This window comes from Nonomuraea sp. NPDC004186 (assembly GCF_053603495.1).
On record NZ_JBSGFQ010000005.1, the window covers coordinates 1 to 55,969 of the forward strand.

The 55,969-nt window shown below is 70.8% G+C and carries 52 protein-coding genes (1 of these 52 cut by a window edge); 28 read left to right on the forward strand and 24 right to left on the reverse strand.

The window, feature by feature from the left end; translation table 11 throughout:
- Positions 1-749 (reverse strand): histidine kinase (locus ACWEPL_RS05310; RefSeq protein ID WP_452435287.1); only part of this gene is annotated, 749 nt, incomplete at its 3' end.
- Positions 750-1,140: 391 nt separating this feature from the next.
- Between ACWEPL_RS05310 and ACWEPL_RS05315 the strand changes: the two genes are divergently transcribed.
- The 8 genes from ACWEPL_RS05315 (at position 1,141) to ACWEPL_RS05350 (ending at position 10,559) form a co-directional block, all read left to right on the forward strand.
- A complete protein-coding gene (locus ACWEPL_RS05315; protein ID WP_350738918.1) occupies positions 1,141-1,758 on the forward strand; it encodes a DedA family protein in 618 nt (205 codons plus the stop codon).
- Positions 1,759-1,795: 37 nt separating this feature from the next.
- Entirely contained in the window at positions 1,796-2,623 is an 828-nt protein-coding gene (locus ACWEPL_RS05320; RefSeq protein WP_363963032.1) for a DMT family transporter, read from the forward strand.
- Positions 2,624-2,639: 16 nt separating this feature from the next.
- A complete protein-coding gene (locus tag ACWEPL_RS05325) occupies positions 2,640-3,857 on the forward strand; it encodes a glycosyltransferase (RefSeq protein WP_452435288.1) in 1,218 nt (405 codons plus the stop codon).
- Positions 3,854-4,525, forward strand: coding sequence for a DUF998 domain-containing protein (locus tag ACWEPL_RS05330; RefSeq protein WP_452435289.1), 672 nt, complete (start codon positions 3,854-3,856; stop codon positions 4,523-4,525). The genes ACWEPL_RS05325 and ACWEPL_RS05330 overlap by 4 nt, the downstream gene beginning before the upstream one ends.
- A gap of 51 nt (positions 4,526-4,576) precedes the next feature.
- The gene (locus tag ACWEPL_RS05335; protein WP_363963027.1) at positions 4,577-5,332 is read left to right on the forward strand and encodes a cytochrome P450; all 756 of its coding nucleotides are present in this window, start codon (positions 4,577-4,579) and stop codon (positions 5,330-5,332) included.
- A complete protein-coding gene (locus tag ACWEPL_RS05340; protein ID WP_363963025.1) occupies positions 5,329-6,075 on the forward strand; it encodes an isocitrate lyase/PEP mutase family protein in 747 nt (248 codons plus the stop codon). Before ACWEPL_RS05335 ends, ACWEPL_RS05340 begins: the two co-directional genes overlap by 4 nt.
- A gap of 7 nt (positions 6,076-6,082) precedes the next feature.
- On the forward strand, positions 6,083-8,923 hold the full coding sequence (locus ACWEPL_RS05345; RefSeq protein WP_452435290.1) for a BTAD domain-containing putative transcriptional regulator: 2,841 nt from the start codon (positions 6,083-6,085) through the stop codon (positions 8,921-8,923).
- 127 nt (positions 8,924-9,050) lie between these two features.
- Positions 9,051-10,559 (forward strand): DHA2 family efflux MFS transporter permease subunit, encoded by a 1,509-nt coding sequence (locus tag ACWEPL_RS05350; RefSeq protein ID WP_363963021.1) that lies wholly within the window; start codon positions 9,051-9,053, stop codon positions 10,557-10,559.
- Positions 10,560-10,843: 284 nt separating this feature from the next.
- Here the strand turns inward: ACWEPL_RS05350 and ACWEPL_RS05355 are convergent, their stop codons facing one another.
- Complete coding sequence (locus ACWEPL_RS05355) at positions 10,844-11,254, reverse strand: bleomycin resistance protein (RefSeq protein WP_452435291.1); 411 nt, start codon at positions 11,252-11,254, stop codon at positions 10,844-10,846.
- Positions 11,255-11,668: 414 nt separating this feature from the next.
- Here ACWEPL_RS05355 and ACWEPL_RS05360 point away from each other — a divergent pair, with 414 nt between their 5' ends.
- The 4 genes from ACWEPL_RS05360 to ACWEPL_RS05375 all read left to right on the forward strand — a co-directional run bounded on the left by ACWEPL_RS05360 (position 11,669) and on the right by ACWEPL_RS05375 (position 14,218).
- The gene (locus ACWEPL_RS05360) at positions 11,669-12,214 is read left to right on the forward strand and encodes a flavoprotein (protein ID WP_452435292.1); all 546 of its coding nucleotides are present in this window, start codon (positions 11,669-11,671) and stop codon (positions 12,212-12,214) included.
- A gap of 4 nt (positions 12,215-12,218) precedes the next feature.
- Complete coding sequence (locus ACWEPL_RS05365; protein ID WP_452435293.1) at positions 12,219-13,433, forward strand: helix-turn-helix domain-containing protein; 1,215 nt, start codon at positions 12,219-12,221, stop codon at positions 13,431-13,433.
- Between the two features lie 123 nt (positions 13,434-13,556).
- On the forward strand, positions 13,557-13,934 hold the full coding sequence (locus tag ACWEPL_RS05370) for a hypothetical protein (RefSeq protein ID WP_452435294.1): 378 nt from the start codon (positions 13,557-13,559) through the stop codon (positions 13,932-13,934).
- Positions 13,935-14,065: 131 nt separating this feature from the next.
- Positions 14,066-14,218, forward strand: coding sequence for a hypothetical protein (locus ACWEPL_RS05375; protein ID WP_452435295.1), 153 nt, complete (start codon positions 14,066-14,068; stop codon positions 14,216-14,218).
- 484 nt (positions 14,219-14,702) lie between these two features.
- On the opposite strand, the gene ACWEPL_RS05380 is transcribed toward ACWEPL_RS05375, so the two are convergent.
- From ACWEPL_RS05380 to ACWEPL_RS05415, 8 genes are all read right to left on the reverse strand, one after another.
- The gene (locus ACWEPL_RS05380; protein ID WP_452435296.1) at positions 14,703-15,626 is read right to left on the reverse strand and encodes a serine hydrolase; all 924 of its coding nucleotides are present in this window, start codon (positions 15,624-15,626) and stop codon (positions 14,703-14,705) included.
- A gap of 130 nt (positions 15,627-15,756) precedes the next feature.
- Entirely contained in the window at positions 15,757-16,653 is an 897-nt protein-coding gene (locus ACWEPL_RS05385; RefSeq protein WP_452435297.1) for an alpha/beta hydrolase, read from the reverse strand.
- Positions 16,650-18,044, reverse strand: coding sequence for an NAD(P)/FAD-dependent oxidoreductase (locus tag ACWEPL_RS05390; RefSeq protein ID WP_452435298.1), 1,395 nt, complete (start codon positions 18,042-18,044; stop codon positions 16,650-16,652). Before ACWEPL_RS05390 ends, ACWEPL_RS05385 begins: the two co-directional genes overlap by 4 nt.
- A 35-nt stretch (positions 18,045-18,079) precedes the next feature.
- A complete protein-coding gene (locus ACWEPL_RS05395) occupies positions 18,080-18,865 on the reverse strand; it encodes an ABC transporter permease (protein WP_350738949.1) in 786 nt (261 codons plus the stop codon).
- A complete protein-coding gene (locus tag ACWEPL_RS05400; protein ID WP_355209999.1) occupies positions 18,862-19,713 on the reverse strand; it encodes an ABC transporter permease in 852 nt (283 codons plus the stop codon). Before ACWEPL_RS05400 ends, ACWEPL_RS05395 begins: the two co-directional genes overlap by 4 nt.
- 3 nt (positions 19,714-19,716) lie before the next feature.
- Positions 19,717-20,904, reverse strand: coding sequence for an ABC transporter substrate-binding protein (locus ACWEPL_RS05405; protein ID WP_363963007.1), 1,188 nt, complete (start codon positions 20,902-20,904; stop codon positions 19,717-19,719).
- 18 nt (positions 20,905-20,922) lie between these two features.
- The gene (locus ACWEPL_RS05410) at positions 20,923-21,993 is read right to left on the reverse strand and encodes an ABC transporter ATP-binding protein (RefSeq protein ID WP_363963005.1); all 1,071 of its coding nucleotides are present in this window, start codon (positions 21,991-21,993) and stop codon (positions 20,923-20,925) included.
- Between the two features lie 13 nt (positions 21,994-22,006).
- Positions 22,007-23,437, reverse strand: a complete 1,431-nt coding sequence (locus tag ACWEPL_RS05415; protein ID WP_452435299.1) for a gamma-aminobutyraldehyde dehydrogenase — start codon at positions 23,435-23,437, stop codon at positions 22,007-22,009.
- Between the two features lie 196 nt (positions 23,438-23,633).
- On the opposite strand from ACWEPL_RS05415, the gene ACWEPL_RS05420 reads away from it, so the two are divergent.
- Positions 23,634-24,125 carry an Lrp/AsnC family transcriptional regulator gene (locus ACWEPL_RS05420; protein ID WP_350738965.1) on the forward strand — a complete coding sequence of 164 codons (492 nt, stop codon included), beginning with the start codon at positions 23,634-23,636 and terminating at the stop codon, positions 24,123-24,125.
- Here the strand turns inward: ACWEPL_RS05420 and ACWEPL_RS05425 are convergent.
- The gene (locus ACWEPL_RS05425; protein ID WP_363963001.1) at positions 24,122-25,618 is read right to left on the reverse strand and encodes a purine-cytosine permease family protein; all 1,497 of its coding nucleotides are present in this window, start codon (positions 25,616-25,618) and stop codon (positions 24,122-24,124) included. The two genes, ACWEPL_RS05420 and ACWEPL_RS05425, sit on opposite strands and share 4 nt — an antisense overlap.
- The gene (speB, locus tag ACWEPL_RS05430) at positions 25,615-26,547 is read right to left on the reverse strand and encodes an agmatinase (protein WP_363963000.1); all 933 of its coding nucleotides are present in this window, start codon (positions 26,545-26,547) and stop codon (positions 25,615-25,617) included. Before speB ends, ACWEPL_RS05425 begins: the two co-directional genes overlap by 4 nt.
- A 248-nt stretch (positions 26,548-26,795) precedes the next feature.
- On the opposite strand from speB, the gene ACWEPL_RS05435 reads away from it, so the two are divergent.
- Complete coding sequence (locus ACWEPL_RS05435) at positions 26,796-26,933, forward strand: hypothetical protein (protein ID WP_350738974.1); 138 nt, start codon at positions 26,796-26,798, stop codon at positions 26,931-26,933.
- Complete coding sequence (locus tag ACWEPL_RS05440) at positions 26,921-28,114, forward strand: aKG-HExxH-type peptide beta-hydroxylase (protein ID WP_452435300.1); 1,194 nt, start codon at positions 26,921-26,923, stop codon at positions 28,112-28,114. The genes ACWEPL_RS05435 and ACWEPL_RS05440 overlap by 13 nt, the downstream gene beginning before the upstream one ends.
- A gap of 4 nt (positions 28,115-28,118) precedes the next feature.
- Here ACWEPL_RS05440 and fxsT read toward each other — a convergent pair whose 3' ends face one another.
- Positions 28,119-30,680, reverse strand: coding sequence for an FxSxx-COOH system tetratricopeptide repeat protein (gene fxsT / locus ACWEPL_RS05445; protein WP_452435301.1), 2,562 nt, complete (start codon positions 30,678-30,680; stop codon positions 28,119-28,121).
- Between the two features lie 304 nt (positions 30,681-30,984).
- Here fxsT and ACWEPL_RS05450 point away from each other — a divergent pair, with 304 nt between their 5' ends.
- Together ACWEPL_RS05450 and ACWEPL_RS05455 are read left to right on the forward strand one after the other, a co-directional pair.
- The gene (locus ACWEPL_RS05450) at positions 30,985-31,926 is read left to right on the forward strand and encodes an SIR2 family NAD-dependent protein deacylase (RefSeq protein WP_350738981.1); all 942 of its coding nucleotides are present in this window, start codon (positions 30,985-30,987) and stop codon (positions 31,924-31,926) included.
- Positions 31,923-33,728 carry a tetratricopeptide repeat protein gene (locus ACWEPL_RS05455; protein ID WP_452435302.1) on the forward strand — a complete coding sequence of 602 codons (1,806 nt, stop codon included), beginning with the start codon at positions 31,923-31,925 and terminating at the stop codon, positions 33,726-33,728. The genes ACWEPL_RS05450 and ACWEPL_RS05455 overlap by 4 nt, the downstream gene beginning before the upstream one ends.
- A gap of 28 nt (positions 33,729-33,756) precedes the next feature.
- On the opposite strand, the gene ACWEPL_RS05460 is transcribed toward ACWEPL_RS05455, so the two are convergent.
- Genes ACWEPL_RS05460 through ACWEPL_RS05495 form a run of 8 tightly spaced genes read right to left on the reverse strand, consistent with a single transcriptional unit; the run spans position 33,757 to position 43,756 of the window.
- Positions 33,757-36,447, reverse strand: coding sequence for a glycoside hydrolase family 38 N-terminal domain-containing protein (locus ACWEPL_RS05460; RefSeq protein ID WP_452435303.1), 2,691 nt, complete (start codon positions 36,445-36,447; stop codon positions 33,757-33,759).
- Positions 36,444-37,523 (reverse strand): Gfo/Idh/MocA family protein, encoded by a 1,080-nt coding sequence (locus ACWEPL_RS05465; protein WP_452435304.1) that lies wholly within the window; start codon positions 37,521-37,523, stop codon positions 36,444-36,446. The genes ACWEPL_RS05460 and ACWEPL_RS05465 overlap by 4 nt, the downstream gene beginning before the upstream one ends.
- Complete coding sequence (locus ACWEPL_RS05470; RefSeq protein WP_363962988.1) at positions 37,520-38,416, reverse strand: TIM barrel protein; 897 nt, start codon at positions 38,414-38,416, stop codon at positions 37,520-37,522. Before ACWEPL_RS05470 ends, ACWEPL_RS05465 begins: the two co-directional genes overlap by 4 nt.
- On the reverse strand, positions 38,407-39,585 hold the full coding sequence (locus ACWEPL_RS05475) for a CehA/McbA family metallohydrolase (RefSeq protein WP_452435305.1): 1,179 nt from the start codon (positions 39,583-39,585) through the stop codon (positions 38,407-38,409). Before ACWEPL_RS05475 ends, ACWEPL_RS05470 begins: the two co-directional genes overlap by 10 nt.
- Positions 39,582-40,646 (reverse strand): ABC transporter ATP-binding protein, encoded by a 1,065-nt coding sequence (locus tag ACWEPL_RS05480; RefSeq protein WP_452435306.1) that lies wholly within the window; start codon positions 40,644-40,646, stop codon positions 39,582-39,584. The genes ACWEPL_RS05475 and ACWEPL_RS05480 overlap by 4 nt, the downstream gene beginning before the upstream one ends.
- Positions 40,646-41,464, reverse strand: a complete 819-nt coding sequence (locus tag ACWEPL_RS05485) for a carbohydrate ABC transporter permease (RefSeq protein ID WP_355209965.1) — start codon at positions 41,462-41,464, stop codon at positions 40,646-40,648. The genes ACWEPL_RS05480 and ACWEPL_RS05485 overlap by 1 nt, the downstream gene beginning before the upstream one ends.
- A complete protein-coding gene (locus ACWEPL_RS05490) occupies positions 41,461-42,387 on the reverse strand; it encodes a carbohydrate ABC transporter permease (protein ID WP_350739004.1) in 927 nt (308 codons plus the stop codon). Before ACWEPL_RS05490 ends, ACWEPL_RS05485 begins: the two co-directional genes overlap by 4 nt.
- Positions 42,362-43,756 (reverse strand): extracellular solute-binding protein, encoded by a 1,395-nt coding sequence (locus ACWEPL_RS05495; RefSeq protein WP_363962981.1) that lies wholly within the window; start codon positions 43,754-43,756, stop codon positions 42,362-42,364. Before ACWEPL_RS05495 ends, ACWEPL_RS05490 begins: the two co-directional genes overlap by 26 nt.
- A gap of 265 nt (positions 43,757-44,021) precedes the next feature.
- Between ACWEPL_RS05495 and iolC the strand changes: the two genes are divergently transcribed.
- The 5 genes from iolC to ACWEPL_RS05520 all read left to right on the forward strand — a co-directional run bounded on the left by iolC (position 44,022) and on the right by ACWEPL_RS05520 (position 49,642).
- Positions 44,022-44,960, forward strand: coding sequence for a 5-dehydro-2-deoxygluconokinase (iolC, locus tag ACWEPL_RS05500; RefSeq protein WP_350739009.1), 939 nt, complete (start codon positions 44,022-44,024; stop codon positions 44,958-44,960).
- Entirely contained in the window at positions 44,957-45,862 is a 906-nt protein-coding gene (locus tag ACWEPL_RS05505) for a Cgl0159 family (beta/alpha)8-fold protein (RefSeq protein WP_363962979.1), read from the forward strand. The genes iolC and ACWEPL_RS05505 overlap by 4 nt, the downstream gene beginning before the upstream one ends.
- Positions 45,859-46,698, forward strand: a complete 840-nt coding sequence (gene iolB / locus ACWEPL_RS05510) for a 5-deoxy-glucuronate isomerase (RefSeq protein WP_355209951.1) — start codon at positions 45,859-45,861, stop codon at positions 46,696-46,698. Before ACWEPL_RS05505 ends, iolB begins: the two co-directional genes overlap by 4 nt.
- Before the next feature lie 5 nt (positions 46,699-46,703).
- Positions 46,704-48,539 carry a 3D-(3,5/4)-trihydroxycyclohexane-1,2-dione acylhydrolase (decyclizing) gene (gene iolD, locus ACWEPL_RS05515; RefSeq protein WP_452435388.1) on the forward strand — a complete coding sequence of 612 codons (1,836 nt, stop codon included), beginning with the start codon at positions 46,704-46,706 and terminating at the stop codon, positions 48,537-48,539.
- Positions 48,540-48,601: 62 nt separating this feature from the next.
- A complete protein-coding gene (locus tag ACWEPL_RS05520) occupies positions 48,602-49,642 on the forward strand; it encodes an AI-2E family transporter (RefSeq protein WP_452435307.1) in 1,041 nt (346 codons plus the stop codon).
- On the opposite strand, the gene ACWEPL_RS05525 is transcribed toward ACWEPL_RS05520, so the two are convergent.
- Positions 49,593-50,189 carry a PadR family transcriptional regulator gene (locus ACWEPL_RS05525; protein ID WP_363962974.1) on the reverse strand — a complete coding sequence of 199 codons (597 nt, stop codon included), beginning with the start codon at positions 50,187-50,189 and terminating at the stop codon, positions 49,593-49,595. The genes ACWEPL_RS05520 and ACWEPL_RS05525 overlap by 50 nt on opposite strands.
- 65 nt (positions 50,190-50,254) lie before the next feature.
- On the opposite strand from ACWEPL_RS05525, the gene ACWEPL_RS05530 reads away from it, so the two are divergent.
- Both ACWEPL_RS05530 and ACWEPL_RS05535 read left to right on the forward strand, forming a co-directional pair.
- Positions 50,255-50,713 carry a hypothetical protein gene (locus ACWEPL_RS05530; RefSeq protein WP_452435308.1) on the forward strand — a complete coding sequence of 153 codons (459 nt, stop codon included), beginning with the start codon at positions 50,255-50,257 and terminating at the stop codon, positions 50,711-50,713.
- Positions 50,710-52,248, forward strand: a complete 1,539-nt coding sequence (locus ACWEPL_RS05535; protein ID WP_452435309.1) for an FAD-dependent monooxygenase — start codon at positions 50,710-50,712, stop codon at positions 52,246-52,248. Before ACWEPL_RS05530 ends, ACWEPL_RS05535 begins: the two co-directional genes overlap by 4 nt.
- A gap of 40 nt (positions 52,249-52,288) precedes the next feature.
- Here ACWEPL_RS05535 and ACWEPL_RS05540 read toward each other — a convergent pair whose 3' ends face one another.
- Positions 52,289-52,771 (reverse strand): GNAT family N-acetyltransferase, encoded by a 483-nt coding sequence (locus ACWEPL_RS05540; RefSeq protein WP_452435310.1) that lies wholly within the window; start codon positions 52,769-52,771, stop codon positions 52,289-52,291.
- 19 nt (positions 52,772-52,790) lie between these two features.
- On the opposite strand from ACWEPL_RS05540, the gene ACWEPL_RS05545 reads away from it, so the two are divergent.
- Positions 52,791-53,438: an HAD family hydrolase gene (locus tag ACWEPL_RS05545; RefSeq protein ID WP_452435311.1), complete on the forward strand. Its 648-nt coding sequence runs from the start codon at positions 52,791-52,793 to the stop codon at positions 53,436-53,438.
- Here the strand turns inward: ACWEPL_RS05545 and ACWEPL_RS05550 are convergent.
- Positions 53,435-53,989, reverse strand: coding sequence for a DivIVA domain-containing protein (locus ACWEPL_RS05550; RefSeq protein ID WP_350739033.1), 555 nt, complete (start codon positions 53,987-53,989; stop codon positions 53,435-53,437). The two genes, ACWEPL_RS05545 and ACWEPL_RS05550, sit on opposite strands and share 4 nt — an antisense overlap.
- 84 nt (positions 53,990-54,073) lie before the next feature.
- Between ACWEPL_RS05550 and ACWEPL_RS05555 the strand changes: the two genes are divergently transcribed.
- The 3 genes in view from ACWEPL_RS05555 to ACWEPL_RS05565 are tightly spaced (at most 31 nt apart) and all read left to right on the forward strand, a layout consistent with a single transcriptional unit that may run on beyond the window.
- A complete protein-coding gene (locus ACWEPL_RS05555; RefSeq protein ID WP_363962964.1) occupies positions 54,074-54,805 on the forward strand; it encodes an ABC transporter ATP-binding protein in 732 nt (243 codons plus the stop codon).
- Positions 54,802-55,473 (forward strand): hypothetical protein, encoded by a 672-nt coding sequence (locus ACWEPL_RS05560; protein ID WP_452435312.1) that lies wholly within the window; start codon positions 54,802-54,804, stop codon positions 55,471-55,473. Before ACWEPL_RS05555 ends, ACWEPL_RS05560 begins: the two co-directional genes overlap by 4 nt.
- Before the next feature lie 31 nt (positions 55,474-55,504).
- Positions 55,505-55,969, forward strand: the 5' portion of a protein-coding gene (locus ACWEPL_RS05565) for an SGNH/GDSL hydrolase family protein (protein WP_363962960.1). The gene runs 249 nt beyond the window's last position; the window shows 465 of its 714 coding nt (coding positions 1-465); its start codon is at positions 55,505-55,507; the stop codon falls past the right edge of the window.

The following is a 55,969-nucleotide window of genomic DNA, read 5'->3' on the forward strand; positions in this document are numbered from 1 at the left end:
ATGACCTGGCCCAGCTCGCCCCCCCCCCCGGCCGCCGCCAGCCGCAGCTCCCCCGCCGCCCTGACCTGCGTCTCGGCCAGCCCCTGGGCCATCTCCAGCCCGGCCGCCCGCACCGCGATCAGGGCCAGGTCGTGGCCGAGGGAGTCGTGCATCTGCCGCGCGATCCTGGCCCGCTCGCGCAGCCGCGCCTGCGCCTCGGCGGCCAGCCTCGCCTGCGTGCGCCCCTGCAGCAGCCTGCGCCTGAGCAGCCCCAGCAGGTACGGCACCACGTACGTGCCGAGCAGCGCGGTCACCATGGACACCCACAGAGCGAGGTCGCCGCCCTTGGCCAGCACCACGCCCACGCCGACGGCCGAGATCAGGCAGAACGCCAGCGGCGCGGGCCAGAGCACGGCCAGGCGCCGCCCGGTGAGGTAGGCGTACCACATGATGAACGGCGAGCTGGCCAGCAGCGGCAGGATCTTCACGTTGCGCCTGGGCAGCAGCCAGCTCAGGTCCACGGTCGCGAACCCCTCGCTGAACTGCCACGGCCCCAGCGGCAACAGCAGCACCAGCGCGGCCAGCGGCCAGCGGCGGCCCACCAGCACCGCGACCGCGGCCAGCCCGAGCCTGGGCAGGCTCACCATGGCGAAGGCGGCCGGATCCACGAACGGGTCGGGGCCCATGGCCGCCACGAAGATGCCGAGCACGGCCCAGAGCAGCAGGTCGTAGACCACCTGGCGGCGGCTCTCCCGGCGAAGACGTCTCACCGGACCGACGGTAGCCGCCTCCCGCGCCCGCGGATGCCGCCGGAAGTCAGCCGGCGACCCTGACGAAAGTCAGGGTAGGGCGGCGCCCCCTGCCGCGGTAGAGCTAGCACCACCCCGAAAGCGCCTACCTCCACTCCTGTTTCGGCCTGCGGAAACCGGTTTGATCGATGGGTGTCACCCGGAGGTCGGAACCGAGCCCCCGACGAAAGTAGGGGGCGGTGCGTGCCGATCGTCCGATGTGCCGTGACCTGCGGAGTTTCTACCTTCATGGGGTACCGGCCCTGATCCGCATAAGGGATGGGTCCGCGTTCGACCCGGGGCATCCCCGATGTCCCGGGCCGTGCCACGCAGACACGCTGTGTGGGTGCCCTAACGATCGGAGTGAACACTCATGTCGCATGCCATTCTCGACCTGGTCCAGCAGGTGATGTCATCACCTTGGTTATACGCGGCGCTGTTCGGGCTCGCGCTGCTCGACGGGTTCTTCCCGATCGTGCCGGCCGAGACGTCAGTGATCACCGCCGCGGTGTTCGCCGCCTCCGGCGAGACGAACCTGGCCCTGGTCATCGTGGCGGCGGCCCTGGGTGCCTTCGCCGGTGACCACATCTCCTACCTGATCGGCAACAAGTCGGCAGGCAGGCTGCGGAACAAGAAGGCGTTCGTCTGGGCCCGCGACACGCTGGCCGAGCGGGGCGGCCTCGTCCTCGTGGTGGCCAGGTACATCCCCGGCGGTCGCACCGCGACCACGCTGACCATGGGCGCCGTACGGCATCCGCTGCGCTCGTTCACGTTCTTCGACGCGATCGCGGCGAGCTCGTGGGCGGTGTACTCGGGGCTGATCGGCTTCTTCGGCGGCATGGCCTTCGAGAACGACCCGATCAAGGGCCTGCTCCTCGGCCTGGGCATCGCGGTGTCCATCACCGCGCTCGTCGAGCTCGTGAGATGGCTCAGGAAGCGACGCGCCATCCAGGCTTCCCCAGAACGTCTTCCCGCGGACACGTCCGTTTGACCCTGTCTGGCAACCATCCGTCTGAAAGGAGTGCGAAATGACTGTGCTGGCCGCGGCGATCGCCCTGGTCGGTTCGCTGTTCTTCGCGCTCGGAGCCGCTCTGCAGCAGTTCGAAGCAGCCGGGTCGGCCAAACCGGGGCTGCTCGCCCTACTGCGGAAACCGCGCTGGCTGATCGGCGGCGCGTCCATTCTGACGGGTGGTGGCCTGCACATCGTGGCACTCGGGCTCGGGCCGCTGACCGTCGTCCAGCCGATGGGCGTGGCGAGCCTGCTGTTCGCCCTGCCCCTCGCCGCCGCGCTGCACGGCCGCAAGCCCTCCCCCAAGGAGCTGGCGGCCGCGGGTGTGGTGGCGGCCGGGCTGGTCGGGCTCGTCCTGCTGGTCCCCAACTCGGAAGGTCCCACCTACCTCGGCCCGGACGGAGTGCTCACCCTGCTCGGCGTGGCCGGAGTCGCGGCGGTCCTGCTGTGGGCCGCCTCGCGGGCGGCCTCACCGGCGGGCCGGGCCGCCCTGCTCGCGACCAGCTCGGGCGTGCTCTACGGCGCGACGGCCACGCTCATGCGCGTGCTGCTGGACGGCACCTGGAACTGGTGGTACGTGCTGGCGCTGCCGGTGCCCCTGCTGCTGGCGCTGGTGATGCTCCAGCGGGCCTACGCGGTCGGGCACTTCGGCGTCTCGTTCGCCTCGCTCCAGATCGCCGACCCGCTGACCGCGGTGGCGTTCGGCGCGCTGCTGCTCGGCGAGCCGGTGCCGACCGGCATCGTGCCGGTCGCGGCGGCGCTCCTGACCGCCGCCGGGACCGTCGCGCTGGCCCGCACCAGCCCGCTGGAGTCCCGCAACAATCCCCCGACTCATTCCCCTTTGTGAAACCGGAGTCACTTCCATGGCCATGCCCCTGCGTTCTCTCCCCCAGATCGCCGAGACCGCCCCCACCCCCGCCCCTGAGCGGCCGCGCCGGATCCTGATCTCGACCGACACCTACCCACCGGACGTCAACGGCGCCGCCTACTTCACCCACCGCCTGGCCACCGGCCTGGCCGCGCGCGGCAACGAGGTGCACGTGGTCTGCCAGTCGGACGTGGGCCCGCCCACCGCCGACGTCGTGGACGACGTGATCGTGCACCGCCTGCGCTCCGCGCCGATACTGGTCCACCCCACGATGCGGTTCACGGTGCCGGCCAGGCTCGACCGGCTGATCGCCGGCATCCGCCCCGACGTGCTGCACGCCCAGGGCCACTTCGTGGTCGGCAGGGCCGCCATCGCCGCCGCCCGGCGCGCGGACGTCCCCATCGTGGCCACCAACCACTTCATGCCCGACAACCTCTTCCAGTTCTGCCACATCCCCGAGCGGCTGCGGGTCAAGGCCGGCCGGCTCGCCTGGCGCGACTTCAGCCGGATCTTCAACCGCGCCGACCGCATCACCACCCCGACCCCGCTGGCCGCCAAGCTGCTGGCCGACCAGGGCTTCGGCCGCGAGGTGGAGGCGGTCTCCTGCGGGATCGACCTGACCAGGTTCCACCCGCGCGCCGAACCCAAGGCGTGGGCGCGCAAGCTGTTCGACCTGCCCGACAGGCCGACCATCCTGTTCGTCGGCCGCCTGGACGAGGAGAAGCGCCTGGACGAGATCGTCCGCGCGCTGCCGCTCGTGCTGAACCGGACCGACGCCCAGGCGGTGTTCGTCGGCCGCGGCAACCAGCGCGCGGAGCTGGAGCGGCTGGCCGCCCGCATCGGCGTCGGCGAGCGGGTCTCCTTCCTGGGCTTCGTGCCCGACGAGCTCATGCCCCAGACGTTCGCCGCCGCCGACGTGTTCGCCATGCCGGGCATCGCCGAGCTGCAGAGCATCGCCACGCTGGAGGCCATGGCCATGGGGCTGCCCGTGGTGGCCGCCGACGCGATGGCGCTGCCGCACCTGGTGGACGAGAACGGATACCTGTTCCAGCCGGGCGACGTGATCTCGCTGGCCAGGCACCTGACGAACATTCTCACCGACGACGACCTGCGGGCCCGGCTCGGCAAGACCAGCAGGGAGCTGGCGCTCACCCACGATGACCGGTCGTCGCTGGCCCGGTTCGAGCAGATCTACGATGAGGTGGCCCGATGACCCCAGTCCAAAGCGCCTGGGGCGCTGTCTCCGGCACGGTGGTGTCCGTGTGCGCTCTGGCGTACGCGCAGGTCGCCCTGCCGACGCAGCCGCTGCTCAGCGACTACGCGCTGGTCTCCGGCGGGCTCGTGCCCGTCCTCGTGGGGATGCTGGCACTGGCGGGGGCGTGCCTGTGTCTCGCGTACGGGCTGGCGGCGAGCGACCCGGCGCGCACCGCGGCCACCAGGGTGCTGCTGCTGGCGGGGGCGGCGGGGCTGATGATGAGCGCGATCTTCCCCACGGACCCCGGCAACTCGCAGGTCGGTTCGCTGACCGGCGAGATCCACCGGTGGGCGGCGGCCGTCGTGTTCACCTCGCTGCCGGTCGCCGGCTGGACCCTGGCCAGGGGCCGGGAGGCGGCGCCTCTGTGGAACGCGGTCCGGGCCCTGAGCGTGACCTCGGCGGCCATGCTGGCCTTCTACCTGGCGGCCCACCCGGCCTCGATCACCTCGCCGCTGATCGGCGGTGCCGGCTACTACGGCCCGCTGGAGCGGGGCGTGGTGCTGGCCGAGATGGCGCTGCTCGTCGCCATGGCGCTGGTGTCGGTCGCGAAGCGGCCCGCCGTGCGCACCCAGCCCGTCCCGGCCGAGCCCGAACGCCCCGAGCGGACAGACCGCCTGGCGGCCTGATGCCCCCACCCTTCGACCCGCGACGAAATGACGCCGTTCTAGCGTGGAACCATGCTCATCACACGCCACTCAGCCGCTGAGGCGGTGCTCGCCGACCCGAGGTACGTGCCGCCTCCCGTACGACAGGACGCCGAGGAGGGCACGCTGGCCTGGCTCCGCGCCCAGGTGTCGAGGTTCAGCACCGGAGAGACGCACGCCGGGCGGCGCCGCCTGCTGGAGGAGCGGCTGGCCGCCCTTGACCCCGCCGAGCTGAGAACGGCGGCCAGGGCCATGACCCTGGAGCGGGGCGGAGACTGGCGGGGCGTCCCCACGGCCGTGCTCGGCGCCGCGCTGGGCGTGAAGGACACGGGCGCCGTGGCCGCCGCCGCGACCGGCTACCTGTCCGGCGAGGAGAGCCCGGAGGCCGACGCCTCCGTCGCCGAGCTGCTCGAACAGGCCACCATCCCCGAGATCACCCTGCTGCTGCAGGGGCACGCCGCCACGGAGGCGCTCATCGAGAACGCCCTCGGGCACGCCGGACCCGGCGCCGACCCCGAGGCGCTGCTGCACGAGACGCTCAGGCAGGACCCGCCGCTCAAGGCCACCCGCAGGCTCGACACGCGGACCGGCGACGAGGTGACCATCGACCTGGTGTCGGCCAACCGCGACCCTGACGTGTTCGCCGATCCCGACCGGTTCGACCTCTCGCGCGGCCGTGCCCCCCATCTGACCTTCGGCCACGGCGTGCGCCCCTGCCCCGGGCCCGCCCACGCGCTCGCGCTGGCCGCGGGCGTGCTCGAAGCCCTTCTCGACGTGAGCCGCTCATGAACTTCCACGACCTGCACCGCCCCGGCGACCCCCTGCTGCTGCCGAACGCCTGGGACTACGGCTCGGCCGCCCTCCTGGCCCGGGAGGGCTTCCCGGCGATCGGCACGACCAGCCTCGGCGTGGCCGCCGCGTACGGCAGACCGGACGCGGCCGGCGCCACCAGGGCGGAGACCATCGAACTGGCCGAATCGATCAAGGACCTGGGCGTCATGGTCACCGTCGACATCGAGGGCGGCTTCAGCGACGACCCCGGCGAGGTGTCCGACCTGGTCGCTGGCCTCGCCGCGCTCGGAGTCGCGGGGATCAACCTGGAGGACGGCCGACCCGACGGCACGCTGCGCCCGATCGAGCTGCACCGGCGGATCATCGAGGCGGCCAAGGGCCACGGCGTGTTCGTCAACGCCCGTACGGACACGTACTGGCTGAAGACCGGCGACACGCGGGAACGGGTGGCCGCCTACGGCCACGCCGACGGGATCTTCGTGCCCGGCATGAGCGATCTGCGCGAGATCGCCGAGGTGGCCGCGAGCACGCCGCTCCCCCTCAACGTCCTCTACCAGCCGGACGGCCCCACGCTCCCCCAGCTCGCCGAGGCCGGCGTGGCCAGGGTGAGCACCGGGTCGCTGCTGTACCGGGCCGCGCTCCACGGGGCGCTCGCGGCGGTGTCCGCCGCCCAGGGCAGGCAGGCCCCTCCGCTGCCGACCTACGCGGAGATCGCCGCGCTGCTGCCGCAACCGCGATAATCGACGCATGCGCTTCCAGATCCTCGGGCCCACCAGCGCGCTGGACGAGGACGGCGAGCCGGTCGCGCTCGGCGGTCCCCGGGTGCGCGCGCTGCTGACGCTGCTCGCCCTGCACGCCGGTCGCATCGTCGGCGGCGAGCAGCTCGTGGACGGCATGTACGGCCCGAGACCGCCCGAGGGCGTGGCCAACGCGCTGCAGTCGCAGGTCTCCAGGCTGCGCCGGGCGCTGGGCAGGGACCTGGTGGAGTTCCATCCGGCGGGATACCGGCTGGTGGCCGACCCTCAGGACGTGGACGCGCGCAGGTTCGAGCTGCTGACGCAGCAGGGCAGGCAGGCCCTCGCCGGCGGTGATCCCGGCCGGGCGGCCACGCTCCTGCGCGAGGCGCTCGAGCTGTGGCGGGGCGCGCCGCTGTCCGACGCCCCGCACGCCGAGGCCGCCGCGGCGGCGCTGGCCGAGCTGCGGCTGGCCGCCACCGAGGACCGCGTGCAGGCCGACCTCGACCTGGGCCGGCATCGCGAGCTGGTCGCCGAGCTGAGCCAGCTCGCCGCCGCCCACCCGCTGCGCGAGCGGCTGCGCGCCCTGCTCATGCGTGCCCTCTACGGCAGCGGCCGGCAGGCCGAGGCGTTGACCGTCTACGACGAGGCCAGGAAGATCCTGGACGAGGAGCTCGGCGTCGAGCCGGGGGCCGAGCTGGCCGCCGCCCACCTGGCCGTGCTCAGGGCCGACCCGGCGCTCGGCGCCCCCGCTCCCGACACCGCCCCCGCGCCCCGGCGGCAGGGCCTGCGCGCCCAGCTCACCAGCTTCGTCGGCAGGGCCGAGGAGATCGAGCAGGTGGCCGCCAGGCTGCGGACCAACCGGCTCGTCACGCTGATCGGGCCCGGCGGCGCGGGCAAGACGCGACTGGCGACCGAGGCGGCCGACCAGGAGCCCGGCGACGTGTGCTTCGTGGAGCTCGCGCCGGTCTCCGAGGACGCCGGCGTGCCGGGGGCCGTCCTGTCCGCCCTGGACATCCGCGACGCCCCGCCCACCCCCGACCGGCTCACCGTCGACCCGGCCACCCGGCTCGTCACCGCGCTGGCCGGCCGCAGGCTGCTCCTGGTCCTGGACAACTGCGAACACGTCATCGCGGCCACCGCCGACCTGGCCGACCTGCTGCTGGCCTCCTGCCCCGAGCTGCGCGTGCTGGTGACCGGGCGCGAGGCGCTCGGCATCACCGGCGAGTCGATCCTGCCCGTGGCGCCGCTGCGGCTCCCGCCCCCCGAGACCGGCAGCCCCCTGGACTATCCGGCGGTCCGGCTGTTCGCCGACCGCGCCGCCGCCGTACGGCCTGGTTTCGCCGTCGACGCGGGCAACGCCGCGGCGGTCGTACGCATCTGCCGGGCACTCGACGGGCTGCCGCTGGCCATCGAGCTGGCCGCGGCGCGGCTGCGCACCCTGCCGGTGGCCGACGTCGCGGCCCGGCTCGACGACCGGTTCAGGCTGCTGACCAGGGGCAGCCGTACGGCGCTGCCCCGGCACCAGACGCTGCACGCGGTCGTCGCGTGGAGCTGGGACCTGCTGGACGAGAGCGAGCAGCGGCTGGCCAGGCGGCTGAGCGTGTTCGTCGGCGGCGCACGGCCGGAGGCGGCCGAGCAGGTGTGCGGGTTGCCCGAGGACGTGCTCTTCTCGCTGGCGGAGAAGTCGCTGGTGGAGTTCGTGGGCGGCCGTTTCCGGATGCTGGAGACGATCAGGGCGTTCTGCGCGGAACGACTGGTGGAGTCGGGCGAGGCCGAGTCGATCTCCGAGGCGCACGCCCGCTACTGCCTCGACCTGGTCATGACGGCCGACCCGTTGCTGCGCACCGCTGAGCAACTGGAGTGGCTGGTCCGGCTCGACGAGGAGAGCGACGAGCTCGACGCGGCGATCCGCTGGGCGACCGCGTCCGGGCAGCCGGAGCTGGGGTTGCGGCTGCTGGCCAACTGCGGCTGCTACTGGTGGATGCGCGGCAACCGCATCACCAGCGCCCATCTGGCCGCCGACCTCATGGCCGCGCTCGGCTTCCGGCATCCGCCGGGCATGGAGGAGGAGTACGTCATGTGCGTGCTCATCAGGGCCTGGACCGGCGGCATCGACGAGGAGCTGCGCGCGCGGCTCGCGGAGGCGCGGCAGCTGCTGCCGACGTACAACCTGCCGATGCGGGTGGAGTTCCTCTCGATGCTGCTCTCGGCCTACACAGGGCCGCCCGGCGAGTACGACGAGGTCTACACCGCGCTCACCAGCCGCGCCGACGAGCTCCAGCCCTGGCAGGAGGCGCTGTCCTACGGCGGTGTGGCGTTCCTGCTGCAGTCGGTCGGCCGGGCCGCCGAGGCGCTGGTCAACTTCGAACGGAGCCTGGCCGCGTTCAAGGCCATCGGGGAGCGGTGGGGCATGGTGATGACGCTGTCCGGCCTCGGCGCTCTCTACCAGGAGAAGGGCGACTTCACGACCGCGATCGCGCTGGCCGACGAGGCGCTGGCGGTGGCCACCGAGCTGGGCGCCGAGACGGAGATCGCCGAGGCCCTGTGCCGGCGGGGCGACGCCCGGCTCAACCAGGCCGACGCGACGGGCGCGCGGGCCGACTACCTGCGCGCCGCCGAGATGTCGCGCAGGAACGGCTCGACGGAGACGATGGCGTGGGCGCGCCTCGGGCTGGGCCAGGTCGCGCTGTTCCAGGGCGACCTGGACGAGGCCCGCGCGCTGCTCGTCCAGGCTCGTGACGAGGTGCCGAACGACTGGTACACCGCGGAGGAGACCCGCGCCCGCATCACCGCCGCCCTCGACGAGGTGCACGCCCGCTCGACCGGGCCTGCCGGCGAGCCTCCCAGCTAGGCGGCCGGCGAGCCGCCCCGGCCGAGCCTCCGAGTGAGGCGGTCAGCCAGCCGCCGGACGGGCCTGCCAGCGGGGCGGTCAGCGAGCGGTAGGCAGGCCGTCAGCCGCGCTCCCGACAGTAGGCGGCATGAAGAACAAATGGTCCTGCCTGGCCATCGCCTGCCTGGCCACCCTGCTGCTCTCGCTCGACCTCACGGTCCTGCACCTGGCCCTGCCCAGGCTGGTGACCGACCTCGGCGCGAACTCCACCCAGTTGCTCTGGATCGGCGACATGTACGGCTTCGCGCTGGCCGGCCTCCTCGTCACCATGGGCAACCTCGGCGACCGCATCGGCCGCAAGCGCCTGCTGCTGATCGGCGCGGCCGCGTTCGGCGCCGCCTCGGTGGTGACGGCGTACGCGCCCAACCCCGAGCTGCTGATCGCGGCCAGGGCCCTGCTCGGCGTGGCCGGAGCGACGATCATGCCGTCCACCCTGTCGATCGTCCGGAACGTGTTCACCGACCCGGGCGAGCGCACCGCGGCCATCGGCATCTGGAGCGGGATGAGCGCCGCCGGGTTCGCCATCGGCCCGGTCGTGGGCGGTCTGCTGCTCGACCACTTCTGGTGGGGCTCGGTCTTCCTGATCAACGTACCGATCATGTTGCTGGTGCTGGTCGGCGGGATCCTGGTGCTGCCCGAGTCGCGCAACCCGCACGCGGGCCGGCCCGACCTGATCAGCGTCGTCCTCTCGTTCGCCGGCGTGGTGACGGCCGTCTACGCGGTCAAGGAGGCGGCGCACAAGGGCCTGGAGCACGCCGACGTGCTGATGGCGGGCGCGGCCGGGGTCCTGCTGCTGGGCCTGTTCGTGTGGCGCCAGACGCGGCTGCCCGAGCCGCTGATCGACGTCCGGCTCTTCAGGCGGCGGGCGTTCAGCGCGTCCATCGTCACGAACCTGCTGGCGATCTTCACGATGTCGGCCATGATGCTGATGTTCGGCTGGTACCTGCAGCTCGTCCTGGGCTGGTCGCCGCTCCAGGCGGGCCTCGCGCAACTGCCGGGCGGCCTGAGCGGCGCGGTGGGCGGCATCATGGCCGCCAAGCTGATCCACCGCATCGGCAGGAACGGCGTGGTCGCCCTGGGCCTGGCCATGAACGCCGGCGCGTTCCTCTACTACAGCACGCTCGGCCCCTCCCTGAACTACTTCGCCCTGCTCCCCGTCATGATCATCGGTGGCCTGGGGGTCGGCTTCACCTTCACCGTCAACAACGACAACGTCCTCGCCACGGCCCCCAGGGAACGCGCGGGAGCGGCCGCCGCCGTCTCGGAAACGGCCTTCGAACTGGGCGGCGCGCTGGGCATCGCCATCCTCGGCACGGTCCTGAACACCGCCTACCAAACCAACCTGCACCTCCCCACGGGCCTCCCCTCCGCCGACGCCGCACGAGAGTCGATCGCAGGCGCGGTAAGCACGGCCACGGCCTTGCCGCCGGAGCAGGCGGGTCAGCTCATGCGAGCAGCACAGACGGCCTTCATCGAGGGCCTGCACGTGACCGCCCTGGTCACTGCTGCCCTCCTGGCCGTTGTGGCCTTGTTGGCCCTGATCGGGCTGCGCGGCGTACCGAAGGTCATCCCGGAAGAAGTCCTGACCCACGCATGACCCCGGAAACCAGCATGGTCCTCACAACGGGGGGCGCTACGCCCGATATTGGCTCGGGCAGCGCCCCCCCACCGACCCCCCAACTGCTCGGTCCTCGCGATGGGGCGCGCTACGCGCGATGGGGCGCTCAGGCAGCGCCCTGTGGGGGCAAGCCCCCACACCCCCAGGCGGGGCCCTGCCGGTCCCCGCGCCCCTCGGACGCGATCCCGGTTACCGCACGCTCATCGGCGTTGACCTGCTGGCGCTTTGGCAGAAACGAGCATCCACGGCAAGGACATCAGTGGCTATCGAGAGCGGGTTCCCACTTGCTGAGAGATCCGCAGCAGGTAGCCGTCCGGGTCCTGCACCGCGAACTGGCGCACGCCCACGGCATCGACGCTGCGCTCGTACCAGCGCTCTTCCAACGGCAGCCACATCTCATAGCCGGCGGCGAGCAGCGCGTCGTGAATCCGATCTACGTCGTCCACTTCAACAGTGAGGTTGATCCCGCGCCCGTAGGGGTGGTCCAGCTCCGCGCGCGGGTAGAGACGGTCCCGGCTCAACGGCTGCTCCAACATCAGGTCCGCCCCGTCACGTTCCAGGTAGGCAAATTGCTCCTGGGCCCGCTCGTAGCGGATCTCGAAGCCCAGCAGCCGATAGAAGGCCAAGCTGGCCTGAATGTCGGAGCAGATCAATTCAGGAACAAGTCGAGACATCTCGTCACTCTGGCAGTTCCCGGCCACTCCAGCCAAACCTGCTCCCATTCGACCGCTGTTCCTTCGGACTCGGTAAGCCTCGAACAGGCCTCCTGGGCGCCGGCCGAGTGCCGAGACGTGGTGCTGAGCGCCGTCCACCGTCCCGCTTCTCGCCGACCCGGAGCCAACTGGTGCGGAGCGCCGCAAGCCAGGCGAACCATTAGTGCCAACCCCGCCTGACACGGGCCCCGAAGACCGCAGCGGGCACACGGCCGAAACTCGTCTATGTCCTTGCTGCCCCGGGCGACCTCGGTAGGGGCGAGTCCTGCCTGGGGAAATGGCAACGTCATTCCCGCTGGTCGGCTCACATGCCCTGCACGAATTCTCAGAGCGGTCACCGAGAGCGGACATCGGCCTCTCATTAGGATCACCAGCATGGAACCCCACGAGGGCACGCGCGGTGTTCTCTATGTGATCGCCTGTGCCGCACCTGCCGCCGCCGATCTCCATCACCTGGTCCCCATGGCCCGGGCAGCCGGGTGGCAGGTACACGTGGTCACCACGCCGATGGCGGAACGCTTCGTCGATGTCTCGGAGTTGGAGCGTCTGACCGGTGACCTGGTCCGCAGCACGTACCGCATGCCGGAGGACCCCAAGGGTCTCCCGCCCGCCGACGCCGTGATCGTGGCTCCGGCGACGTTCAACACGATCAACAAGTGGGCGAACGGCATCGCCGACACCTTCGCAGTCGGCCTGTTGTGTGAGGTGACGGGGTTCGGCGTCCCGATCCTTGCCGTGCCGCTGCTGAAGGACGCGCTCGCCCGGCACCTCGCGTTTCAGCGGAGCCTGGACACACTTCGGGAGATGGGCGTGCGGGTCCTGTTCGATCCCGCCGCCCCGCCGCAGTCCCGCATGCCATCCTGGGAACGCATCATGCAGGAGCTACACACCGTTGTCGGGGAGCGACAGACGCAGGGGTGAAGGCATGGACGCCCGCGGGGAGATCGGCCGGCGGATCGCTCGGGCACGCCGTCGCCGTGGACTGTCCCAAGCGGTCCTGTCCGGTCTCGTCGGCCGTTCCGAGAGTTGGCTGAGCCAGGTGGAGCGCGGGCAACGTGCCGTGGACAACCACACCGTGATCAACGCCCTCGCTGACATCCTCGGCCTGCCTGTGGACGAACTCACCGTGAAGAAGACGACTGCGATGACGCGCTACCAGGCAGCATCGGCCATCCGGCAGGCGATGATGGGCTACGACGGCCTCTCCTCCCTCATCAACCCCCAGCACACCCAAGGCTCCCACGAGAGCGTCGTGTGGCTGCGGCACGAGATCCGCCGCGTGAACCGGCTCTACCAGGCCACCCATTACAACGAGGTCGGCAGGCGGTTGCCCCGCCTTATCGTGGCCACCGAACTGGGCAGCCGCCATGCCCCCGCCGCCCAGCGCCGGGCGTACCAAACCCTTCGCTCGCTGACCTACCACTCCGCCACCACGACGCTGCGCCGCGTGGGGGAGGCGGAACTCGCCTGGGTGGCCGCCGACCGCTCGCTGGCCGCCGCGCAAGAAGCGGACAAGCCCCTCCTCGCCGCCGTGAGCGCCTACCGGCTCGGCTACGTCCTGATACGGCTTCGCGAGACGGAACGCGCGCTGCACCTGGTTCTCCAGGCGGCCGACGCGTTGCAGCGCGCCACCAAGCGCCCCACGCCGCGCGCTCTGCCCATTGTGGGCGCGCTCTACCTGGTCGCCGTCACAGCCGCCGCCGCGGCGTACGACCAAGCCGGGGTGCGTACCTTCCTCGCGCAGGCCCGGCAGATCGCCAATTCTCTCGGCGAAGACCGCAACGACTTCTGGACCGCCTTCGGCACGACCAACGTGACCATTCACGAGATCTCGGCGGCCGTCGAGTTCGGCGACACCCGACAGGCGATCGGCAGCAGCGAAACCCTCAACCTGGCACACCTGTCTGACGGCCTGGTAGGACGCCGCGCCCAGGTGCACCTGGACCTCGCCCGCGCCTACGCCTTGCAGCGCAAGGACGCCGCGTCGGTCAACATGCTCCTCGAAGCCGAACGGCTCTCGCCCGAGCTTGTCCGCTACGGTGGCCGTCCCCGCGAGCTGCTGACCCAACTGCTCAAGCGGGAGCATCGTGCCAGCACCCCGCAGCTTCGCGGGCTGGCTCGCCGGGCGGGCATCGTCTGACCCGCACTTTTGTGCGGCTCCTTGACCTTCACCACCGTGCGGGTTCCGCCGTTGACCCGCACCTACGGTTCCCCCTGCGTGGCGTGACCTGAGGCCACGTCCCCCAACAGGAGGGAACGTCACATGCGGCACGAAGAAGCAAACGCGTGGAATCGGTGCGTCTGCTGCCCCGAACCCCGTCAACCGATCGCCCTCGGCCCGGTCCGGCCCCCGTCGGCGCTGGAAACCGCCGATGAACTCCGCGCCGATTTGGCGCGCATGGGGATCTCCGCCGATGTCCACGAAGGGCGCGGTCTCGCGCTGGTGTCGGTGTGGACCGAGCTCGTGGTATGGACGGACGGCTTCTGGTACCGGTGGTGGACAGGGCGCCGCTCCCAGACGGGCCGCTGGCTGTACGCACATCATTCCGCGTTCGAGCCGGAGCGGGCCGCGCGCAGGATCGCTGCTCGATACGCCGAACTCCGAGAAGCGCCGAGCATCATGGCCGCAGGTGTGTCGTGACGCCCGGCAAAGGCTGCCTGAGTCCGCACGTACCCATGGCCCAACGTGATCACGTCCGGCTCACGTGGCTGGAACCATGTGGTGCCTTGGATCGCGTCCGCATCGTGGCCTGGACCTGCACATGCCGAGCCGTGTTCTACGAGCTGCGCGAGGGCGGCGGCCAGATCCTCATCCGCCGCACCCTGCAGGCCGAAGCTGGGGACGTGGTTCACGAGACCCACCAGTGCTCGATCGTTGAAGCTCGCGCGATCTGGGCGGCACTGCTGTCAGGCCGAGCCCGGTAGACGGGCACGGCGGATGGGATCGCTCCGGATATCAACCGTCCCATCGCCGTGCCGCACCCTGTGGTCCATCGCATCCCACAGCCGCTCTTCCACCGCACCCGAAGGTTGCCCCATTGCGCGTCCCGACCACGGTGTCAACGAGGCCCGATCCAGCAGGCCCACCTGGTGATCGGGGGCAAGTTCGGCGTTGTCCCGGCGGGCAACGACAGCCCCGCGGCACGCCGGTCCGGGGTGGGCATCAGTCGGCCCACCGCATAGCCGGTCAACGGGTGGGGGCGTCTGGCGAGCGGAGCGAGCGGGGGGTTCGGGGTGGGCTCCAGCAGGCCAGACCGGTAACCGGGGCACGGGTGGGCGATGGCGCCGAAGGCGCGGGGGGGGTGCGCCGCCAGGCGCCCGGATAAGAAGCGCCTGAGCCCCTCGGCGCGAAGCGCCTCCCCGAGAAGACCTTTTGCCCGGTGAGGGTGACGGCGGTAGGCGCGGATGATCAGGCGATGGGGTTGCCGATGCAGGGGCGGGTGATGGTCGGGGCGAGGGAGTCGAGGCGGTTGCGGATGAGGCGGGCCACGCCCTCGATGGTCTGGGTGCCCGCGTCCGGGCCCGGCTGGTGGTCGGTCTGGACCGACAGCAGCAGGTCGCGGCCCGGGCCCGAGATGCGGCCGTAGCTCGTCATGGCCCACGTGCCGGAGATGAACGGGCGTGGCGTCCAGCCGTTCTTCAGGGCCACCCGGTCTCCCGGGCGGGCGGCGGCGCTGACGCCCCATGACTGGTCCTTCTGGACGCGGGACATCAGGCCGAGCACCAGCCGGCGGTCGGCCGCGGTCAGGTCGCCCTCTCGGCCCTTCCTGCCTCTGACCAGGAGTTTCAGGAGGCGGATACGGTCGGCGGGGCTGGTGAGGGTGCCGCCCCAGAAAATGGCGGGTCCCGGTGTGGTCTCCGTCAGGCCCACGTTCTGGTAGAAGGCGCTCATCGCGGAGGAGGCGCCGACGCGGGACCACAGGGCGTCCGCGGCGAGGTTGTCGCTCTCCGTGATCATGAGGACGGCGAGGTCGCGTTCCTCCTCGTCCAGGTCACGGGTGCGCTGGTGCAGGAGGGCGGTCAGGATGTCCACCTTGGCGCCGCTGGCGGTGATGATGTCGTTCTCGTGCTCTCCCTGCCCGAAGTGGATCCCGGTGACCAGGTCCAGGGCGCCGTAGACGATGCGGCCCGGACGCGTGCCGATATAGGCGGAAATGTCGCGTACGAGCTGGATGCGGGCCGCGACCCCGGCGCGCGGGGCCGCGATCCTCAGCATGCAGCGGGCCACCTTCGGCGGGGGCTTGGCCGCCGCGGGGATGACGGCCGCCTGGTCGGCGCCGCATCCCGCGGTCAGGAGCAGCATCGGCCAGGCAAGCATCCACCTCGTACGCACGCGTCCACCTCCGAAGGATCGTCGGGGGTCGCAAGCGAGGATGCCATGCGGTGCGGATCAGGCCATTGTGCTCGGTGGGTCGCTGGTCAAGTCTTCACATGATCTTGCCGATCCGGGTGCCGGGTGGTGGTCAGAGGTGGTCAGTGAGGAAGGCGGCGGTGGCGTCCACGGCCTCCGTGACGTACGGTTCGCGGTCGTACAGGTCGATGTGCTGCTTGGCGTCCACCCAGACGAGCTGTTTCGGCTGGTCGAGGCGCCGGAACGCCTCCTCGGCCCCCTCCGGAGAGCAGAACCGGTCGACGACCCCGTGCACGATCAGCGCCGGCTTGGGCGACAGGAAGTCGGCTCCCATCATGTTGTCCATCGTGACCAGCTCCCGCACGCTCGCCCTGGTCACCGAGTTGGACCAGTGCGGCGAGGCGCCCCGTGAGGTGCCGTAGTACGCGTACGGCTCGTCGCCCGGCATGGCGGCCTCCCCCTCCTCCGGGGGCGAGGAGGAGACGACCGGCATGTACTCCACGGCGCCGCCCTGGTCCTGGCGTTCGAGGACGTCCGTGAAGCCCGCCAGCGCCGCCTGGTAGTCCATGCCGGAGCGCATGCTGTACGGGTTGTTGTACGCGCCCGCGATACCGACAAATATCCGGACTCGGGGGTCGAAGGCGGCGAACTTGAGCGCGTAGCCACCCCCCAGACACACCCCCACCGCCCCGATCCGATCCCGGTCCACCTCGGCCCGCGACCGCAGGAACGACACCGCCCCCCGCAGGTCTCGCAGCTTGCCCTGCGGATCCTCGTCCAGGCGGGGAAGCCCTTCGGACTCCCCCCAGTTCCGGTGGTCGAAGGACAGCGTCACGTACCCCCGTTCGGCCAGCCGCTCCGCGTACAAGCCTGTGACCTGGGAGCGCACCCCGGTGAACGGCCCCGTGAACACCAGAGCGGGCCGCGGCCCCGCGCCGCCGGGGACCCGCAGGTCCCCGGCGAGCGTGAGGCCGTCGACCACAAACTCGATTCGCGTGGTCAGGATCACGAGTCGAACCCCAGCCCCATCCGGTCGAGCGCGCGCAGCCACAGGTTGCGCTTGCCCTGGTGCTGGTCGGCCTGCGCGATCGACCACCGGGTGAACTGGATGACCCCGGACCGCACCGGCTCCGGCGGGAACGGCATCGGCTTCTCCTTGACCATCCGCAGCTCGGTCCGCTCGGTGGACTCGCCCGACAGCAGGTCGAGCATGACGTTCGCGCCGAAGCGGGTGGCGCCCACGCCCATCCCGGTGTAGCCGGTGGCGTAGGCCAGCCGCCCGCCGTGCGCCTGGCCGTAGAAGGCGCTGAACCGGCTGCAGGTGTCGATCACCCCGCCCCACCGGTGGGTGAACCGTACCCCGTCGAGCTGGGGGAACGTGTCGTAGAAGTGCTCGGCGAGCTTGACGAACGTCTCGTCGCGCTGCTCGTACTCGGGTTTGACCAGACCCCCGTTGTAGTAGACGGCGTCGTAGCCGCCCCACAGGATCCGGTTGTCGTCGGTCAGCCGGTAGTAGTGGAACTGGTTGCCCGAATCGCCCACGCCCTGCCGGTTGCGCCAGCCCACCTCGGCGAGCTGGTCGTCCGTCAGGGGCTCGGTCATCAGCGCGTAGTCGTACACGGGGACCACGAAGTGCTTGAGCCGCCGCAGCAGCGGCGGGAACACTCCGGTCCCCAGCGCCACCTGCCGCGCCGTGACCGCGCCGTACGGCGTGCGCAGCGTGATCGTCGTGCCGTCGTCGCGCAGCGAGCGGACCGGGGTGCGTTCGTGGACGCGCACCCCCAGCCGCAGGCACGCCTCCCGCAGCCCCCATGCCAGCCGCGCCGGGTCGAGCATGGCGCACCCGCTGCGCTCCCAGAGCCCGCCCAGGTAGGTCGGCGAGTTCACCTCGGCGCGCACCTGATCCTGGTCGAGCGGCACGTAGTCGAGCCCCAGCTCGGAGATCAGCTCCAGGTGCTCCCGCAGCCCGTCGAGCTGCCACGGCTCGGTGGCCACGTGCAGCTCCCCGGTGCGCTCGAAGGAGCAGTCGACGCCGTAGCGCTCCAGGGTCCGCTCGATCTCGTCGAGGTTGGCCACGCCCATGCGCTCCAGGCGCCCGATCTCGTCCGGCCACCGTTCCAGGCCGTTGGCCAGGCCGTGGGTGAGGGTCGCCATGCAGAACCCGCCGTTGCGGCCGGTGGCGGCCCAGCCGATCCTGCGTCCTTCGAGCAGGACCACGTCCAGGGACGGATCGCGTTCCTTGGCCATCAGGGCCGTCCACAGCCCTGAGAAGCCTCCGCCGACGACGACCAGGTCGGCGCTCGTTGTCTGGTCGAGCCGCGGTCGCGGCTCGGGTCTGGCCGGGCTGTCCAGCCAGTACGGCTTGCGCTCCGCGTCAGCAAGCGCCTTCAGCGGATCCACAAATCCCACTTCCCTACGAAGTTCGTGGAGGATATTTAGGTACGGCGCCGTGCCGCCACCGCGTTTCCGATCGCGATCAGCACCCCGATGCCGAAGATCAGCGTACCCATGACGTTGACCTGCGGTGGGATCCCGGTCTTGACCGCACCGACGATCCACAGGGGGAAGGTGACGGTCGAGCCGTTGACGAAGCTGGTGACCACGTAGTCGTCGATGGACAGAGCGAACGACAACATCGCGCCCGCCATCACGCCCGGCATGATCGACGGCAGCGTGACCTGCCTGAACGTCCCCCATGCCGTCGCCCCCAGATCCCTGGCCGCTTCCTCCAGCGACGGGTCCAGCGTGACGATCCGCGCGCGCACCGTCACCACCACGAAGGACAGCGAGAACAGCACGTGGGAGACGATGATCGTGTTCGCGTCGCGCGGCACGTTCCCCGAGACGAACAGCGACAGCAGCGACGCGCCCATGACCAGCTCGGGTGTGGAGATGGCGGCGAAGACCAGGAAGTTCGTGACCCCCTTGCCGCGGAAGCGGTGCCGTCCGATCGCCAGCCCCAGCATGGTGCCGATCACGACCGTGATGATCGTGCTGACCGCGGCGATCACCAGCGAGTTGCGCAGCGCCACGGTCAGGTCGGAGATGTCGAACAGCTCGGCGTACCAGCGGAGCGTGAAGCCCTGCCAGGAGGTGTTCGACTTGCTCTTCTTGTCGTTGAAGCCGAAGAGGATCATCACGGCGATCGGCGAGGACAGCCAGAGGATGATGATCCAGGTGTAGATGTGAAGAAGCCGGTCGCCGAGCCTGATCCCTCTCATCGGGCCGCCGCCTCGAGCACGTTCTCCGTCCCGAGCGCCCTGGCGTAGATGAAGATGCCCACCAGCAGCACCGCCATCAGCGTGAACGACAGGGCCGAGGCGGTCGGGTAGTTGAGGTTCGTCAGGTACTCGGTCTGGATGATGTTGCCGATCATCGTGTTGGCCGTGCCGCCGAGGATCTGCGCGTTGATCGGGTCGGCCGTGGCGGGCACGAAGGTCATCAGCACCCCCGCGAACACCCCCGGCAGCGACAGCGGCAGCACCACCCGCCGGAAGGCCGCGGTCCGCGTGGCGTACAGGTCCTGGGCCGCCTCGATCACCCGCGGGTCCACCCGCTCCAACGACACGTAGATCGGCAGGATCATGAACGGCAGGAAGTTGTACGTCAGCCCGCCCACCACCGCGACCGTCGTGGCCAGCACGTGGAAGTCCTCGGGCAGCAGCCCCCAGCCCTTCAGCGTGCCGAACAGGATGCCGTTGTCCGACAGCAGGAAGTTCCACGAGATCGTCCGCAGCACGAACGACACGAAGAACGGCAGCAGCAGCAGGAACAGGTACACGGACTTGCGCGTGCCGCCCTTGAACGCGATCCAGTACGCCACCGGGTACCCGATCACCAGCATGGCCACGGTGGCCAGGCCGCCGTAGAGCAGCGAGCGCACCAGCTGGGTGCTGTACCGGCCGAGCGCGTCGCTGTAGTTGGAGAAGCTGAACGTCATGGCGAAGCCGTCGATGGCGTTGCCGGTCTGCAGGGAGACCGAGGCCATCGCGGCCATGGGGACGACCAGGAAGATCGCCAGCCACATCCAGCTCGGCAGCGCCAGCAGGTAGGGGGTGAGCCGCCTCATGCGCTACGCCTGGGTGATGGACTGGAAGATCGGGTTGAAGACCTGCTCCTGCTGGGTGGTCAGCGGGGTGTAGTTGTGCAGCTTGGCGTAGTCGGCCTCGGTGGGGAACATGAGCGGGCTGCCGATCATCTCTTCGAGGGACTTCTTGTCCTTGCCCTTGGCCGCCTTGGCCTTCTCCCTCAGCAGGTCCTGCACGGCCGGGACCGGCGTGACGTACTGGATGAACTCGTCCAGCTCGGCGGCCACGGCCGGCTGGTAGAGGTAGTCCATGAGCATGAGCGCGTCCACCGGGTTGGCCGCGTTCTTGGGGATGAGCATGTTGTCGGTCCAGATCGTGCCGCCCTCCTCGGGCACCACGAACTTGACGGGCTCGCCGGCGAGCTGGCGCTGGAAGACGTCGCCCGACCAGGCCATGCTGAGCCAGACGTCGCCCTTGGACACAGCGTCAATGTAGCTTTGATCGTAATATTTCCGGACAATTCCGGCGTCGCGCTGCGCCTTGAGCTTCTCCCCGGCCTTCTTCCAGTCGGCCTCGGTCGACTTCTCCGGCGCGATGCCCAGCGCGAACATGCCGAAGTTCGCGATCTCCTGGGCGTCGGCCATCATGCCGACCCGGCCCTTGTACTTGGGGTCGAACAGCGACTCGATGCTGGTGATGTCCTCGTTCACGTACTTGGTGTTGTACGCGATCCCGGTCACCCCCGACGTGTACGGCACCGTGTACTTGTTGCCGGGGTCGTAGGCCCGCTCCTTGTACTTCTGGCCGGCGTTGGCCTCGAAGTTCGGGAGCTGGGAGTGGTCGAGCGGCGTCACGTAGCCCAGCTCGATCATGTGCTGGAGCTGGACGCCGTTGGTCATGACGACGATGTCGTAGCCGAGCGACTGCCCCGCGCGCAGCACGGGGTCGGCCTTGCCGAAGAACTCGGCGTTCTCCTGGATGACCTCTTTGTACTCGTACGAGATGCCGGTGGCCTGCTTGAACTTCTCCAGCGGGGCCTTGTCCTCGGGCATGTACTCGGGCCAGTTGGCGAAGACGACCTTGCCGTGCTTGGTCTGCTTGGCCCAGAAATCCTTGACCGCGTCGGCCTTCGGCGGAGCGGCCTTCTGTCCTTGAACGCCGCACGCGGCCAGCGCGAGCCCTGCGGCGGAGAACCCGGCGACCCGGAAGAAATCGCGACGGGAACGGAGCATGGGGTGGTTCATGAGCTGCTATCGACTTCCAATCACATATGAGTGCTGCGCCTGCCACGACAGCCACACGGAGTCCCCCCGCTCCGCGGTGGCCGAAGCGTCAAGCGCGTTCTGCTGGAACACGGTGACCTCGGCCCCGTCGGCGAGAGTCACCGTGTAGCTGTTGTAGGTCCCCAGGTAGACCACCTCGGCGACGGTGCCGCGCACGGCGCTCAGGCCCTGGCCGGGCTCCACCGTGTCGATGGTGATCTTCTCGGGCCGCACGGTCACCGTCACGTCGCCGTCGTGCCCGGGCACCAGCACCCGGCCGCCGCCGATCTTCAGCTCGCCGCCGCTCGCGGTGCCCGTGAGCAGGTTGGAGGTGCCGATGAAGCCGGCCACGAACGCGGTCGCGGGCCGCTCGTAGATCTCCCGCGGCCCGGCGAGCTGCTCGACCAGGCCGTCGTTCATGACGGCGATCCGGTCGCTCATGGTCAGCGCCTCGTTCTGGTCGTGGGTCACGTACACGAACGTGATGCCAACCTCGCGCTGGATGCGCTTGAGCTCGATCTGCATGGCCTGGCGCAGCTTGAGGTCGAGGGCGCCGAGCGGTTCGTCGAGCAGGAGTGCCCGCGGCCGGTTGACCAGCGCGCGGGCCAGCGCCACGCGCTGCTGCTGGCCGCCGGACATCTCGCGCGGGCGGCGCTTCTCCCTGCCGGTGAGGTCGACGATCTCCAGCATCTCGCCGACCCGCCGCTTGATCTCCTCCTGCGGCGTCTTGCGCTGCTTCAGCCCGAAGGCCACGTTGTCCCAGACGCTCATGTGCGGGAAGAGGGCGTAGGACTGGAAGACCATGTTGATGTCGCGTTTGTTGGGCGGGACGTCCGTGACGTCCTTGCCGTGCAGCCGCACCAGCCCCTTCGAGGGCGGTTCGAACCCCGCGATCATTCTCATGGTCGTGGTCTTGCCGCACCCGGACGGGCCGAGGAGGGAGAAGAACTCCCCCTCGGCGATGCCCAGGGTGATGCCTTTGACCGCCTGGACGACCTCGCCATGCGAGAGGTACTCCTTGACGACGTCCTCAAGCTCTATCGCATTCAGCTCAGTCATCCCAGCCGCTGTCCTATTCGCCGATGTAGTGCATGACGTGCTTGACCCGGGTGTAGTCGTGCAGGCCGAACACCGACAGGTCCTTGCCGTACCCGGAGTGCTTGAAGCCGCCGTGCGGCATCTCCGAGACGAACGGGATGTGCGTGTTGACCCAGACCACGCCGAAGTCGAGCCGGTTGGACATCCGCATGGCCCGGCCGTGGTCGGAGGTCCAGACCGAACCGCTCAGGCCGTACTTCACGTCGTTGGCCTTGGCCAGCGCGTCGGCCTCGTCGGCGAACGTCTGGACGGTGATCACGGGGCCGAAGACCTCGTTCTGCACCATCTCGTCGTCCTGCTTGAGACCGTCGACGATCGTCGGCGCGAAGAAGTAGCCCTTCTCGCCGACCCGGTGGCCGCCGGTGAGGACCTTGGCGTGCGCCGGGGCCCGGTCGATGAAGCCCTGGACCCTGGAGAGCTGGTTCTCGTTGTTGAGCGGCCCGTAGAGCGCGTCCTCGTTGCCCAGGTCGCCGGTCACGGTGGCGGCGGCGGCCTCGGCGAGCGCGGCCACGAACTCGTCGTGCACGCTCTCGTGCACGAGCACCCGGCAGGCGGCGGTGCAGTCCTGGCCGGCGTTGTAGAGGCCGGCGGTGGCGATGTCGGAGGCGGCCTTGCGCAGGTCCTTGACGTCCTCGAACACCACGACCGGGGCCTTGCCGCCGAGCTCCAGGTGCACGCGCTTGAGGTCTTCGGCGGCGCTCTTGGCCACCGACATGCCCGCGCCGACCGAGCCGGTGATGGCGACCATGGAGGCGGTGGGGTGGCTCACCACGAGGGCGCCGGTCTCGCGGTCGCCGGTGACGACGTTGAAGACGCCCGCGGGCAGCACCGAGCCGAGGATCTCGGCCAGCTTGAGCGTGGAGGCCGGGGTGGTGTCGGACGGCTTGAGCACGACCGTGTTACCGGCCGCCAGGGCCGGGGCGATCTTCCAGACCGCCATCATCATCGGGTAGTTCCACGGCGTGACCTGGCCGATCACGCCGATCGGCTCGTGCCGGATGACGCTGGTGTGCTCGGCGAGGAACTCGCCGGCCGTGGGGCCCTCCAGGGTGCGCGCCGCGCCCGCGAAGAAGCGGAAGTGGTCGGCGGCCACCGGGGTCTCGTCCTCGGCCATCCGGGCCCGCGGCTTGCCGGTGTTGAGGCACTCCGCCTCGTTGATCTCGTCGGCCCGCGCGTCGATCGCGTCGGCGACCTTGAGCAGGAGGTTGGCCCGCTCAGCCGGCGTGCTCCTGCCCCACGACTCGAACGCGGCGGCAGCGGCGGCGAAGGCGGCATCGACGTCCTCCGGGCCGGAGACAGGGGCCTGCAGGTAGGCCTCGCCTGTGCACGGGTCGATGATGTCGGAGAACTTGCCGCTCTTGGCGTCCACGAACTCACCATTGATGAAGTTCTGTAGACGGATCATGCGCCCTCCAAGTGGGTGGCTGAGATGCCGCGACTCTTACAGAGCAGGTGCATCTCGACAAGGGATTTCGTGGTGAAGATACCAAATTGCTACGAATTCGCTTGACAGGCCGCCAGGAACTGACAACATGTCGCACCAGGACGGCAACTCAGCGGGAACGCACCCGTAACGCCGGACCAGTAGGAGGATTCCGTCGATGACGACGCCGCCCCGCGTACGCCGCAACAACGCCAATGCCGGGCCGGTGGTGCTCGACGATCTGTCCAAGCAGATCATCGAGCAGCTCCAGTCCGACGGGCGCATGCCGTACGCGGCGATCGGGAAAGCGGTGGGCCTGTCGGAGGCCGCCGTGCGTCAGCGCGTCCAGCGGCTGCAGGACGCGGGCGTCATGCAGATCGTCGCGGTCACGGACCCGCTGACGCTCGGATTCCCGCGGCAGGCCATGATCGGCATCAACTGCGAGGGCGACCTGGAGGCCGTGGCCGACGAGCTCGCGGCCATCGACGAGATCGACTACGTGGTCCTCACGGCAGGCTCCTTCGACGTGATCGTCGAGGTGGTCTGCGAGGGAGACGGTCACCTGCTGGAGATCCTCAGCAAGATCCGCGCCATCCCCGCCGTGCGGGCCACGGAGTCGTTCGTCTATCTCAAGCTGCGTAAGCAGACCTACTCCTGGGGCACTCGCTAGCCCACCGTCTCCACGATGGGCAGGATCGGCGTGTCGGCCGTGCGCACCAGGCGCGGGCCCTCGGGACCGTACACCTCGCGGGGCTCCGGGAACGCCGTCAGCAGCGCCAGATAGAGCACGCCCGCGACGGCCAGGCCCACCGGCAGCGAGATGTCCACTCCCCCGGCCAGGTTACCCAGCGGGCCGACGAACTGGCCCGGCAGGTTCACGAACAGCAGCGCGAGGCCCGCGGAGACGAGCCAGGCGGACAGCCCGCGCCAGTTCCAGCCGTGCGCGAACCAGTAGCGGCCGCCGCGCTGGCGCCGGTTGAAGACCTGGAGCGCCTCGGGGTCGTACCAGCCTCTGCGGGTCACGTAGCCGAGCATCATGATCACCATCCACGGCGCCGTGCACGTGATGATCAGCGTGGCGAACGTGGAGATGCTCTGGGTGAGGTTCGCGGCGAAGCGGCCGATGAAGATGAACACGATCGACAGCGTGCCGATGAACACCGTCGCCTGCACCCGGGAGAAACGGGTGAAGACGCTGGAGAAGTCGAGCCCGGTGCCGTAGAGGGAGGTCGTGCCGGTGGACATGCCGCCGATCAGGGCGATCAGGCAGACCGGTACGAAGTACCAGCCGGGCGAGACGGCCAGCAGCCCGCCGACGTAGTTGGGGGCGGCCGGGTCCATGTAGTCGGCGGCCTTGGTCGCGATGATCGAGGCGGTGATCAGGCCGAACAGGAACGGCAGGATGGTGGCGAGCTGCGCCAGGAAGGCCGCGGCCATCACCCGGGACTTCGGCGTCGTGGCCGGGATGTACCTGGACCAGTCGCCCAGGAAGGCGCCGAACGACACGGGGTTCGACAACACGATCAGCGCCGCGCCGATGAACGACGGCCAGAACAGCGGGTCGCCGGCCGGGAGCGTACCGGGATAGGACGGGTCGAAGTCCCCGGCGAAGGCGAACGCCCCCAGGACGAACAGCAGCGACGCCGCCGCGACCGCGATCTTGTTGACGAACAGCATGAAGCGGAAGCCGTACACGCAGACGATCAGCACGAGGACGGCGAAAAGCGCGTACGCGACGCCGTACGACAGGTCGGTGTCGGGCAGCCCGGCCAGCAGGTGGGCGCCGCCGACCAGCGCGTCCCCCGACGACCACACCGAGATCGAGAAGAACGCGATCGCGGTCAGCAGCGACAGGAACGAGCCCACGACCCGGCCGTGCACGCCCAGGTGGGCGGAGGAGGAGACCGCGTTGTTGGTGCCGTTGAGGGGCCCGAACAGTGACAGCGGCGCCAGGATCAGCGCGCCGACCACGAGCCCGAGCACGGTCGCGGCCAGCCCCTGCCAGAACGACAGGCCGAACAGGATGGGGAAGGCGCCGAGCACGCAGGTGGCGAAGGTGTTCGCGCCTCCGAACGCCAGCCGGAACAGGTCGATCGGGCGCGCGTCGCGGTCCGCGTCGGGAATGCGCTCGACCCCGTACGTCTCGATCTCGGTGAGGCTCATGCTTGCTCCTGCAACGCCAGCAGACTGACGAGGTCGTAGGCCACGTGGGAGGCGGCGACCGAGGTGATCTCCGCATGGTCGTACGCCGGGGCCACCTCGACGACGTCGGCCCCGACCAGGTTGTGGCCCGCCAGGCCGCGCAGGATCTCCAGCAGTTCCCGGCTGGTGAGCCCGCCCGCCTCCGGGGTCCCCGTGCCCGGGGCGTGGGCCGGGTCCAGCACGTCGATGTCGACGGACACGTACAGGGGCCGGTCGCCGATGCGCTGCCGCAGCACGTCGATCACCTCGTCGAGGCCGCGCCGCAGCACGTCGGCCGCCGTCAGGATGCCGAACCCGAGCCGCCGGTCGTCCTCGAGGTCCTTCTTGCCGTACAGGGGGCCCCTGATCCCGACGTGGCTGACGGCCTCGGTGTCCAGCAGGCCCTCCTCCACCGCCCGCCGGAACGGGGTGCCGTGCGTGTACTCGGCGCCGAAATAGGTGTCCCAGGTGTCGAGGTGGGCGTCGAAGTGCAGCAGCGCCACCGGGCCGTGCTTCCTGGCCACGGACCGCAGCAGCGGCAGCGCGATCGTGTGGTCGCCGCCGATCGCGACGAGCTTGGCGTCGATCGAGTCCGCCGCGCCCTCGATGCTCTCGATGGCCGCCCCGATGTCGAACGGGTTGGCCGCGATGTCACCGGCGTCGACCACCTGCACCCGCTCGAACGGCGAGACGTCCAGCGCCGGGTGGTACGGCCGCAGCAGCCGGGAGGCCTCCCTGACAGCGGCCGGGCCGAACCTGGCGCCGGGCCGGTAGGACACGCCGGTGTCGAACGGCACGCCCACGACCGCCACGTCGGCCCGCTCGACCTGGTCGAGCCTGGGCAGGCGGGCGAAGGTGGCGAGCCCGGCGAAACGCGGGACCTGAGAGGAGTCGACAGGGCCAAGGTTCATGCGGCCCAGTGTTCGTCATGCCTCTGACCTGCGGCAATTGTAGAACCAACGAAGTCACACGGTGTGTGTTGTGGGTGGCCACAAGCAGGTCGTCACCCGGGTTTGGCACCGGCCGAAAACCGAGCCGTATTCACCGGCATTTCATTCGGGCAAAGCGCCGTCGTATGATCTCGGCAGCAGCCTAGGAGGGACTCTCTATGGGGGAACCGGCTCACGCGGTTGGCACCGGGCTTGCGGAGCTGACTGACATGACGCTGCTCCAACTGACCGAACTCGACGACGCCACCCTCGACGGGCTGGTGAGCAAGATCCTCGGGCGAAGGGGGCCGTGGGATCGGCTGTGGCAGGAGGATGCCAACAACGGTGCCGTCCCGTGCGATGGCTGAACGAGTGTTCGGCCGCTGAGACGTACGAGATCTGCCACCGCCTGGTCGACGACGACCTCACCTCCGAGCTGCTGACCCGGCTCCGGGAGATCCAGCTCCACAGGAATCAGCTGCTCGTGGAGGCCGTGCGGCGGCAGGTGCGCGGGACGGACGCCGATGCCGCGTTCCGCGCGCTGGCCGAGCTGCAGGAGAGCGATCCGCGGCTCATGGCGGAGCTGCTGGTGCTCCCCCAGGTGGGCTGCTGGGCGGTCGACTGCCTGCGGCGGCTGCGCGACGGCGAGGATCCGGACCTCGGCTATCTCGTCTCCTTCAGCGCCGGCGCGGCGCTGCGGGCCGGGCGGCGGCCGCCGCTGCGCCCCGGCGTGTTCGTCCCGGGGCTCGGCACGTTCGCGGAGTCCGGTCTCGTCCCGATCCCGTCCCTGCACGCGCAGGCGGACGGGCTGGGGCTGGCGGTCAGGCTCGACGCGGTCGACCCGTACCTGGCGGGCTTCGGCCGGCGGGGCGAGGCGGACCCGGTGTGGTGGCAGCGCGAGCTCGGCCGCGCCTGGCAGGTGCTCTGCGAACGGCATCACCACGCCGCCGGGACGATCGCGGCGGTCTTCACCACGCTGGTGCCGCTGGAGGGCCGGGATCGAGCGCGGCCCGCCAGCGCGACGTCCGGCTGGGCGTACGGGGCGATAGCGCTCTCGCCGCCGCCCGACCCGGTCGCGTTCGCGGAGAGCCTGGTCCACGAGGTGTGGCACCTGGTGCTCGGCGCGGTCGAGGACATGGTCGAGCTGACCGGCCCCGACGACGGACGCCGCTGGTACGCGCCCTGGCGCTCCGACCCGCGACCGCTCGGCGCGCTGCTGCAGGGCTGCTTCGCGAACTTCGCGATCACCGCGTTCTGGCGTGCCGAACGCCACGCGAGCCCGCCCGACGAACGCCACGCGAGCCCGGCCGTCGAGCGGGCGGAGGCGGAGTTCGCCTACCGCCGGGCCATCACGTTCGAGGCGCTGACCCGCGCGAGCGGCTCGGGGAGCCTGACCGGGCCGGGCGAGGTGCTGGTGAACGGGCTGCTGGGCCGGCTCGGCGAGTGGCTGCATGAGCCGGTGCCCGCCTCGGCCGAGCGGCGGGCGGCCGAGCTCCGGGACGGGCACCGTGCGCGCTGGCTGAGCGCCAATCCCGGGTTTTCGTTCTAGACCGTCAGTCGTTCATGGGCTCGATGCCCAGGTTGACCCGGCCGTACTGGGCGGCCAGCCGGGCGTGCGGGTGGTCAGGCATGATCGAGCGCTGGTAGCCGTCGAGCATCTTCTCCCGCAGGCTCTGGGCGCCGTCCTTGTCTCCGTCGGCGTTGCGGTCGAGGGACAGGTTGGCCATGGCGGCCAGGGTGTTGGGGTGGTCGGGGCCCCGCGTCGTGACGTTGCGCTCGAGCACGGTCTCGCCCAGCCGCCGGGCCTGCCCCACCTCGCCCAGCGCGGCCAGGTCGCTGGCCAGGTTGTGCATGGCGATGAGGGTGTTGGGGTGGGTGTCGCCCAGGAGGGCCTTCATCCCCTCGGCCGCCCGCTCGCTCAGCCCGCGGGCGCCGCCCGGATTGTTCCTGACCCGCAGCACGATGGCCAGGTTGTTGTAGGCCGCCAGCGTGTTGGGGTGGTCGGGGCCGGCCACCTTCTCCAGGCTCAGCACCGTCTCCTCGCCCAGCCGCTGGGCGCCGGCCAGGTCTTCGGTGAGCCGGTAGTCGTTGATGAGGTTGGTGGCCGACTGCAGCGTCTGGCGGTGCTCCTGGCCGAGGGTCGACTTGTGCCGCTCCCAGGCCTTCACACCCTGGACGAAGGCGTCCTCGTAGAGGCCGACCCGGTTGAGTGCCACGCTGAAGTCGATGGCGACCAGGAGCCGGAACTGGTTCCATGGCTGGTTCTTGCGGTCGATGGCGTTGCTGATCCGCCGGATCAGGTCGAGGGACTCCTCGTAGCGCCCCAGCCCGCGCAGGTCGCGGGAACGGCCGAACTGCGAGCTCAGCGTCGCGTGCTCGACCGGGCCGAAGATGCGCTGCCGCTCGGCCAGCGTCTCGTCGTCGTAGCGCAGGGCCTCCTGGAAGCGGCCCAGGCAGCGCAGGCTCACCGCCACGTTGCTGCGGATCCGTAGCGTGTCGGGGTGGTCGGGGCGCAGCTGCTGCTCGAAGAGCGGCAGCAGCCTCAGGTCGTTGTCCAGCGCGTCGGCGTAGCGGCCGAGCAGCCGCAGCCCGACGTCGTGCACGCGGGCGCAGCTCAGGTAGACGGCGTCCAGCTCGCCGAAGTTGTCGCGCAGCCGCTGGAGGGTGTCGGCGTGCAGGCGCAGGCTCTCCTCCCACTGGCCGGCGGTGCGCAGCGCGTTGCCGACCTGGACCGCCAGGGCCAGGGTCTGCTTGTCGTCCTGGCCGAACCGCTGCCGCCACAGCTCCAGCGTCGGCAGGCCGATCCGCAGGCTCTCCTGGTGGCCGCCGCGGCGGTAGAGCTGCTCGACCTGGTTGATGATCAGCTTGCGGACCAGGCGGTCGGCGGACTCGACCGCCCGCGAGGGCACCAGGTGCTGCAGGGACCGCTGGTAGATCTGCTCGCTGTCCTCGCGGTCGACCGCCCCGGGATCGGAGGCGGCCAGCAGGAGGTGGGCGGCCTCCTGGAAGCGGGCCGCGGCCTCCGGGTCCTCGCGCACCATGCGGTCCCTGGTCACGGCCTGCACGACGCGGTGCAGCTGCACGACGTTGCGCACGCCGTCGAGCTTGAGCATGGAGTAGCGGCCCAGCTCCCTGGCCGCCCTGCGGAACTCGGTCACGCCGCTCAGCACCCGGTCGAGCGGCTGCGGCAGCTTGGAGGCCACGGCGGGCTGCACGAGCAGCTCCTCGGCGATCGGCTCGGCGGAGAGGCTGGCCAGCAGCTTGAACAGCGCGTCGGCCTCCGGCGAGATCTTGCTGCGCGAGACGCTCCACGTCGTGGCCACGGTCTGCGGGTATTTGATGTCGACCGAGCTGGCCAGCAGCGCGTGCGCGTTGTCGCGGAACAACTCCAGGTATTCGGAGATGCTGGTGCCGGTCTCGTTCAGATACGCGGCGGCGTGCTCGGCGGCCAGCGGGAGGTTTCCGAGCTGATTGGCCAGCTCCGTCGCGTCGGCCTCGGCTTCCACGGAGCCGGACCTACCCGGGTCGGCCAGGGCGGTCACCCGCCTATGAAAGAACTTGACCGTTTCGTCGGGAAGGAACTCCCCTACCTCGATCCCGTCGAGGTCCATCGCCCGCCGCCAGTGGCGGTCGCGCGTGGTGATGATGACGTGGCCGCCGCCGCTGGGCAGGTAGTGCTGCACCGCGTTGGCGCTCTCGACGTTGTCGTAGATCAGCAGCCATCGCTCGTAGAGCTCGCGATTGGCGAGGGCGGACAGGACCAGCCTGGCGGAGTAGTCGCGATCGTCGGGGCGGAAGCCGTCGAGGGACATCTTGCGGCCCAGCCCGATCAGCGAGTTGACGATGGTCTCCTCCTGCTCGGCCCTGATCCACCAGACGAGGTCGTAGTCCTCCGTGTGGCGATGCGCGTATTCGGCGGCGATCTCGGTCTTGCCGATGCCGCCCATGCCGTAGACCGGCTGGGGCGGCTGGCCGACCAGCGCGGTCGAGTGCTGCGCGAGCCGGCTGTGGAGCTCGGCGAGCTCACGCTCACGACCGGTGAAACAGCGGTTGCGGAACGGGATCTCCCGCCCCCAGAGGGTGGGGCGGCGCTCCTGCCGCGCGACGTCCTCCATCACGATCACCGCCACTGGTCGCTATTCGGCTTTCGCCACCGATCCTAATGCGATATCTGCCCGCCGCAGGTCGCGTCCGCACCCAGCGGAAAGAGCATTTCCCCCTGAAGCGGACTGCCCTTAATGGCGGTTTACTTCGTCACCTAAAGCGCTCTTTGCCGGGATTACTAACATATATTGAGCTATGTCGGAGATGACGCCGCGCCACCATGCGGCCATTCTCGGCTATTGACTGCGGCGGCCCTTTCATGGACCCTCTGAAGGGTTCCGCACCTCGCCGCCATGACCCGGAAGGCGGTGACGCGTGCACGCCGGTGGCATCGACCGCGACAACGAGGCCGCCTGGGATCTGCTGATCGGGGATCTCAACAATGGTGACTGCATCCCCTTTCTCGGCGCGGGAGCCAGCGCGGAGCGGCTCCCGCTCGGTGGTCAGCTCGCCGCGAAATGGGCCGGCAAGATCAACTACCCGTACGCGGATTCCGACAACCTGGCACGCGTGATGCAATACGCGACCACGATGGTCTATCGTGACGCAACCAGGACGAAACGCGAATTCTTGAGGGCCGAGTTCGCCAACGCGACCCCGCCCGACCGGACGGATCAATTCCCGGTGCACGCCGTGCTGGCCCGCTACCCTCTCCCCCTGTACATCACCACGAACTACGACGACTTCATGTTCCTGGCGCTGCAGCAGGCGCGGAAACAGCCCATTTGGGACTTGTGTCCGTGGTATGCGATGTCTTCCGACGACTGGACCGGGAGTCCTTTTCGTGAACCAGCCTTCACCCCGTGCGTGGAGCGGCCACTCGTGTTCCATCTGCACGGCCACCACAAGGAGCCGCACTCGATCGTGCTCATCGAGGACGACTACCTCGACTTCCTGGTCAGGCTGGCCCAGGACGGCAGGCACACCAACGCGTCGTCCGCTGCCCTCCGCGGCGGACACCCGATGACGCTGCTGCCCTTCCCGGTCCGCACCGCGCTGCGGACGAAGGCGCTGCTGTTCATCGGCTACGGCCTGCGCGACTGGACGTTCCACGTCATGTTCCGGACCCTGCTGCACGGCCTGCCCGGCACCATGCGCAGGGAGCACACGAGCATCCAGCTCAACCCGGACGACCATTCCGCCGAGGAGCGCCAATACCTCGCGCGCTACTTCCAGGCCCAGAGCATCCGCATCCTGTGGGAGACCCCGCGCTCGCTCAACGACAAGCTTGCCGCCGGACTCCGGGGGACGCCATGACCAGCAATCCCGAGCCGTACGTCGGCCCGCGCCCCTTCCGCCGCACCGAGTCCGCCCTGTTCCACGGCAGGTCGGAGGAGGCCCGCCACCTGCGGGACGCCTGGCTGTCCGAGCGGGTGGTGGTGCTCCACGGCCCCGCCGCCGTCGGCAAGACGTCCCTGCTGCACGCCGGGGTCCTCCCGCTGCTCGACGACGAGCCGCGCACGCTGACGCTGCCCGTCGGACGGCTGATCCACCAGCCCACCTGGCCCCTCGCGCACGCGTCCGGGCCGGGCGGCTACCGCTTCACCCTGATCAGCAGCTGGACCCCCGCCCGCCAGACCCCCGACCCCGGGCAGACGGTCGGCTCGGCGCTGGAGAGCATCCTCGCCGGCGCCACACCGCACCGGGTGCTGGCCGCGATCGACCACATGGAAGAGCTGTTCACGGCCTTCCCCGCCCGGCTGCCCGAGCGCGACCGCCTCATCGGCGAGCTGGCCCAGGCCCTGCGGGACCTGCCGCTCAACCTGCTGCTCCTGGTGCGCGACGACCAGCTCGCCACGCTGAGCGGCTACGAAGGGCTGCTGAACCCCCAGCCGTTCGCCTATGTGCGCCTCGACGGCCTGGGGCAGGCGTCCGCGGTGGCCGCGGTGACGAGACCGGCCTCGCACAGCGGCCACCGCTACGCGCCCGGCGTGGCGGAGCGGCTGGTCGAGCGGCTGCGCAAGACGACCTACACCGACCGGCTGGGCGAGAGCGTCGAGATCGTCAGCGAGCGGGTCTCGCCCTTCGAGCTGCAGATCGCGTGCGCGGCGCTCTGGTCCGGCCTGGGCGACTACGACGACACGATCACCGCGGAGCTGCTCGCCCAGCTCGGCGACCTCGCCGGCATCCTCGCCGCCTACTTCGACCGCGCGGTCCGCGACGTGAGCCTGGAGACCGGCGTGTCCGAGCCGGAGCTGCGCGCCTGGATCGAGACGACCTTCATCACCGAGCGGGGCACGCGCGGCACCGCCTACCGAGGCCTGACGCAGACCGCCGACATGCCCAACGCCGTGGTGGACGCCCTGGTGGCCAGGCACATCCTCACGGAGGAGCAGCGCGCCAGGAGCCTGTGGTACCAGCTCGGCCAGGAACGCCTGGTCGAGGCCATCCGCACCGCCCACCACGTCACGCCTGCCCGCGATCGGCCGCAGGAGCACACGCCCGCCGACTTCCGCGCCGCCGCGGAGGCCGCGCTCGGTGAGGGCAACTTCATCTCGGCCCGCCGCTTCGCCGACGTGGCGGCCAGCCGCTCCTTGGAGCAGGGCGACGAGCGGCAGTTCGCCAACCTGCTGGCGTTCAAGGCGGAGGTGGCCAGGGTCGAGGGCGACCTGGAGGCCGCCAGGGAGACGCTGACCGCGGCGCGCTCGCAGTTCGAGAGCCAGCAGGACGCCCTGGCCACCGTACGGGTCCTGACGGCGCTCGCCGAGGTCTGCCTGTCGATGGGCAGCCCGGACGAGGCGGTGGACCTGGGCCGGCAGGCGGTGGCCAGGATGCCGGGAGACGTCCCGGCCCGCACGCTCCTGGCCCACGCGCTCTGGCGGGCCGGCTCGCCCGCGGACGCGGAAGCCGCCTACAACGACGCGCTCGACCTGGACCGCAACGCTGCCCGGGCACTCCACGGCCGGGGCCAGGTCCGGATCGCGCTCCGCGACTTCCGCGGCGCGCTGGCGGACCTGGACCGGGCGCTGGCGCTCGGCCTGCCCCGGTCCGAGGAGGACCTGGCCAGGGAGGCGCGCGAGCAGGCGCTGAGGCGGCTCGTCGGCTATCCGGAGAGCTGAACCGAGACGCGAGCAGACGCTGAGGCGGCTATCCGGAGAGCTGAACCGTCGCGATCTCCCACGGCTTCAGCGCCAGGCGGAGCACGCCGTCCGCGACCGGGAGCCGGTCGCCGGGGCGGCCGCGCAGGTCGGCGTGGCGGGCCTCGGTGAAGGGGCCCTCGATGACGGCCTCCGTGGCGGCCGGCGTGAGGGCCACGACCCTGAGCTCCTGCCGGTCGTCACGCATCCGCAACGAGGTCATCACCACGCCGTCGCCCGTCACCGACAGCCCGGACGCGGGATCGGGCAGCGCCGAAGCGCGTTCGCCCTGGCCCGGGACCACCAGCAGGTCGTGGCGGAAGGTCTCGGCCTGCGGCACGACCTCCTGCCAGGACTCCGCGTACGGCATCAGCGCCAGGCTCACCGAGCGGACCCCGCGCGACTGGGCGGCCGGAGTCGGCAACTGCGGCCCGGCCGGCTCGGGGCGCAGGGCGTTGCGGTTGCGGGACAGGTAGGCGACCGAACGCAGGAGCGTCAGGGCCAGCTCGCCGTCCGCCACCTCGTACTCCGTCACGTGTTCCAGCAGCGCCGCCACGCCTCCGGACGCCACCCACGAGGAGGCGGGGAAGGTGGGCAGCGGGGTCTCGCCGCAGCCGCCCTCCGAGGTGAGCCCGCGGGTGACGACCGCGAACTGGCCCTCGGCGTGCGACTCCGTCGCCGGAGCGGGCAGCGGCACGTGCAGCCGAACCCGATGGTCCGCGCACCGGTTGTCGAACTCGACGCGCAGGCGTGCGTACGGCTCGCCGGCCCGCAGCTCGACGCGGGTGGTGACGACGATCCCCTCGGTCCGCGGGGCCCGCGAGGGAGCGGGCAGCTCGGGCGCGCCGTCGATCCCGTCCCCCGATGCCGGCCACCGGTACGTACGCCGTACGTCCACCGCCGCCACCAGCGGACCCGAGCAGATCAGCTCCGTCTCGACGGACGACGGCTCGGACACGAGCAGGTCGTCGGCCGGAGGCGCGTGGTTGTAGGTGTCGCCGACGTCGCCGCCGTCCACGATGCGCCCGGCTCCCGTGACCGTCGTGCCGTCCGCGCTCACCAGCGTCAGCGTGCCGTCGCCGGCGATCGTGACCCGGAGCAGGCCGTTGTCCAGCACCTCCTCGTCGCCGCGCACCGGTGTAGGAGCCGGCCGGCCCTCGCCGGCGGGCGACCCGTGCACCTGCTCGCGGGGCACCGGCCGGATGCTCGTGTGGCCCAGCGGCGGGACCTCCACCAGAGCGGCGACCGTGCGCCTGGGCTCGGCGAGGATGCGCACCCGCCGCACGTCGCCGGTCGCCGCGCGCAGGTCGTCCAGGTCGATCACGGCCGACGTCTCCCGCGCCACCGTGAACGTCAGCGTCTCGCCCTCCACCGACCACGCCGTGATGTGCTGCCCGTACAGCTCGGTGCCGTGGACGAAGGTCAGCGCCGTGGCGGCGTCCATCTCCTCGTCCAGCAGCAGCGTGGGCGCGTACTCCAGCGGCTGCACCGGCACCGGCGCGCCCGAGGGGTCCACCAGCGGGTCGGTGCCGGCCACGTCCACGACCACGACGCCCCTGCGCGCGGCGGGGGTCGGGTTGACGAGGAGCACCCCGTCGGAGGGCACCGATGCGGCCAGCCGGGCGGTCACCATGTCGCGTACGGCCTGGCCGAGGTGCTCGGCCTCGGCGATGCGCGCGGCCACCTGCTGGGCGGTGTCGTCCACGCCGCAGCCGGTCACCGAGTCGTGGCCGCTGGCGTCGACCAGCCGCCACCACGCCATGTCGAGGAAGCGGCCCGGCCACTCGGCGCCCCAGAGGGTGGCCAGCGGCTCGGCGTAGCGCTCGACCATCCGCTCGGCGCGGCCCATGGCCTGCTTGACGTGGGCCCGGACCGAGATGACGCCGGGCAGGATGTTGGCGCGGGCGTGGGAGCGCAGCTCTCCTTCGACGCGCGGCAGCCCGTCCACCTCACCGGAATATTTCCCGATATATCCGGACAGGGTGTCCATCCGGGCGCCGATCGCCGCCACCATCTCCGGCAGCCCGCGCACCGGTGCCGAGTGGTCCGTGCCGTACATGGCGAGCAGCGCGCCATCGGGCCCGTGCCACTCCCGCATGGTCGTGACGAACGCGGCCGCCCGCTCGGCCAGCCCGGCCGAGTCCGAGAACAGGTGCGCCCCGTTCCCGTAGCCGCCCGCGGGCAGGTACTGGGTGCGCAGCGCCGTCCCGTCCGGCGCGACCCAGGCGAAGGCGTCCGTGGTCACCGAGGACGGCACCCCGCGGTAGACGCACGCGTGCAGCAGCCCGGCCTTGCGCAGGATCTGCGGCATCTGCGCCGTGTGCCCGAACATGTCGGGCAGGTACCCCACCGGCATCGCCCCGCCGAGCTTGTCCGCCCGGCTCATGCCCAGTTCGAGGTTGCGCACGATGTTCTCGCCCGAGCACAGGAACTCGTCGAGCAGGATCTGCCACGGCCCCACCGCCAGCCGCCCCGACTCGACGAGCGCGGCGATGCGGTCGCGGTTCTCGGGCCGCACCTCCAGATAGTCGTCCACGCAGGCCAGCTGCCCGTCGAGGGTGAAGTGGTAGGCGGGCTCGCGCTCCATGGTGTCGAGCACCTCGTCGAGCAGCGCCACCAGCCGCAGCCGGAAGCGCTGGAACGGCTCGTACCACTCCCGGTCCCAGTGCGTGTGCGGTACGACGACGATCTCAGTACTCACGCGGCCTCCCCTCCGATGGGCAGATCATGCTGTACGGCGTAACGAGCGGCGATCCGCTGGGCGGTCACGATGTCCTCCAGCCCGCCGCCCGCGTCGGTGAGGGGCGGCTTGCCATCGTTCACGAAAGCATGAAAGGCGGCCAGCTGTACTTCGAACGCCTCGGTCACGTCGCGGTATTCGGTGCGGCTCTCGGCGCCGGAGACCACGGTGAGCGTGGTGGGCGCGTTCATCAGGTAGGGCGAGGGGAAGACCAGCTCCAGCGAGCCCCTGTCGTGGTGGATGGCCACGGTCTCGCGGTAGGCCGGGTAGTCCTCCAGGTAGTGCCAGCGGATCGAGAACCGCCCCCGGACGGGCAGAGGCCCGGTGATCTCGATGGACCCCGGCGCGGGCCCCCACGCCTCAACGTACGAAATTTCCGCAGGCGACCCGGTAAAGCGCCTCAAGAGCGACAAATCGTGGCATATCGAGCCCAAGGCCACCCCGTACAGCGCCCGTACCTGCTCCGGCGCCGACTCCCCCAGCGCCCGCGAGACCAGGTCGCGCTCGGCGGCCCGCAACGAGTCGAGCAGCCCCGGATCCACATCCCGCGCCTGCGTCAGGTTCGCGAACGCCAGCTGCGACTCCCCGCTCGGATGCAGCACGGTCACCTCGACCGACCTGATCGCCTCCGGTCCACCCAGCTCGGCCAGCAGTTCCTCGGCCCGGCGCACGGCCGGGTCGTACTGCTTCATGTAGCCCACCATCAGCCGCCCCTCGGGGAGGCCGGCCACCTCGGCCCTGGTCAGCGCGAGCGGCTTCTCGCACAGCACGGCGTACCCGCCGGCCAGCGCCCGGCCGACCGTCTCCCCGTGCGAGCCCGAGGCGAGGACCAGCACGGCCTCGAAACCCCCGGCCGAGAGCAGCTCAGCCACCGACGTGAAGCGCCTGGCGGCGCCCAGCCGGTCACCCACCGCGTCGGCGAGCGTCCGCGACAGGTCGCAGACCGCGACCACCTCGAACAGGTCGCGCCGCCTCGACAGCAACGGCACGTAGACCGCCTGCGTGACGGCGCCGCATCCCACCAGCGCGATTCTCACAGTCCCAAGTCCTCCAGCCTGCGGCGGTTGGCCGCCTGGTCGGCGATGTTCTGGGCGACGGTGCGGCGTCCGGGCAGGGTGTCCTGCTCGATGACGACCCAGCCCGCGTAGTCGATCTCGTCCAGGACGCGCACCACGGCGGGCAGGTCCAGCTCGCCCTCACCGAGCGGGGCGAATCCGCCGCGCCCCATGAGCTCGCGCAGGTCCACGCCGTCGGCCAGGGCCTGGGCGAGGATCTTCGTGTCGCCGTCCTTGATGTGCACGTGCCCGACCCGGCCCGACCAGTCGCGCAGCGCGCTCACCGGCTCGCCCCCGGCCAGCAGCAGGTGGCCGGTGTCCAGGCAGAGCTGCACGTCGGTCAGCTCCAGCAGCCGCTCGACGTCGTCGGGGGTCTCGACGTAGGTGCCGAGGTGGTGGTGGAACACGGGCTCCAGCCCGCGCTCGCGGCACCGGTCGACCGCCCTCTGCACCCGGGCCGCGTAGCCCGCCCACTCGGAGGCCGCCAATCCTGGAACGCTCCCACCCGGGCGCGCGAACCGCTCCGGCGACCCCGAGCAGGCCAGCGTGGGCCGCGGCCCGAACCCCTCGGGCGCCGGCGGCGCGGCGGCGAACACGTCGAGCGCGGCCTCCAGCGCGGGCAGCCCGGCCTCGTACGCCGCCGCGTCGTTGTAGGGCAGGTCCACCCAGCCGCCCGCGAGCAGCAGCCCGTTCCCGGCCAGCCGGTCGGCGAGCCCGGATCCGGTGCCCAGGTAGCCGATCGGCCCGGAGTCGATGCCCTCGTACCCGGCCTCGGACAGCGCCCGGACCATCTCGTCGGCGCTCAACGGTGGCGGCTCGGTGGCCAGCTCGAACACGCCGAAGCTCACGGGCGCGTTGGCGACTTTCACTCGCACAGTGCGATCACCTCGTTCTCGTAAGTTTCCAGGCGGTGGCGTCCGTCAAGGGCCCGCAGCAGGACGCGCTCCCCGTGTACGACCTGCCGGGTGCCGTCGGGGCGTACCAGGACCAGGCCGTCGGCGTCCAGGGCGAGCAGTTCGTCGCCCAGCCTGAGCAGCAGCGGGCCGTCGGGGCCGGTGGAGACGGCGGTGCGCCCGGCGCGCACGCCGTCGAGCACCGTGCTCGTGTCCTCGGCCAGCACCCATGTCGTCGGTCCGCCGGGCAGGCCATCGGAGCCGTGGCGGTGGAAGTCGCTGCCGCCGATCGCGATCACGTCGTCGCGCCAGGCGTCCGCCCAGGCCAGCGGCGCGCCCCAGCGGCGGTCCCACCAGCCGGAGCTCCAGACCTCGGCGATCCGCGGCCGCCGGGTGATGGGCAGCAGCCAGGCGCAGTCGCCGCCGAGCGGGTGGTTGATCGAGATCAGCCCGCCCGCGCGCTCGGCGTGCTCCACCCAGGAGTCGGCGGGCTGCCGGAAGTCCACCCAGCCGACCTCCCCGAACACGTTCGCGTGGCCCCGGTCGGTGGTGACCTCCTGACCCGGGATGAGCGTGATCCCACGGTCGGTCTTGCCCAGCCAGGGGTGGTGGCTGACGGTGTTGTGGTCGGTGACGGCCAGGAAGTCGAGGCCGCGCCCGTGGGCCAGCTCGGCCAGTTCGGCGATGGTCAGGCTGCCGTCGCTGTGCAGGGTGTGGGCGTGGAAGTCGCCCGCGAACCACCGCAGGCCGTCGACGGAGGGCACGTCCCGGCGGGGCGGGCGCTCCCCGTGCGGCGGCTCCTCGGCCACCGGCTCGGCGGGGGCGACGGCCGAGGTGGTGATCTCCAGCGAGTAGTCGAGGCCCTGCGGCGGGATGCGGTGCAGCCGCAGCCACACGTGCCACGTGCCCGCCTCAGGCTCACCCGGCAGGTAGCCGGGCGTCGCCCAGTCCGGGGTGATCGTGTACTCGTCGCGCGCGCCGCCCGACCAGCCGCGGAAGCCGCCGGGAGCGCCGCAGCCGAGGTCGATGACGCCCTGCGACCGGTCGTACGCCAGCCGCACGGTCACGGCGGCGGTCCCCGCGGGCACCTCGAAGGGCACCTCGCGCAGGATCCGCTCCAGCCGGTCGTCCAGACTCCAATGGCCTCTCAAACCAACTCCCCGTCCCGGTAGACGAGGGCGCGGTCGCGCCGGGGCGTCGCGTAGCCGTCGTCGCCGATCTCGGGCTCGCTCCCCTCGGGCACGACGGCCTGCACGGTCACGTCGTTGACGTCGAGGGTCACCAGGTGGGACGCGCCGAGGTTCTCCACGATGGCCACCTTGCCGCCCAGCGCGCCCCCGCCGGGCTCGGGCGAGTAGGCCAGGTATTCGGGTCGCACGCCGTACACGATCTTCTCCCCGTCGGAGAGCCGTCCCTCGGCCGAGGCCGGGACCGCCACCTTGCACCCTGCCACTTCCAGCGTGTCACCTCGTACGACGCCGTCGAGCAGGTTCATGGGTGTCGAGCCGATGAATCCGGCCACGAACGTGTTCGCGGGCCGCTGGAAGACCTCGGCCGGCGTGCCGATCTGCCGGATGTGCCCGGCTTCCATGACGGCCATCCGGTCGGCCATGGCCAGGGCCTCCGCCTGGTCGTGGGTGACGAAGACGGTGGTGACGCCGAGCTCGCGCTGGAGCTTCTTCAGGAACGTACGCGCCTCCAGCCGCAGCCGGGCGTCCAGGTTGGACAGCGGCTCGTCGAACAGGAACGCCTGCGCCTGCGTGGCCATCACCCTGGCCAGCGCCACCCGCTGCTGCTGCCCGCCCGAGAGCTGGCCCGGCCGCCGGTCCATGAGCTGTTCGAGCCCGAGCCGCGCCCCCACCTCGGCGGCCTTGTCGCGGCGGGCGCCCTTGGCGACCTTCTTGATGCGCAGCGGGTAGGCGATGTTGTCCGTGACGTCCATGTGCGGGAAGAGCGCGTAGTCCTGGAAGACCATGGCGACGTCCCGGCCGCCGGGCTGCACGCCCGTCACGTCCCGGTCACCGATGACCACGACCCCGCCGGTGGCGGTCTCCAGGCCGGCGATCGTGCGCAGCAGCGTGGTCTTGCCGCAGCCGGAGGGGCCGAGCAGGGCGAAGAACTCGCCGTCGGGGATGACCAGATCGAGCGAGTCGAGCGCCTTCACCCCGCCGGGATAGACCTTGGTCAGCCCGCGTAGTTCGATTCCGGCCATTAACGCTTGATCCCTCCGTGGAAGCGGAAGCCGTACTTCTTGCTGACGAACAGGTACATGAGCACCACGGGAATCGAGTACAGGAGGCCGAACGTGGACAACATGCTGAGGTTGGCCTGGCCGCCCTCGGTGTAGAGGGTGTACGTGATCACCGCCGCCGGATACTGCTCGACGTCCCTCAGCAGCAGATACGGCATCAGGAAATTTCCCCACACGTTGGCCACGGCCCAGACCGCGACCGTCGCCAGACCAGGACGTACGAGCGGCACCACCACGTGCCGCACGATCTGCAGCGGCGTGGCCCCGAACACCCGCGCCGACTCCTCGTACGACTTCGGCGTCGAGTCCATGAAGTCCTTGAGCATGAAGATCGCCGCCGGCAGCAGCCCGCCGGTCAGGATGAGGATCAGCCCGAGCTGCGAGTCGATGAGGTTGAGCTCCACCGCGAGCTGGAACAGCGGCACCATGGCCGCCGTCCCCGTGATGATCGACGACAGCAGCAGCAACGCGTAGAGCAGCGCGTCCCGGCCGGGCAGCCGCACCCGGCTCAGCGCGTACGCGGCCAGCCCAGCCATGATCACCACCAGGACGGCCGTGCCGACCGACAGCAGCACGGAGTTGTAGAGGGACGGCAGCGCGTACGGATGCTCGACGACCGCCTTGAAGTTCTCCAAGGTGAAGTCGGGCACCGTGACCTGGTACGTCGGGTTAGACGTGAAGGGCGCCGTCACCAGCCACAGCAGCGGGATCGTGAAGAAGGCCAGCAGCACCGCGATCAGCGTGTAGAAGCCGATCCGGCCCAGCACGAAACGCGTCATTTCTTGCTCCGGAGCAGCCGCAGGTAGAACACCGCCACGACCAGGTTGATGAGCAGGATGATCGTGGAGACCGCGGCGCCGTGGCCCAGCTCGCCGCTCTGCAGCGCGACCTTGTACACGTGCACGGCCAGCACCTCGGACTTGCCGTCGGGGCCGCCCGCGGTGAGCAGGAAGGGGGTGAAGTCGTTGAAGGTCCACAGGCTGATGAGCAGCAGGTTCGTCAGGATGTGGCCTCTGATGTGCGGGAACACCACGTCCCTGAGCTGCTGCCAGCCGGAGGCCCCGGCCAGGCGGGCGCTCTCCAGGTGCGACGGGGGCACGTTCCCGAGCGCGGCGCCGTACAACATCATCGAGAAGGCCGTGCCGCGCCAGATGTTGAACACGATGATCGACAGCATGGGGTGGTCGAGCAGCCAGGCGAAGCCCTGGATGCCGAGCAGCGCGTTCAGCGTGCCCGCGTCGCGGTCGAGCAGCGCCACCCACAGGAAGGACACGATCGCACTGGGCAGGATCCAGGCCAGGATGACCAGGCCCTCGACCACCCGCTTCACCGGCCCGCGCCGGTCGCGCAGCAGCCAGGCGATCGTGAAGCCGAGCCCGACCTGCCCGATGACGGCCGAGCCCGCCACGAACTCGACCGTCAGCCAGGTGGAGCTCCAGAACTCCGGGTTGGAGACCGCGTCGATGAGGTTGGCCGGCCCGACGAACTGGGGAGCCGCTGCGGCGGCGCCGGTCAGGCGGTAGTTCGTGAGGCCGAGATAGAGCACCCAGAGCGCGGGGAAGACGAGGAAGACCGCGACGAGCAGCAGGGCGGGGGCCACGAAGGCCCCTGCCCGCAGCCTGCCCAGGCCCGCCGCGTCCGAGCTGTAGCGGCCCGGCGCGGCGGCCTCGGTGGCCTCAGGAGGCGATGTTGCCAGGGCCACCGACGATTCCTTCGAGCTTCTTCTGGTAGTCGGCCGCTGCCTGGTCGGGCGCCGTGCCACCCACCACCGCGGCCGTGGCCTCCTGCAGCGCCACCGACACCTGCGGGTAGACGGCCACCGGCGGCCGGTAGGCCGTCAGCGGCAGCACCTTCTCCGAGATGTACGTCAGCAGCGGCTCACCGGCGAGGATCTCCTTGTTGACGTCGGTGCGCGGCGTGATGCGGACGTTGCCGTCCTTGGTCTCCTCCTTCAGCCCCTCCGGCGAGAGCGTGAAGGTCGCCAGCTCGAAGGCCTCCTTCGGGTGCTTGCTGTTGGGGTTCACCGTACGCAGCGCGCCGCCCGACATGCTGACGAAGTCCTGCCCGCGGATGCCCTTGCCGGGCTCCATCGCGGGGATCATGGCATAGCCGACGACCTGGTCGCGGTCGGCCATCTTGGCCACGCCGGTCGCGGGGTTGACGACGCCGCGCCAGAAGTAGTCGCCCTCCATCAGGATGCCGATCTTGCCCGCGGCGAACTGCTGGAACGACTTGTCGCGGCCCTTGGCCTCCTGCTGGAGCTTGGGGTCGCCGAGGCCGCCGCCGTAGATCTTCTGGTAGAGGCCGAGCGCGTCCTTCAGGGGCTGGGAGGCGCCCGCCCACTTGCCGTCCTTCTGCACCTCGCCGCCCGCGCCCGCGAGCAGCGGCAGCACGCCCTGCATGGAGGTGGCCTCGCCCATCGCCGTGCCGGCGTTGATCTGGATCGGCACGGGCACGCCGGAGGACTTCAGCTTCGTCCCGGCGTCGAGGACCTCCTGCCAGCTCTTCGGCTGCCAGTCGGCCGGCAGCCCGGCCTTCTGGAAGAGCGTCTTGTTGAAGTAGAGCACCCGGCCGTCGGTGCCGACGGGCAGCGCGTACTTCTTGCCGTTGAACGTGGCCAGGCCCTGGACGGCCTCGGGGATCTGCGACCAGCCGTCCCAGCTGTCGGCGTCCGCGCCGACCAGGTCCGCCAGCGGCTTGAGGTAACCCGCCTCGGCGAACTCGCCCGCCCAGATGCCGTCTATGTCGATCACGTCGGCGCCCTTGCCTGACTTGAGGTCCAGGGAGAGCTTGGTCTTGTACTGCTCGTCGTCGACGCCGCTGGGGACGAACTTGACCTTGACGTTCTTGCCCTTCGCCTTCTGCGCCGCCTCGAACTTGGGGATCACCCAGTTCGCGATGAAGTTGGCGCCGGCGGCGTTCTTCCCGCCCGCGATGGCGTTCTGGGTGATCGTCAGCTCGATGGCGTCACCGCCTCCGCCGCCACCGGACGACTGGCCGCAGGCTGCGAGCCCCAGCCCGGCCACGGTGACGACCGCGACCACACCTATCGACCGTTTCCGCAATGCCATCCAAACCCTCCGACAGGTCCGTAAGGAGGTAACGCCCTGGGCCAATATGTCATGACATCCATATGACGTAAAGGCCTGGCCAAATTTGCGGAGAGTGCCCACACGCTGTGTCTTTGCTCAGCGGGCCGGGAGCCAACCGTCCGAACAGGCGTGTTGTGAGTCGCCCGGGGGTTTGAGCTGAGGGACATTAGGTTACATAGCGGACATCCGAATGTCATGACAATATGCCATAGTGTCGAAGGTAAGCTCCATTCCTGGAGGTGCTTTGTACGACCTGATCACGTTCGGGCGCTCCGGCGTCGACGTCTACCCGCTGCAGACCGGTGTCGGCCTGGCCGACGTCGAATCCTTCGGCAAGTTCCTCGGCGGCAGCCCCACCAACGTCGCCGTCGCCGCGGCGCGCCACGGGCTGCGCTCCGCCGTGATCACCGGCGTGGGAGCGGACCCCTTCGGAGAGTTCGTCCGTAGAGCGATCCGCGGGTTCGGCGTGGACGACGCCTTCGTGAGCACCGTCGAGGGCCCGCCGACTCCCGTGACGTTCTGCGAGATCTTCCCGCCCGACCACTTCCCGATCTACTTCTACCGCGGCGAGCACCCGCCTGACCTGCAGATCTCCCCATCCCATCTCGACCTCGGGGCCATCGCGGAGACGAGCCTGTTCTGGTTCTCGCTGACCGGGCTGAGCCAGGAGCCGAGCGCCGCCGCCCACGCCGCCGCGCTGTCGGCGCGCACGTCGGGCTGGACCGTGTTCGACCTCGACTGGCGGCCGTCGCTGTGGAAGTCGCGGGAGGCGGCCCACGAGGCCGCGCGGCGGACGCTCCCGTACGCGAACGTCGCGGTCGGCAACCTCGACGAGGTGGAGAACGCGGTCGGCGTGCGCGACCCGGAGGCCGCCGCGCAGGCGCTCCTGGACGCCGGGGTGAAGGTCGCGATCGTGAAAATGGGCCCTGAGGGGGTTCTCGCGCGTACCTCCGAGGAGAGCGTGGTGGCGGAACCGGTGGAGGTGAAGGTGGTCAACGGCATCGGAGCGGGTGACGCGTTCGGCGGGGCGATCTGCCTCGGGCTGCTGCGCGGCTGGCCGCTGGAGCGGACGGTGCGCTTCGCCAACGCGGCGGGTGCGTTCGTGGCCGCCCGGCTGGCCTGCGCCGACGCCATGCCGTCCACAGCCGAGGTGGAAGACCTGCTGAACGGAGCGGGCTCTTGAGCGACCTCACCCTGCCCAGGACCTCCGGCTACGAGCGGCTCACCCAGATCCGGGCCACCCGGCCGGAGGAGATCGCCGAGGCCGCGGCCCGGCGGCAGCGGCGCGGCCTGCCCGGCGAGGGCGAGCGACTGCTGATCATCGCCGCCGACCACACGGCCCGCGGCGCCCTGGGCGTACGCGACCGGCCGCTGGCCATGGCCAGCCGCGCCGGCCTGCTCGACCGCCTCCAGGTGGCGCTCTCCCGCCCCGGCGTGGACGGCATCCTCGCCTCCCCCGACGTCATGGAGGACCTGCTCCTGCTCGGCGCCCTGGAGGGCAAGCTCGCCTTCGGCTCCATGAACCGGGGCGGCCTGCTGGGCTCGGTCTTCGAGGTGGACGACCGTTTCACCGGCTTCGACGCGGCCTCGATCGACGAGATGCGCCTGGACGGCGGCAAGATGCTGCTCCGCATCGACCCAGCCGACCCCGCCACGGTGGCCACCCTGGAGTCCTGCGCCCGGGCCGTCACCGACCTGGCCCGCCACCGCCTGCCGGCCATGGTGGAGCCCTTCTGGGCGTTGCGCTCCGAGTCCGGGGCGCTGCGCAACGACCTGTCCCCCGAGGCCGTGATCCGCGCGATCAGCATCGCCCAGGCGCTCGGCACCACCTCCGCCTACACCTGGCTCAAGATCCCGGCGGTGGCGGAGATGGAGCGCGTGATGGCCGCCACCACGCTGCCCGCGCTGCTGCTCGGCGGCGACCCGCCGGACATCGACGCCGCCTACGCCGACTGGGACCGCGCCCTGAGCCTTCCCGGCGTACGCGGCCTCGTCGTGGGCCGAGCCCTGCTCTACCCTCCGGATGACGACGTGGCGAAAGCGGTGGACAACGCCGCGGCACTGGTACGGGAGACCCGCGCATGACATACGTTCCGTTCGGCAAGGCCGCGAACGGCCCCTGGTCCGTCGAGATCACCCCGTCCCTGGCGGGCTGGACGTACTCGGGCCTGCGCATCGTGGACCTGGCGGACACACCGGTCTCGTTCGACACCGGCGACGAGGAGACGCTGGTCCTCCCGCTGTCGGGATCCTGCACGGTCACCACCTCCGCCGCGACGTTCGAGCTGACGGGACGGCCTTCGGTCTTCAGCGGGCCGAGCGACTTCGCCTACGTGCCGATCGGCTCCCACGTCACCCTCCGGGGCACCGGGCGCATCGCCCTGCCCTCCGCCCTCGCCACCCGCGCCCTCGAGCCCCGCCACGTGCCCGCCGACCAGGTCTCGGTCGAGATCCGCGGCGCGGGCCAGGCCACCCGCCAGGTGAACAACTTCTGCGCCCCCGGCGCCTTCGACTGCGACAAGCTCATGGCCGTGGAGGTCATCACCCCGGGCGGCAACTGGTCGTCGTACCCGCCGCACAAACACGACACCGACAACCCCGGCGAGGCGGTCCTGGAGGAGATCTACTACTTCGAGGTGGCCGGCCAGGGCAACGCCTACCAGCGCGTCTACTCCTCCGAACGCGGCCACATCGACACCCTGGCCGAGGTCTCCTCGGGCGACGTCGTCCTCGTCCCGTACGGCTACCACGGCCCCGCCATGGCCGCCCCCGGCTACGACCTCTACTACCTGAACGTCCTGGCGGGCCCGGCGGAGGAACGCTCGATGGCCTTCTGCGACGACCCCCGCCACGCGTGGATCCGCTCCTCCTGGGAAAGCCAGCCCACAGACCCGAGACTGCCGTTCGGGAGGACTTCATGACCAATATGACCGTCGCCCAGGCCGTCGTGCGCTTCCTGGCCCAGCAGTGGAGCGAGCGCGACGGCGTGGAACGCAGGTTCTTCGGCGGCTGCGCCGGCATCTTCGGCCACGGCAACGTGGCCGGGCTCGGCCAGGCGCTGGCCACCTCCACCGAGGACCTCCCCTACCACCTGAGCCGCAACGAGCAGGCCATGGTCCACACGGCCGCCGCCTACGCCCGGGCCAGCAACCGCCTGGCCACCCTGGCCTGCACCACCTCCATCGGCCCCGGCGCGACCAACATGATCACGGGCGCGGCGGGCGCGACGATCAACCGGCTGCCGGTGCTGCTGCTGCCCGGCGACATCTTCTCCACCCGCGTGGCGGGCCCGGTGCTGCAGGAGCTGGAGGACCAGCGCTCGTACGACATCTCGGTCAACGACTGCTTCAAGCCGGTCTCCCGCTACTGGGACCGGATCAACCGCCCCGAGCAGCTCCCGTCGGCGCTGCTGGCGGCCATGCGCGTGCTCACCGACCCGGCCGAGACCGGCGCGGTGACGCTGGCGCTGCCGCAGGACGTGCAGGCGGAGGCCCACGACTGGCCGGAGGAGCTGTTCGCGCGCCGCGTCTGGCACGTCCCCAGGCCGCGCCCCGAGCGGGCCGCCGTGTTCCGGGCGGCCCAGCTGGCCAAGTCAGCCGTGCGCCCGCTGATCGTCGCGGGCGGCGGGACGATCTACAGCGAGGCCACGGAGCAGCTGCGGATCTTCGCCGAGACGTACGGCATCCCGGTCGCCGAGACGCAGGCCGGCAAGGGCGCGCTCCCGTACGGGCACCCGCTCGCCGTGGGCGCGATCGGCGCCACCGGCACCACGGCCGCCAACGCGCTGGCCCGCGAGGCCGACCTGATCATCGGCGTGGGCACCCGCTACAGCGACTTCACCACCGCCTCCCGGACGATCTTCGCTCCCGACGCCCGCTTCCTCAACCTCAACATCACCGCCTTCGACGCCGCCAAGCTGTCCGGCCTGCAACTGGTCGGCGACGCCCGCGACGGGCTGGCGGACCTGGTCGAGGCGTTCGCGGGCTGGAGGGGCGCGCCGGAGGACTACCGCGCGCGGGCCGCCGAGCTGACCAGGGAGTGGGACGCGGCGGTGGACCGGGCCTACTCGCTGGAGGGCTCGCCGCTGCCCCAGTCCGCGGTGATCGGCGCGGTCAACGCGGCGGCGGCCGAGGACGGCGTGGTGGTGTGCGCGGCCGGTTCGATGCCCGGCGACCTGCACAAGCTCTGGCGGCCGAGCGGGCCCGGCAACTACCACGTCGAGTACGGCTACTCCTGCATGGGCTACGAGATCGCCGGCGGGCTGGGCGTCAAGATGGCGGTGCCGGAGCGCGAGGTGTTCGTCCTGGTGGGCGATGGCTCGTACCTGATGATGGCCCAGGAGCTGATCACGGCGATCTCCGAGGGGATCAAGCTGGTGGTCGTCCTGGTGGACAACTCCGGGTTCGCCTCCATCGGCCGCCTGTCGGAGAGCGTGGGCGCGGAGCGGCTCGGCACCTCGTACCGGCATCGCGACGGCGGGCCGCTGCCCGTCGACCTGGCCGCCAACGCGGCCAGCCTCGGCGCCACGGTGCTGCGCCCCGAGTCGGTCGCCGACCTGCGCAAGGCGCTCGAGGAGACCCGCTCGGGTTCCAGGACCACGGTGATCTACGTACGCACCGACCCGATGGCGGACGACGCCCCCTCCTCCGAGGCGTGGTGGGACGTGCCGGTCGCGGAGGTCGGCGGCACCACCGGCGCGGCGCGGGAGACGTACGAGGAGAACAAGCGTTCCCAGCGTCTCCACCTGACGCCGCCCGCCTGACCAGGGTTGCCCCCCATCCCCTCGGGGAAGGCCTCTGACCAGGCACGATAGGGGGGCAGGGGATGGGGCCGTGGCGGCTGCTCGGTTGGGTCGCGCTGATCGCTGTGGTCGGCTTCTGCCTCAACCAGATCGCCACGGTGGTCATCTCGGTCGTCGTCGGCGTGTTCATCACGGCGCTGCTGCTGCCCCCGGCCCGCTGGCTCAGGTCACGCGGGGTGAGCCGCGCCCTGGCCACCGCGATCGTCTTCGTCGGCGGGATCGTGCTGGCCGGAGGGCTGATCGCGCTGCTGGTGCCGCCCACCATCGACAGCATCGCGCAACTGCGGGTCAGCCTCACCAGGGTGCTCGACAGCCTGTACGACCTGACCTCCCGGTTCGGGGTCGACCCGCGCAAGCTCGCCGCGCAGGCCAAGGAGTACCTGACCGCCCAGGGCCGCCAGATCGCCACGGGCGCGCTGGCCGGGGTCAGGACCGCGGGCGAGATCGTGGTGGGGGCGGCGGTGGCGTTCGTCCTGTCGGTGTACTTCGTGCACGGCGGCGACCGGCTCTTCCACTGGCTCGTGGAGCTCGCACCCGTTTCGGCCAGGGCCCGCATCACCGAGACCGGCGTCCTGATCTTCTCCGTGATCGGCCGCTACATCCGCGGGATCGCGATCGTGGGTGCGGTGGACGGGTTCTTCATCGGCCTCGCGCTGTGGATCCTGGGCGTGCCCATCGCGCTGCCGCTGGCGGTGCTGACGTTCGTGGGGGCGTTCCTGCCGATCGTGGGGGCGTTCACGGCGGGGCTGCTGGCCGCGGTGGTGGCGCTCGTGGCCAAGGGCTGGCTGGTGGCGCTGATCGTGGTCGGGGTGACCGTGACGATTCAGCAGATCGAGGGGCACGTGCTGGCGCCGCAGGTCTACGGCAAGGCTCTCGACCTGCCCGGGGTGATCATCCTGGTGGCGATCGCGGTGGGCGGCCTGCTCTGGGGGATCATCGGCGCGTTCCTGGCCGCCCCGGTGACCGCGGTCATCGTGGCCCTGCTGCACAGGCCGCGGGCCGAGCCCGCCCCGGTCACTCTCGCTCCGCCGCGACCTCCTCCAGCGACTCCCGCGACCAGGTGAGCCGCCCGGCCCGCAGGTCGTCGATGACCGCGCGCAGCCACCGGGTCTCCGCGGCCGTCACCTCGCGCAGGTATTCGATCTCCAGCATGGTGATGCGCGGCAGGTCGGCATCGTCGGCCAGGCTCGCCTCCAGCCCGGCCAGCGTTTCGGCGACCGCCCGCTCGCGCCGCTCGAGCGCCGCCGCCAGGTCTTCCGGGGCGAGCATGAGCGCGTTCGCCAGCGCGGCCGGGAACTGCGGGAACTCCTGCCTGGGCGTGGCCAGCATCTCGTCCAGCCACTTGAGCAGCGCCGTCTCGCCCTCGGCGGTGAGCTCGTAGACCGTGCGCTCGGGGTACTGCTGGTCGCGCTCGGTCTCCCGGACGCTGATCAGGCCGGCCTCCAGCAGCCGGTCGATGGTCCGGTAGAGGCCGGCCCGCTGGCCCACGTTGACCACCAGGTCCTTGCCCCACTGCTTGAGCATGCGCTGGATCCCGTACGGATGCAGCGGCTGGTGGCGCAGCAGGGCCAGCACGGTCAGGGCGAGCGGCGAGCCACGATCGAGAGCCATGGGCCAATACTAGCCTCAAAATTACTAGTTGACGTGAAACTAGTTTCACTGCAACTATCAACCTCATGAACGACATCGAACGCATCCACACCGACCACGCCGTCACCCGGCGCCTGGGCAACTGGACCACCGCGGGCCGCTTCGAGATCCGCACCCGCTACGGCCAGACCACCGTCGACCTGCGCTCCCCCGGCCTGCCCGCCGAGATCGAGCTGCGGCTCGACCTCGACCGCGGCGTGGTCAAGCTGCTGGTCCCCGAGGACGCCACCGTCGAGCACCAGGACCTGCGCTGGAGCGGCAGGGGCCAGGTCAAGGACCACCAGGCGCCCGCGGAGGGCTCCGCGCGGCGCATCCGCCTGGTCGGCAGGGCCGCCGGCAGCGAGATCCGCGTCCGCCGCGGCGGCGTCGCGATCATCACCGCGATGTTGTCCCCCGAGTACGCACGCGACGTCCGCCAGGCCCACCGCAACGGCACCTACCCGACCGTCGACGACCCCGCCCGCACCCTGGAGAAGGCGTCATGAAGCAGACCCCCGTCCTGATCGTCGGCGGCGGCTACGCCGGCCTCGCCTCGGCCCTCTTCCTCTCCCACCAGGGCGTGCCCTGCCTGCTGGTCGACCGCCACCCCGGCGTGTCGCTCCTGGGCCGGGCCCGGGGGATCAACCCGCGCACCCTCGAGATCTACCGGCCGCTCGGCCTGGACGAACCCGTGAAGGAGGCGGGCCGGCCCTTCGACGAGGAGGCCGGCGTGGCCCGCTGCGCGACGCTGGCGGGCGAGTGGCAGTGGCTGTTCGGCGACGAGTCCCCGCGGGCGCTGCCCGAGCTGACCGCGGGCGAGCTCTGCATGGCCGACCAGAGCACGGTCGAGCCCATCCTGATCGAGGCCGCCCGCGCCAAGGGCGCGGAGCTGTGGTTCGACACGCAGTGCCGGTCGATCGAGCCCGACGCCGACGGCGTGACGGCCGTGGTGGAGGACCGCGCCACCGGCGAGCGGCACACGATCAGGGCCCGGTACGTGATCGGCGCCGACGGCTACGGCGGGGCCACCAGGGAGCGGATCGGCATCGCCCGCACCGGCCTCGGCCCCCTGCGGCACTTCGTGACCTACGTCATCAAGGCGGACCTGTCGGAGATCATCACCAAGCGGGCCCTGTTCTGGATCGTCGGCGAACCCGGCGGCGCCGCCTCGGCGGCGTTCGTCTCCCACGCGCTGCCCGACCACTGGGGCCTGTCCCTGCTCTACGACCCGGACAAGGAGTCGCCCGACGACTTCACCGACGAGCGCTGCGTCGCCGCGGCCAAGGCGGTCATCGGCCGCGACGTACCGGTCGAGATCGTCAGCAAGGCGTCCTGGACGGAGGCGGTCGGCGTGGCCGACAGCTACCGCTCCGGCCGGGTCTTCCTCGTCGGCGACGCCGCGCACGTGTGGCCGCCCGCCCAGGGACTGGGGGCCAACTCGGCCGTCCAGGACGCGCACAACCTGGCCTGGAAGCTCGCCGCCGTGCTCGCGGGGCGGGCCTCGGACGCGCTGCTCGACACGTACGAGGCCGAGCGCCGCCCGGTGGCGCTGGAGCTGGCCGACGTGACCGTGCGCAGCCAGGCCGCCAGGTTCGGCTCCGGCCCGGAGGACGACCTGGTGGACCCGGTCACGTGCGTCCTCGGGCAGCGGTACGCGTCCACGGCGATGGCCGGGACCCCGCCCGAGTCGGTGTTCGGCGACGGGGTCTCACGACACGCCCTTCCCGGCACCCGGGCCCCGCACCTCTGGCTCTCCCTCGACGGGCGGCGGATCGGCGTCCACGACCTGTTCCACGACTCGTTCGTGCTGCTGTGCGGGCCCGGCGGGGAGGAGTGGGCGCGGGTGGCGGTCGAGGGCGTCCGGGTGTACCGGGTGGGGTCGGAGCTGGTCGACGTCGAGGGGCACTGGGAGTCGCGGTACGGCTGCGACGCCGTCCTGGTGCGCCCGGACGGCTACGTGGCCTGGCGCTCGGACGATTCGGCGAGCGAGGACGACCCGGCGGCCCGCCTGACAGCCACCCTCCACCAGATCCTCCACTGACCCCGCCGACCCTCACCGGCCCGCGCGGGGAGCGGGAGGGTCAGAGGAGCAGCTCCAGCTCCAGCTCGTGCCGGATCGGGATGCCGTCGGCCTCGGCGGGAATGCCCGGCTTGAGGTCCCGTGCCCGGTCCACGCCGTTGCGGCGCAGGGCGATCAGGTCGAACCCGTACCGCTGGTAGAACCGCAGGGCGTGCGTGTTGTCGTTGGTGGTGACCAGCCAGAGCCTGGCCGCCCCGCCCTCGGCCGCGACGGTGCGCACCGCGTCCAGCAGCGCCGCCCCCACTCCCCTGCCGGGCACCACCGCGTCGATCGTGATGATCTCCACGGAGTCGCCACGCCGGGCGTACGTGATGATCCCGGCCGGCTCGCCCTCGATCTCGGCGATGAAGCCCGGCTGCGCGGCCGCGTCGACCAGCTCGCCGCGGCCCAGGGCCACCACGGTCGAGCCGCCCCAGCTCTCGGTCAGCACCCGGGTCACGTACGCGAGATCTTGCGGCTCGATAGGACGCACGGATATCGCCATGTCCCTCATTATGAGATCTATGCGATGGGTAACGTTCGACTGCTTCGGAACACTTGTCGACTGGCGGCACGGCATCCGCACCAGCGCCGAGCTGATCGCGCCGGGTCAGGGGGCGCGGCTGCTGGAGGCGTACAACCGGCACGAGCACGTCGTGCAGGCCGAGTCCCCGACACTCCGCTACCGCCACGTGATGGCCGAGGCGCTCCGCAGGGCCTGCGCCGACGAGAAGGTGGAGCTGAACGAGGACGACGCCCAGGTGCTGGGCACGACGATCCCGTGCTGGCCGGTGTTCCCCGAGGTGGGCGCCGAACTGTCGGCGCTGCGCGGCGCGGGCTGGCGCCTGGCGCTGCTCACCAACTGCGACCGCGACCTCATCGCCGGGACGCGGCGGCGGCTGCCCGTGGCGTTCGACGCGGTGCTGACGTCGGAGGACGTGGGCGCGTACAAGCCCGCCGACGCGCACTTCGAGACCTTCAGGCGCTCGTACGAGCCCACTCAATGGGTGCACGTGGCGCAGAGCTACTTCCACGACATGGTCCCCGCCCACCGCCTCGGCATCCCGCGCGTGTGGATCAACCGCCAGGGCGAGCGGCCCGCCGACGAGAAGATCATCCAGCAGCGGCTGCCCGACCTCGGCGGGCTGCTCTCCGTGGTCGAGAACGCCTAACGGCGCTGCTCCAGCACGTCCGCGATGCCGGCCAGGAAGGAGTCCACGTCCGCGATGAGGTAGCCGGACCGGAACAGCACCGTCGAGAACTTCGCCGCCCGCACCTCCTTGGCCGTCACCGGGAAGTCGGTCGTCCCGCGCAGGGTGGCCACGATGCGGTCCAGGAAGGCGTCGATCTCGTCCTCGTTGTAGCCGGTGCCCATGCGACCCGGGCGGAAGGCCACCCGTTCGACGCGGGCCGCCTGGGTCTCGAACCACTCCTCGCGCAGCATCTCGCCGGTCGGCTCGGCCATGGCGAGGCGTACCGGTCGCTTGGCCTGGGTCTCCAGCGCCACCACGAACGCCTCCAGGGCGAAGTCGACCGCGGTCTCGACATATCCGCCACGCTTGGCTCGGAACGTGGCCCGTCGCACGTCGTCCGCGCTGACGGGCTCCACGGTGGGCATGCCCCTGCCCAGGGTCGACTCGATCCGCCCGATCAGGGCGTCGACTTCGGCGGGGTCATAGCCTGAACGCATACCCATGACGCGTGGAAAGCGATTCAAGCCCACTCCTCTTGAGAACGTGCTGGGGGCGTCTCCATTGTGGGGCTCTTTATGCTAGCGATGCGACCCGACATATAGCGTTACGAGACCATGCGTCTGTCCAAGGTCTCCTTCCGCTACCGAAGACGTGATCCTTTCGTCATCGAAGACGTCGACACCCAGCTCGCCCCCGGCGATGTGATCGAGCTGACCGGCGTGAACGGGGCAGGCAAGTCGACTCTGCTCCGCCTCCTTGCGGGCCTCACCCGGCCCACGACCGGCACGATCGCCGGGCGTCCCGAGGTGGTCGGCTTCGCTCCCGACCGCTTCCCGACCGCCCAGCCGTTCACGGTCACGGCCTATCTGCGCCACATGTCCCGGGTACGCGGGGGCGCCCGCTGGGAGCCGTGGGCCGAGCGCCTGAACATGGGCCACCTCCTCACCGTCGCCCTGGGCGAGCTGTCGAAGGGCAGCGCGCACAAGGTCGGCCTGGTCCAGGCGCTGATGTCGGAGCCCGGGCTGCTGATCCTGGACGAGCCGTTCGCCGGGCTCGACGTGGACACCCGTGAAGCGCTCCCTTCGATCGCCGGCGAGGTGGCGGGCCGCGGCGGCATGGTCATCGTCAGCGACCACCAGGGCGGCCTGCGCTCGCTGCCCGGGATACGCCATTGGTCGCTGGTGGACGGCCGCCTCAAGGAGAGCACGACGGCGCCCGGCCTCGAACCGGTCGAGGACAGGGGGACGGTCGTGGCCGTCACGGTGCCCGCGTCCGAAGTCCACCACTTCCTCGCCAGGATGCGCGGCGAGGGTTACCTGGCCCGCGAGATCGAGGAGTCCGGATGATCGCCCTGGCCACGTTCCGGCTGGCCGCCTACATCCGTTCGCACCGCATGTTCCAGGCGCTCCTTCTGGCCTTCGCCATGCTGGCGATCCTCTACGGCAGCCGGGCGCCGCGCGGCGGCGAGGCCTCGGCCCTCACGGACGGCGCCGTACTGATCATCCCCATCCTGGCCTGGGCGACCAGGAGCCTCCTCGACACCGAGCCCGACCGGCAGCGCGAGCTGTCCGCGATCCAGGTGGGCGGACGGGGCAGGGAGGTGGCGGCGGGGTTGATGGCGGCGTTCGTGACATGTGTGGCGTTCGCGGCGCTCGGCATGGGCGCGGCGCTCCTGCTCGGCGTGAGCCAGGCTCCGTCGCGCGGCGTGCTGGCCGCCGCTCTCGTCCTGAACGCCCTGGCCGCGCTCACCGGCACCGCGCTGGGCGCCCTCACCAGCCGCGCGGTCATCAGCTCCCCCGCGCTTTCGATCATGGGGCTGCTGCTGGGGTTCCTGGCGATGCTGCTGCTCAGCTCCTCTCCCCTGCACTGGCTCACCGTCCCGCTCATCGCCTGGATGAAGGCGGCGAACGGGGGTCACCTCCTCGACCAGCTCCCCGAACTCGGCGCCATCACCCTGGTGTGGTGCCTGATCGGCCTGGGGACGTACGTGTGGCTCCGGCGTAGGGTAGGTTAGTGAGCACTTACTCACCCTAGAGGAGACGACGATGAAAATGATCTGCCTGGGTGACAGCATCACCCGCGCACAGGTGAGCGCCGACTACGTGGCCATGCTCCGCTCCCGGCTGCCCGAGGCGACCGTGATCAACGCCGGGGTCAACTACGAGCCGTCGTCGGAGACGGTCAAGCGGCTCGACGACGTCGTGAGCCAGGATCCCGACGTGGTGACCGTACTGATCGGCACGAACGACGCGAACTCCACGCTCAGCGGGACGCTCGCCAAGACCCTGCGCAAGCGCTGGAAACTCTCCGCGGACCCCACTCCGGAGGCCTACGCCGCAAACCTCACCACCATCGCCCGCCGCCTCCAGGACGAGACGATGGCCCGGGTGGCGATGCTCTCCCTGCCCGTCATCGGCGAGGAGCTCGACTCGGTCTCGGTGCGGCGGGCCGCCGAGTACAGCGAGATCGTCCGGCGGGTCGCGGCGGCCGAGGGTGTCACGTACCTGCCG

Coding starts and splice junctions, on each gene's coding strand:
- ACWEPL_RS05365 (WP_452435293.1), top strand. CDS start 12,219: ATGGACGCCCGCGGGGAGATCGGCCGGCGGATCGCTCGGGCACGCCGT.
- ACWEPL_RS05335 (WP_363963027.1), top strand. CDS start 4,577: ATGCTCATCACACGCCACTCAGCCGCTGAGGCGGTGCTCGCCGACCCG.
- ACWEPL_RS05425 (WP_363963001.1), bottom strand. CDS start 25,618: ATGAGCCTCACCGAGATCGAGACGTACGGGGTCGAGCGCATTCCCGAC.
- ACWEPL_RS05435 (WP_350738974.1), top strand. CDS start 26,796: ATGACGCTGCTCCAACTGACCGAACTCGACGACGCCACCCTCGACGGG.
- ACWEPL_RS05320 (WP_363963032.1), top strand. CDS start 1,796: ATGACTGTGCTGGCCGCGGCGATCGCCCTGGTCGGTTCGCTGTTCTTC.
- ACWEPL_RS05455 (WP_452435302.1), top strand. CDS start 31,923: ATGACCAGCAATCCCGAGCCGTACGTCGGCCCGCGCCCCTTCCGCCGC.
- ACWEPL_RS05525 (WP_363962974.1), bottom strand. CDS start 50,189: ATGGCTCTCGATCGTGGCTCGCCGCTCGCCCTGACCGTGCTGGCCCTG.
- ACWEPL_RS05360 (WP_452435292.1), top strand. CDS start 11,669: ATGGAACCCCACGAGGGCACGCGCGGTGTTCTCTATGTGATCGCCTGT.
- ACWEPL_RS05530 (WP_452435308.1), top strand. CDS start 50,255: ATGAACGACATCGAACGCATCCACACCGACCACGCCGTCACCCGGCGC.
- fxsT (WP_452435301.1), bottom strand. CDS start 30,680: ATGGAGGACGTCGCGCGGCAGGAGCGCCGCCCCACCCTCTGGGGGCGG.
- ACWEPL_RS05345 (WP_452435290.1), top strand. CDS start 6,083: ATGCGCTTCCAGATCCTCGGGCCCACCAGCGCGCTGGACGAGGACGGC.
- ACWEPL_RS05480 (WP_452435306.1), bottom strand. CDS start 40,646: ATGGCCGGAATCGAACTACGCGGGCTGACCAAGGTCTATCCCGGCGGG.
- ACWEPL_RS05355 (WP_452435291.1), bottom strand. CDS start 11,254: ATGTCTCGACTTGTTCCTGAATTGATCTGCTCCGACATTCAGGCCAGC.
- ACWEPL_RS05400 (WP_355209999.1), bottom strand. CDS start 19,713: ATGAGGCGGCTCACCCCCTACCTGCTGGCGCTGCCGAGCTGGATGTGG.
- ACWEPL_RS05410 (WP_363963005.1), bottom strand. CDS start 21,993: ATGACTGAGCTGAATGCGATAGAGCTTGAGGACGTCGTCAAGGAGTAC.
- ACWEPL_RS05330 (WP_452435289.1), top strand. CDS start 3,854: ATGACCCCAGTCCAAAGCGCCTGGGGCGCTGTCTCCGGCACGGTGGTG.
- ACWEPL_RS05555 (WP_363962964.1), top strand. CDS start 54,074: ATGCGTCTGTCCAAGGTCTCCTTCCGCTACCGAAGACGTGATCCTTTC.
- ACWEPL_RS05560 (WP_452435312.1), top strand. CDS start 54,802: ATGATCGCCCTGGCCACGTTCCGGCTGGCCGCCTACATCCGTTCGCAC.
- ACWEPL_RS05485 (WP_355209965.1), bottom strand. CDS start 41,464: ATGACGCGTTTCGTGCTGGGCCGGATCGGCTTCTACACGCTGATCGCG.
- ACWEPL_RS05545 (WP_452435311.1), top strand. CDS start 52,791: ATGCGATGGGTAACGTTCGACTGCTTCGGAACACTTGTCGACTGGCGG.
- ACWEPL_RS05420 (WP_350738965.1), top strand. CDS start 23,634: ATGACGACGCCGCCCCGCGTACGCCGCAACAACGCCAATGCCGGGCCG.
- ACWEPL_RS05325 (WP_452435288.1), top strand. CDS start 2,640: ATGGCCATGCCCCTGCGTTCTCTCCCCCAGATCGCCGAGACCGCCCCC.
- ACWEPL_RS05350 (WP_363963021.1), top strand. CDS start 9,051: ATGAAGAACAAATGGTCCTGCCTGGCCATCGCCTGCCTGGCCACCCTG.
- ACWEPL_RS05540 (WP_452435310.1), bottom strand. CDS start 52,771: ATGGCGATATCCGTGCGTCCTATCGAGCCGCAAGATCTCGCGTACGTG.
- ACWEPL_RS05405 (WP_363963007.1), bottom strand. CDS start 20,904: ATGCTCCGTTCCCGTCGCGATTTCTTCCGGGTCGCCGGGTTCTCCGCC.
- ACWEPL_RS05395 (WP_350738949.1), bottom strand. CDS start 18,865: ATGAGAGGGATCAGGCTCGGCGACCGGCTTCTTCACATCTACACCTGG.
- speB (WP_363963000.1), bottom strand. CDS start 26,547: ATGAACCTTGGCCCTGTCGACTCCTCTCAGGTCCCGCGTTTCGCCGGG.
- ACWEPL_RS05520 (WP_452435307.1), top strand. CDS start 48,602: ATGGGGCCGTGGCGGCTGCTCGGTTGGGTCGCGCTGATCGCTGTGGTC.
- ACWEPL_RS05535 (WP_452435309.1), top strand. CDS start 50,710: ATGAAGCAGACCCCCGTCCTGATCGTCGGCGGCGGCTACGCCGGCCTC.
- ACWEPL_RS05370 (WP_452435294.1), top strand. CDS start 13,557: ATGCGGCACGAAGAAGCAAACGCGTGGAATCGGTGCGTCTGCTGCCCC.
- iolD (WP_452435388.1), top strand. CDS start 46,704: ATGACCGTCGCCCAGGCCGTCGTGCGCTTCCTGGCCCAGCAGTGGAGC.
- iolB (WP_355209951.1), top strand. CDS start 45,859: ATGACATACGTTCCGTTCGGCAAGGCCGCGAACGGCCCCTGGTCCGTC.
- ACWEPL_RS05415 (WP_452435299.1), bottom strand. CDS start 23,437: ATGATCCGTCTACAGAACTTCATCAATGGTGAGTTCGTGGACGCCAAG.
- ACWEPL_RS05315 (WP_350738918.1), top strand. CDS start 1,141: ATGTCGCATGCCATTCTCGACCTGGTCCAGCAGGTGATGTCATCACCT.
- ACWEPL_RS05340 (WP_363963025.1), top strand. CDS start 5,329: ATGAACTTCCACGACCTGCACCGCCCCGGCGACCCCCTGCTGCTGCCG.
- ACWEPL_RS05495 (WP_363962981.1), bottom strand. CDS start 43,756: ATGGCATTGCGGAAACGGTCGATAGGTGTGGTCGCGGTCGTCACCGTG.